General features: G+C 35.7%; 51 protein-coding genes, 1 tRNA gene and 1 pseudogene (2 of these 53 cut by a window edge). 20 read left to right on the plus strand and 33 right to left on the minus strand.

The features are described 5' to 3' along the window. Positions 1 to 1986 carry the 5' portion of an ATP-dependent Clp protease ATP-binding subunit gene (locus FNJ88_RS07170; protein WP_143852528.1) on the minus strand. The gene continues 534 nt to the left of window position 1, outside the view, so the window shows 1986 of its 2520 coding nt (coding positions 1-1986); it begins with the start codon at positions 1984 to 1986; its stop codon lies off the left edge, out of view. Positions 1987 to 2236: 250 nt separating this feature from the next. Between FNJ88_RS07170 and FNJ88_RS07175 the strand changes: the two genes are divergently transcribed. The 3 genes from FNJ88_RS07175 to FNJ88_RS07185 are packed head-to-tail and all read left to right on the plus strand — an operon-like array spanning position 2237 to position 4757. Further along, entirely contained in the window at positions 2237 to 3334 is a 1098-nt protein-coding gene (locus FNJ88_RS07175; RefSeq protein WP_143852529.1) for a glycosyltransferase, read from the plus strand. Between the two features lie 38 nt (positions 3335 to 3372). Next, entirely contained in the window at positions 3373 to 3792 is a 420-nt protein-coding gene (locus tag FNJ88_RS07180) for a SufE family protein (RefSeq protein ID WP_143852530.1), read from the plus strand. Then, positions 3792 to 4757: a glycosyltransferase family 9 protein gene (locus tag FNJ88_RS07185; RefSeq protein WP_143853885.1), complete on the plus strand. Its 966-nt coding sequence runs from the start codon at positions 3792 to 3794 to the stop codon at positions 4755 to 4757. Before FNJ88_RS07180 ends, FNJ88_RS07185 begins: the two co-directional genes overlap by 1 nt. Positions 4758 to 4811: 54 nt before the next feature. Here FNJ88_RS07185 and FNJ88_RS07190 read toward each other — a convergent pair whose 3' ends face one another. The 7 genes from FNJ88_RS07190 to FNJ88_RS07220 form a co-directional block, all read right to left on the minus strand. After that, positions 4812 to 5894 (minus strand): mannose-1-phosphate guanylyltransferase, encoded by a 1083-nt coding sequence (locus tag FNJ88_RS07190; protein ID WP_228414496.1) that lies wholly within the window; start codon positions 5892 to 5894, stop codon positions 4812 to 4814. 2 nt (positions 5895 to 5896) lie between these two features. Then, positions 5897 to 6487, minus strand: coding sequence for a SprT-like domain-containing protein (locus FNJ88_RS07195; protein WP_143852531.1), 591 nt, complete (start codon positions 6485 to 6487; stop codon positions 5897 to 5899). A gap of 48 nt (positions 6488 to 6535) precedes the next feature. Continuing rightward, complete coding sequence (locus tag FNJ88_RS07200; RefSeq protein ID WP_143852532.1) at positions 6536 to 7885, minus strand: TolC family protein; 1350 nt, start codon at positions 7883 to 7885, stop codon at positions 6536 to 6538. A gap of 443 nt (positions 7886 to 8328) precedes the next feature. Next, complete coding sequence (locus FNJ88_RS07205; RefSeq protein WP_143852533.1) at positions 8329 to 10122, minus strand: MutS-related protein; 1794 nt, start codon at positions 10120 to 10122, stop codon at positions 8329 to 8331. A gap of 5 nt (positions 10123 to 10127) precedes the next feature. Beyond that, positions 10128 to 10514, minus strand: coding sequence for a hypothetical protein (locus tag FNJ88_RS07210; protein ID WP_143852534.1), 387 nt, complete (start codon positions 10512 to 10514; stop codon positions 10128 to 10130). 25 nt (positions 10515 to 10539) lie between these two features. Further along, positions 10540 to 11943 carry a nucleoside recognition domain-containing protein gene (locus FNJ88_RS07215; RefSeq protein WP_143852535.1) on the minus strand — a complete coding sequence of 468 codons (1404 nt, stop codon included), beginning with the start codon at positions 11941 to 11943 and terminating at the stop codon, positions 10540 to 10542. Positions 11944 to 12137: 194 nt separating this feature from the next. Then, positions 12138 to 12332, minus strand: coding sequence for a hypothetical protein (locus FNJ88_RS07220; protein ID WP_143852536.1), 195 nt, complete (start codon positions 12330 to 12332; stop codon positions 12138 to 12140). A 174-nt stretch (positions 12333 to 12506) separates the two neighbouring features. On the opposite strand from FNJ88_RS07220, the gene FNJ88_RS07225 reads away from it, so the two are divergent. The 7 genes from FNJ88_RS07225 (at position 12507) to FNJ88_RS07255 (ending at position 19616) form a co-directional block, all read left to right on the plus strand. Further along, positions 12507 to 14621, plus strand: coding sequence for a prolyl oligopeptidase family serine peptidase (locus FNJ88_RS07225; protein ID WP_143852537.1), 2115 nt, complete (start codon positions 12507 to 12509; stop codon positions 14619 to 14621). Positions 14622 to 14710: 89 nt separating this feature from the next. Further along, positions 14711 to 15427 (plus strand): class I SAM-dependent methyltransferase, encoded by a 717-nt coding sequence (locus FNJ88_RS07230; RefSeq protein WP_143852538.1) that lies wholly within the window; start codon positions 14711 to 14713, stop codon positions 15425 to 15427. 32 nt (positions 15428 to 15459) lie between these two features. Continuing rightward, positions 15460 to 17220, plus strand: a complete 1761-nt coding sequence (gene mutL, locus FNJ88_RS07235; RefSeq protein WP_143852539.1) for a DNA mismatch repair endonuclease MutL — start codon at positions 15460 to 15462, stop codon at positions 17218 to 17220. A gap of 4 nt (positions 17221 to 17224) precedes the next feature. Beyond that, positions 17225 to 17866 carry a rhomboid family intramembrane serine protease gene (locus FNJ88_RS07240; RefSeq protein WP_143852540.1) on the plus strand — a complete coding sequence of 214 codons (642 nt, stop codon included), beginning with the start codon at positions 17225 to 17227 and terminating at the stop codon, positions 17864 to 17866. 12 nt (positions 17867 to 17878) lie between these two features. Next, on the plus strand, positions 17879 to 18856 hold the full coding sequence (locus tag FNJ88_RS07245; RefSeq protein ID WP_143852541.1) for an endonuclease/exonuclease/phosphatase family protein: 978 nt from the start codon (positions 17879 to 17881) through the stop codon (positions 18854 to 18856). A gap of 2 nt (positions 18857 to 18858) precedes the next feature. Next, positions 18859 to 19233 (plus strand): hypothetical protein, encoded by a 375-nt coding sequence (locus FNJ88_RS07250; RefSeq protein WP_143852542.1) that lies wholly within the window; start codon positions 18859 to 18861, stop codon positions 19231 to 19233. Positions 19234 to 19271: 38 nt separating this feature from the next. Beyond that, positions 19272 to 19616 carry a hypothetical protein gene (locus tag FNJ88_RS07255; protein ID WP_143852543.1) on the plus strand — a complete coding sequence of 115 codons (345 nt, stop codon included), beginning with the start codon at positions 19272 to 19274 and terminating at the stop codon, positions 19614 to 19616. Positions 19617 to 19619: 3 nt separating this feature from the next. Here the strand turns inward: FNJ88_RS07255 and FNJ88_RS07260 are convergent, their stop codons facing one another. From FNJ88_RS07260 to mraZ, 17 genes are all read right to left on the minus strand, one after another. Beyond that, positions 19620 to 21158 carry a GH3 auxin-responsive promoter family protein gene (locus tag FNJ88_RS07260; protein WP_143852544.1) on the minus strand — a complete coding sequence of 513 codons (1539 nt, stop codon included), beginning with the start codon at positions 21156 to 21158 and terminating at the stop codon, positions 19620 to 19622. A gap of 106 nt (positions 21159 to 21264) precedes the next feature. Next, positions 21265 to 21675 (minus strand): BrxA/BrxB family bacilliredoxin, encoded by a 411-nt coding sequence (locus FNJ88_RS07265; protein WP_143852545.1) that lies wholly within the window; start codon positions 21673 to 21675, stop codon positions 21265 to 21267. A gap of 97 nt (positions 21676 to 21772) precedes the next feature. After that, the gene (locus FNJ88_RS07270; RefSeq protein WP_143852546.1) at positions 21773 to 23029 is read right to left on the minus strand and encodes a cation:proton antiporter; all 1257 of its coding nucleotides are present in this window, start codon (positions 23027 to 23029) and stop codon (positions 21773 to 21775) included. Between the two features lie 105 nt (positions 23030 to 23134). Then, positions 23135 to 23581, minus strand: coding sequence for a GatB/YqeY domain-containing protein (locus FNJ88_RS07275; RefSeq protein WP_143852547.1), 447 nt, complete (start codon positions 23579 to 23581; stop codon positions 23135 to 23137). Between the two features lie 77 nt (positions 23582 to 23658). After that, positions 23659 to 25485: a cell division protein FtsZ gene (ftsZ, locus tag FNJ88_RS07280; RefSeq protein WP_143852548.1), complete on the minus strand. Its 1827-nt coding sequence runs from the start codon at positions 25483 to 25485 to the stop codon at positions 23659 to 23661. A gap of 16 nt (positions 25486 to 25501) precedes the next feature. Beyond that, positions 25502 to 26878: a cell division protein FtsA gene (ftsA, locus tag FNJ88_RS07285; RefSeq protein WP_143852549.1), complete on the minus strand. Its 1377-nt coding sequence runs from the start codon at positions 26876 to 26878 to the stop codon at positions 25502 to 25504. A gap of 78 nt (positions 26879 to 26956) precedes the next feature. After that, positions 26957 to 27823 (minus strand): cell division protein FtsQ, encoded by an 867-nt coding sequence (locus FNJ88_RS07290; protein WP_317132167.1) that lies wholly within the window; start codon positions 27821 to 27823, stop codon positions 26957 to 26959. 92 nt (positions 27824 to 27915) lie between these two features. Next, entirely contained in the window at positions 27916 to 29277 is a 1362-nt protein-coding gene (gene murC / locus FNJ88_RS07295; RefSeq protein ID WP_143852550.1) for a UDP-N-acetylmuramate--L-alanine ligase, read from the minus strand. Between the two features lies 1 nt (position 29278). Next, a complete protein-coding gene (gene murG / locus FNJ88_RS07300; protein ID WP_143852551.1) occupies positions 29279 to 30394 on the minus strand; it encodes an undecaprenyldiphospho-muramoylpentapeptide beta-N-acetylglucosaminyltransferase in 1116 nt (371 codons plus the stop codon). Positions 30395 to 30397: 3 nt separating this feature from the next. Further along, on the minus strand, positions 30398 to 31621 hold the full coding sequence (locus tag FNJ88_RS07305; protein WP_143852552.1) for an FtsW/RodA/SpoVE family cell cycle protein: 1224 nt from the start codon (positions 31619 to 31621) through the stop codon (positions 30398 to 30400). 13 nt (positions 31622 to 31634) lie between these two features. Next, positions 31635 to 32972: a UDP-N-acetylmuramoyl-L-alanine--D-glutamate ligase gene (murD, locus tag FNJ88_RS07310; protein ID WP_143852553.1), complete on the minus strand. Its 1338-nt coding sequence runs from the start codon at positions 32970 to 32972 to the stop codon at positions 31635 to 31637. A gap of 6 nt (positions 32973 to 32978) precedes the next feature. After that, a complete protein-coding gene (gene mraY, locus FNJ88_RS07315) occupies positions 32979 to 34220 on the minus strand; it encodes a phospho-N-acetylmuramoyl-pentapeptide-transferase (RefSeq protein WP_143852554.1) in 1242 nt (413 codons plus the stop codon). Positions 34221 to 34247: 27 nt separating this feature from the next. Further along, positions 34248 to 35708 (minus strand): UDP-N-acetylmuramoyl-L-alanyl-D-glutamate--2,6-diaminopimelate ligase, encoded by a 1461-nt coding sequence (locus tag FNJ88_RS07320; protein WP_143852555.1) that lies wholly within the window; start codon positions 35706 to 35708, stop codon positions 34248 to 34250. Between the two features lie 12 nt (positions 35709 to 35720). Further along, entirely contained in the window at positions 35721 to 37712 is a 1992-nt protein-coding gene (locus FNJ88_RS07325) for a penicillin-binding transpeptidase domain-containing protein (RefSeq protein ID WP_143852556.1), read from the minus strand. After that, positions 37696 to 38061, minus strand: coding sequence for an FtsL-like putative cell division protein (locus tag FNJ88_RS07330; protein WP_143852557.1), 366 nt, complete (start codon positions 38059 to 38061; stop codon positions 37696 to 37698). The genes FNJ88_RS07325 and FNJ88_RS07330 overlap by 17 nt, the downstream gene beginning before the upstream one ends. Before the next feature lie 28 nt (positions 38062 to 38089). Next, positions 38090 to 38986, minus strand: a complete 897-nt coding sequence (rsmH, locus tag FNJ88_RS07335; protein WP_143852558.1) for a 16S rRNA (cytosine(1402)-N(4))-methyltransferase RsmH — start codon at positions 38984 to 38986, stop codon at positions 38090 to 38092. A 47-nt stretch (positions 38987 to 39033) separates the two neighbouring features. Continuing rightward, on the minus strand, positions 39034 to 39501 hold the full coding sequence (gene mraZ / locus FNJ88_RS07340; RefSeq protein WP_143852559.1) for a division/cell wall cluster transcriptional repressor MraZ: 468 nt from the start codon (positions 39499 to 39501) through the stop codon (positions 39034 to 39036). Between the two features lie 246 nt (positions 39502 to 39747). Here mraZ and FNJ88_RS07345 point away from each other — a divergent pair, with 246 nt between their 5' ends. The 6 genes from FNJ88_RS07345 to FNJ88_RS07370 all read left to right on the plus strand — a co-directional run bounded on the left by FNJ88_RS07345 (position 39748) and on the right by FNJ88_RS07370 (position 45209). Beyond that, positions 39748 to 40512: an alpha/beta fold hydrolase gene (locus FNJ88_RS07345; RefSeq protein WP_143852560.1), complete on the plus strand. Its 765-nt coding sequence runs from the start codon at positions 39748 to 39750 to the stop codon at positions 40510 to 40512. 57 nt (positions 40513 to 40569) lie between these two features. Further along, the gene (gene yihA / locus FNJ88_RS07350; RefSeq protein ID WP_143852561.1) at positions 40570 to 41187 is read left to right on the plus strand and encodes a ribosome biogenesis GTP-binding protein YihA/YsxC; all 618 of its coding nucleotides are present in this window, start codon (positions 40570 to 40572) and stop codon (positions 41185 to 41187) included. Positions 41188 to 41206: 19 nt separating this feature from the next. Further along, positions 41207 to 41659, plus strand: coding sequence for a GNAT family N-acetyltransferase (locus FNJ88_RS07355; protein ID WP_143852562.1), 453 nt, complete (start codon positions 41207 to 41209; stop codon positions 41657 to 41659). 107 nt (positions 41660 to 41766) lie between these two features. Next, positions 41767 to 43905: a S46 family peptidase gene (locus tag FNJ88_RS07360; RefSeq protein WP_143852563.1), complete on the plus strand. Its 2139-nt coding sequence runs from the start codon at positions 41767 to 41769 to the stop codon at positions 43903 to 43905. 479 nt (positions 43906 to 44384) lie between these two features. Then, positions 44385 to 44486 (plus strand): bacteriocin-like protein, encoded by a 102-nt coding sequence (locus tag FNJ88_RS14620; protein ID WP_410494962.1) that lies wholly within the window; start codon positions 44385 to 44387, stop codon positions 44484 to 44486. A gap of 135 nt (positions 44487 to 44621) precedes the next feature. Beyond that, positions 44622 to 45209, plus strand: a complete 588-nt coding sequence (locus tag FNJ88_RS07370) for a GLPGLI family protein (RefSeq protein ID WP_185145787.1) — start codon at positions 44622 to 44624, stop codon at positions 45207 to 45209. A 394-nt stretch (positions 45210 to 45603) separates the two neighbouring features. On the opposite strand, the pseudogene FNJ88_RS14625 reads toward FNJ88_RS07370, so the two are convergent. The 5 genes and pseudogenes from FNJ88_RS14625 to FNJ88_RS07390 form a co-directional block, all read right to left on the minus strand. Beyond that, a pseudogene (locus FNJ88_RS14625) lies at positions 45604 to 45745 on the minus strand (IS256 family transposase); the annotation flags it as partial. 128 nt (positions 45746 to 45873) lie between these two features. Continuing rightward, positions 45874 to 46842 carry an ROK family protein gene (locus tag FNJ88_RS07375; protein WP_143852565.1) on the minus strand — a complete coding sequence of 323 codons (969 nt, stop codon included), beginning with the start codon at positions 46840 to 46842 and terminating at the stop codon, positions 45874 to 45876. Between the two features lie 255 nt (positions 46843 to 47097). Further along, a complete protein-coding gene (secA, locus tag FNJ88_RS07380) occupies positions 47098 to 50169 on the minus strand; it encodes a preprotein translocase subunit SecA (protein WP_143852566.1) in 3072 nt (1023 codons plus the stop codon). Positions 50170 to 50281: 112 nt separating this feature from the next. After that, positions 50282 to 50503, minus strand: coding sequence for a DUF2795 domain-containing protein (locus FNJ88_RS07385; RefSeq protein ID WP_015807225.1), 222 nt, complete (start codon positions 50501 to 50503; stop codon positions 50282 to 50284). A gap of 93 nt (positions 50504 to 50596) precedes the next feature. Continuing rightward, positions 50597 to 51625 carry a GDP-mannose 4,6-dehydratase gene (locus FNJ88_RS07390; RefSeq protein ID WP_143852567.1) on the minus strand — a complete coding sequence of 343 codons (1029 nt, stop codon included), beginning with the start codon at positions 51623 to 51625 and terminating at the stop codon, positions 50597 to 50599. A gap of 68 nt (positions 51626 to 51693) precedes the next feature. On the opposite strand from FNJ88_RS07390, the gene FNJ88_RS07395 reads away from it, so the two are divergent. The 3 genes from FNJ88_RS07395 (at position 51694) to FNJ88_RS07405 (ending at position 55561) form a co-directional block, all read left to right on the plus strand. Continuing rightward, positions 51694 to 51960 carry a hypothetical protein gene (locus FNJ88_RS07395; RefSeq protein WP_143852568.1) on the plus strand — a complete coding sequence of 89 codons (267 nt, stop codon included), beginning with the start codon at positions 51694 to 51696 and terminating at the stop codon, positions 51958 to 51960. 76 nt (positions 51961 to 52036) lie between these two features. Further along, complete coding sequence (locus tag FNJ88_RS07400; protein ID WP_143852569.1) at positions 52037 to 52828, plus strand: DUF2797 domain-containing protein; 792 nt, start codon at positions 52037 to 52039, stop codon at positions 52826 to 52828. Positions 52829 to 52888: 60 nt separating this feature from the next. Continuing rightward, positions 52889 to 55561 (plus strand): hypothetical protein, encoded by a 2673-nt coding sequence (locus tag FNJ88_RS07405; protein WP_143852570.1) that lies wholly within the window; start codon positions 52889 to 52891, stop codon positions 55559 to 55561. A 15-nt stretch (positions 55562 to 55576) separates the two neighbouring features. On the opposite strand, the gene FNJ88_RS07410 is transcribed toward FNJ88_RS07405, so the two are convergent. Next, a complete protein-coding gene (locus FNJ88_RS07410) occupies positions 55577 to 55918 on the minus strand; it encodes a hypothetical protein (RefSeq protein WP_143852571.1) in 342 nt (113 codons plus the stop codon). A gap of 419 nt (positions 55919 to 56337) precedes the next feature. Next, positions 56338 to 56847, minus strand: coding sequence for a hypothetical protein (locus FNJ88_RS07415; RefSeq protein WP_143852572.1), 510 nt, complete (start codon positions 56845 to 56847; stop codon positions 56338 to 56340). Between the two features lie 369 nt (positions 56848 to 57216). Here FNJ88_RS07415 and FNJ88_RS07420 point away from each other — a divergent pair, with 369 nt between their 5' ends. Beyond that, positions 57217 to 57576: an SOS response-associated peptidase gene (locus tag FNJ88_RS07420; protein WP_143852573.1), complete on the plus strand. Its 360-nt coding sequence runs from the start codon at positions 57217 to 57219 to the stop codon at positions 57574 to 57576. Positions 57577 to 57652: 76 nt separating this feature from the next. Here the strand turns inward: FNJ88_RS07420 and FNJ88_RS07425 are convergent. Continuing rightward, positions 57653 to 57671, minus strand: a tRNA-Leu gene (locus FNJ88_RS07425) (it continues 65 nt past the right edge of the window).

Below are 57671 nucleotides of genomic sequence, written 5' to 3' on the forward strand. Positions count from 1 at the left end.
GGTAACAAAACCTTCATCCAGTATTTGCAATAATATATTAAATACATCCGGATGTGCTTTTTCTATTTCATCTAAAAGTACTACTGCATAAGGTTTCCTACGAACAGCTTCTGTAAGCTGGCCTCCCTCTTCATATCCTACATATCCAGGAGGAGCTCCTACTAATCGAGATACTGCAAATTTCTCCATGTATTCACTCATATCGATTCTGATCAAAGCTTCGTCCGAATCAAATAATTCACGAGCCATCACTTTTGCAAGTTCCGTTTTACCAACACCGGTAGTTCCTAAGAAAATAAAGGTACCAATAGGTCGGTTGGGATCTTTTAATCCTGCTCTATTTCGTTGGATTGCTTTTACGACTTTCTTCACCGCTTCTGGCTGCCCAATTACTTTTCCGTTCAGCATCTCATCCATATGAGCCAGTTTATCCAGTTCATTTTTGCCGACTTTCGTCACTGGAATTCCGCTCATCATGGAAACAACTTCCGCCACACTTTCTTCCGAAACAGTTTCTTTTTTCTCTTTTACATCTTTGTCCCAAGCCTCTTGCGCTAAGTTCAGCTCGATCTGTAAACGCTCTTCTTCATCCTTCAATTTTCTTGCTTCCAGATAATCTTGCTTTTTAACCGCCTGCTGTTTCTGTTCCTTAATTATTTCGATCTTATTTTCGTGATCGATGATTTCCGTCGGAACTTTCATGTTTTTAATATAAACCCGAGACCCGGCTTCATCCATTGCATCAATTGCTTTATCTGGTAAGAAGCGGTCTGTAATATATCTCGCTGTTAAATTTACACAAGCGAGAATCGCTTCATCCGTGTAAGTAACATTGTGGTGATCTTCATATTTGTCTTTAATTTGATTCAAAATTTGGATCGTCTCTTCTACCGTAGTGGGTTCCACCATTACTTTTTGAAATCGGCGCTCAAGTGCGCCATCTTTCTCGATATACTGTCTGTACTCATCTAGGGTAGTCGCACCAATACATTGAATCTCTCCTCTTGCAAGCGCTGGCTTAAACATATTAGAAGCGTCGAGACTTCCTGTAGAACTTCCAGCACCTACTATGGTGTGTAATTCATCGATAAATAAAATGACATCTCTGTTTTTTTCCAGTTCTGTCATGATTGCTTTCATGCGTTCTTCGAACTGTCCACGGTATTTTGTTCCGGCAACCAGACTTGCAAGATCTAAAGTGATTACCCGCTTACCATAAAGTACGCGCGAAACTTTTTTCTGCTGAATTCTTAGAGCTAAACCTTCTGCAATAGCAGATTTACCTACACCCGGTTCACCAATTAGAAGTGGATTGTTTTTCTTTCTTCTTGATAAAATTTGCGAAACTCTTTCGATTTCTTTTTCACGACCAATCACCGGATCCAATTTCCCCTCTCTGGCCAAAGTCGTTAAATCCCGGCCGAAATTATCCAGCGTTGGCGTTTTACTTTTCCCGGTCCCAATGTTCCCAGTTGGTTTCCTCATTTGTCCAAATTCTTCCCGTTCTTCATCATCGTCGTAAGCGCTCATTTTAGGAGTTTGTCCTGAGTTCTTCAACATTGTTTGGTATTCTTTGGTTACTCTTTCGTAATCAATATCATATGAGCTTAAAATACTGGTCGTTGGATCTTCCGGCTTATAAAGAATGCCAAGGAGAAGGTGTACCGTATTAATCTCGGTACTCTGGTATTGTCTGCATTCTAGCTCTGATCTTTTTACTGCATGATCAGCCATCTTTGTAAAAGAAACTTTCTCACTTTCGATGGAAAAGGGATTTAAGCTGGCAACCGACATGGTTTCGATTTTTCTTTTTATTTGGGTTAAATCGGCCCCCAAATTATGCATGATCTCTTTAGCAGAGTTTTCTGTCTTGATCATTCCCAAAAGAAAATGCTCTGTATTTAGAAACTCGCTGTGTAAGCGTCGTGCTTCGTTTTTACTGTGTTTGAACACCTGATCCAAACCGTTTGAAAATTGATGATCCATATATTGTTTCTCGTCTGTTAATTAAAGATAGAAAATAATTCTATCATGTACTACCCAAGTTACAAATACTTTACCAAAAATATTTTAAGACTATATGGCAGAAATAATTATGGTATCTCACTGATAATGATAAGGTTTAATTTCTAAAGGTTTAGTATCATGAGTAATTCTCTGTTATCCAATATACAAACTACCATTCTTTAATGCCATTCAAGTTGAGCATTTGCTCAAAAAAGCGTAATTTTTCCCCATGAAAGTTATTGTAAGTGCGTTCAGTAATTTATATACCGATCAAAGAATAGAAAAAGTTTGTGAAACTCTTCATAATGCGGGTTATGAGATTAAACTTATTGGAAATGACTGGGGTGGTATGGAAGCAGTAAAAAGACCTTATCCTGTAAAACTGATTGCTATTTCTTCGAAATCTTTGAAAACTGCTTACGCTGAATTTAACTGGAAACTTTTTAAATTACTCAAACAAACTGCGGATAAGAACACGATTCTTTTAGCGAATGATCTGGATGCTCTTTATCCTAATTATATTTTAGCGAAAAAATTAGGGATCCCATTAGTTTTTGACAGTCATGAGATTTTCAGCGAAATGCCTGCAATTCAAGGTAAAATATCTCAAAAGATATGGAGGGTTTTGGAACGTAAACTGGTCCCCGAGATGAAATACATGATGACGGAAAGCTTTAGTTATGCTCGGTGGTTTTCTGAAAAATACTCTGTAGATCCTATTGTTATAAGGAATATTCCAAGAAGAATTACTGAGAGGATTGAAATGCTAAATAATAATCCTAAAATTTTATTATACCAGGGTGTAATTAACCAGTCAAGAGGAATTTCACAAGCTATTCTATCACTCAAATTTTTGACTGGAGTCATCTTTAAAATTGTGGGTGACGGTCCGAAGAGAGTTGAATATGAACAAATGGTAAGAGATCAAAATCTTGAGAATAAAGTACAGTTTTTAGGTAAACTCACCCCAACTGAACTTCGTAAAGTAACTATAACAGCTGATGTTGCATTAAGTATTGAAGAAAATGGCGGGGTAAGCTATTTGTATTCTTTACCGAATAAGGTTTCCGACTGCATCCAGGCAAGAGTTCCGTTGGTGATGATTAATTTTCCCGAGATGATGCGTGTTTACAATCAGTTCAAAGTGGGGGAAATTGTAGAGAATCACAACCCGGAAAATTTGGCAAATAAAATTAAAACTGTTCTTGAAAATGGAAGAACATTTTATCAATCTGAACTGGGAAAAGCAGCAGAAGAACTTTGTTGGGAAAATGAAGAGCCAAAGATTCTTCAACTGTTTAAAAAGGTAGAGAAGGAAAATTTCTAAACCTGAATTTCTTACCTTTGTGCAAATTCCAGTGAACGATGACTATCAAAGAAAAACAACAAGAAATTGTAGAAGAATTTGCCTTTCTAGAAGATTGGGAACAAAAATATGAGTACATAATCGATCTCGGAAAGGAATTGAAAGGTCTTCCTGAGGATAAAAAAAATGAGGGAAACTTAATAAAAGGTTGTCAGTCCAAAGTTTGGGTTGATGCCGAGTTCAAAGAGGGTAAATTATTTTTTGAAGCGGACTCTGATGGTATTTTACCAAAAGGAATTGTATCCTTATTAGTTTCCATATACAGCGGACATTCTACTCAGGAAATTTTAGATTCTGATTTTAAATTTATAGAAGAAATAGGGCTGCAGGAATTTCTTTCTCCCTCGCGGGCTAATGGATTAATGGCGATGACCAAACAGATTAAGTTTTACGCAGTAGCTTTTCAAATAAAAAATTGATCAGGATTTTAGCATACCGGTTTTCAGCTTTTGGTGATGTCGCGATGACAGCACCAGTATTTATTGAATTCCTTCAGCAAAACCCCAATGTAGAGATCATTATGGTCTCTAGAAATAATTTTAAAGATCTATTTGAGGGTATACCAAATCTTATTTTTAAAGGCATTAACGTTGATGATTACAGAGGAGTTTTTGGGTTAAGAAAACTGGGCAAATCGTTACTTAAGGAATTTAAACCAGATTATATTGCCGATCTCCACGATGTTATCCGGACTAAAGCACTCAACCTCTTTTTCACAAAGAACGATTTTAAGGTTTTTAAAATTAACAAAGGGAAAGAGGAAAAAGAACTCCTTACAGATATCTGGAATTTGAATAAAATTCCATTGAAACCTACCAGCGAAAGATATGCTGATGTTTTCCGGTCGATGGGTTTTAATCTTCAACTTTCGCATCAGTACAGGAGGGACCCTTCAATCATTAAGAATGGAATCGGTATTGCGCCCTTTGCTCAACATAAGGGTAAAATGCTTCCATTAGAAAAAACCTTTGAGGTGGTAAGAATATTGGCTGCTAAACATAAAGTCTACTTTTTCGGTGGTGGGAAAAATGAAGTCTCCGTTTTAAATGATTGGCAGCAGCAAATTTCTAATACAGAGAATTTAGCGGGAAAACTAAGTCTGAAAGAAGAGTTGCAGAAGATTTCTGAACTGGAAGTAATGATTTCTATGGATTCGGCAAATATGCATCTAGCTAGTTTAATGGGGACCCGATGTATATCGATCTGGGGTGCAACCCATCCATATGCGGGTTTTCTAGGTTATGGTCAAAGTCAAACAGACATAGTTCAAGTCAAAGATTTAACGTGCAGACCATGTTCTGTGTTCGGTGATCGGGAATGCTATCGCGGGGATTGGGCCTGTTTACATGAGATATCTATTCAAAAGATTATTGATCTTATCTAAAAAACAAAATCCTCTCAATTCTTGAAAGGATTTTTTGTTGATCTCAGTGTTTATTTAAAGAAATTTCTCGCCTTTCTTTATCGTTTTTAAATCTTGTATATAATCCTTTATCAGTTGGTCATTATCTCGTGGACATATTAAAAGTGCAGTATCAGTATCTACAATAATGTAATTTTCCAGCCCATCTATCACAGCAGCTTTGTTTTCATTTTTAAGTTTAATAACATTTCCTGTCGAGTTATAGGTCACAATGTGCTTTGACTTTACGGCATTATTAAAGGAGTCTTTTTCCGCATTTTCAAACACAGAAGTCCAGGTTCCTAAATCGCTCCATCCCAAATCAGATGGAATTACATAAACATTCTGTGCTTTTTCCAGAATTCCGTTATCAATAGAAATCTTGTTTACTTTTGGATAGATCACATTAATACATCCGATCTCATTTTCAGTGTTATAATCACAACTGTCAAAATTTTGAGTCATTTCCGGTAAATGCTCGGTGAAAGCTGATAGAATTGATTGTACATTCCAGATAAATATCCCTGCATTCCAAAGAAAGTCACCACTTTCCAAAAAAGTCTTTGCAATCTCCAGATCTGGCTTTTCAGTAAACGTTTTAACTTTGAAGTATTCAGAATTTTTCTTTTCTACAAACTGAATATAACCAAATCCAGTGTCTGGGCGGGTAGGTTCAATACCTAAAGTAATTAGATAATCGTTTTTTGCGGCTAGATTAAAGGCAAGTTGCACCTTCTCCAAAAAGGTGTTTTCCTTTAAAATTAGATGATCTGCAGGAAGAACAATGATATTGGCATCCGGATTAATATGGGCAATTTTCTTGGCCATAAAAATATTACAAGCTGCCGTGTTTTTCATCATCGGCTCACCGACAATATTTGCGCTTTGTAATTGTGGAAGTTGTTCTTCTGTAAGAGAAATATATTCTTTGTTCGTAATTACAAAGATATTTTCGGGCGCTACAATCTTGCTGATTCTATCGAAAGTTTGCTGAATCATCGTTCGGCCCGTTCCTAAAATATCCTGAAATTGTTTGGGGTATTTCTGGGTACTCATAGGCCAGAATCTACTGCCGATTCCTCCTGCCATGATAACGCAGTAATTGTTTGATTTGGACATACTTAACTTAATTTTTCTACTCTTGCTAATGGCTTAAAAATATATTTTTTTCCTGACTTGGTTTGCAGGCAAAGATAGTTTTTTTTCCTCTTCTCCTCCATGATATAAATTTGATTTTTATAGGTAAAATGGTCGCCGGCGTTTAGATCTTCAATGTATGAACTTTCATCTTCGCAATCTTCAATGTGGAAGTATCTTACTAAATCCGGACTCGACATAAAATTGGCTTTCGGGGATTTCGAGAACTTCAAAATGATTGCCTTTAAGTCATCATCATAAATCGCTAAACTTTCTAAAAGCATAATTCTGAAAGTATTTTTCCATTCTGCTCCATGAGCCGAGATCCGACGCCCATATTTTTCAAAAGCAATTAAATGCGCCAGTTCATGGGTAAGTACAAAGAAGAAAAGTTGCGGTTGCAAAGTGGAATTAATGGTGATCTGATGAGAGTGATCCGGCATTTTCCGATAATCCCCTAATTTTGAATTACGGTCTTTCGTTATTTTGATATGAATAGAATAATCAGCAAACCAATTCTTTAAATACGATAAAGTGTTTTCCGGTAAGTGTTTTTCTAAAAGAGAAATGGACATTTTGTAATAACTATTAAAGAAGAAAGTGTTTTATACTCCTTCTAATTTCTATAAAGATAAAGGAATTCCTGCATAGAAGTTCAATAGTTTCAAGCTGAAAAGGTAATTGTATTTCGCCTGTGCCACACTTCCCTGCGCGTTTGCATAGTTATTACGGGCGTTGTTTAAATCATAAATGGTGGTACGACCTGCGTTATAGCTTTTCTCCGCAAAATCCAAAGCGAGTTTTGAGCTTTTCTCAACTTCTGTAGAGGTAATGTAAGACTCGTAATTACTCGTTGCATCGAATTGCGCTTTTTGAACGGTTTGCAGTACATCTTGCTTTTGTAGTTGAAGAGAAGTTCTCGCAATTTCTTCGTTTATCTTAGACTGCTCTATGTTTAACTTCGTTATTCCTTTATTGAAGATAGGAATGTTTGCCGATAATCCAAGTTGCTGTCCGAAGTTGTCTTTGTATTGTTTAAAAAAGCTGCTTTCCTTGATTGGGTTGCCATTAATATCCCGACCAGCATTATTGGTTACCAGAGAATTAAAGTAAGAAGTTCCTACACCTGCATTTGCGGAGATTGTAGGCCAAAAACCTGTTTCGGTAATTTCTGTCTGAGCTTCCGCAGATTTTATTCTGCTTTCTGCCGCTTTGATTTGAGGTTGGTTTTCATAAGCTTTATCAATAATCTGAGCAGCTGAATAAAGCGGCGCATCTATTTTATTGTCGACATCTACATTTTGAATGTCAAAATTTTTATAATCTGGAAGCTGCAATAACATCGCTAATGAAAACAGACTTCTTTCCGTATTAATTTCTGCAGTTTTCACATTCAGTTTTTCTCTTGCCAATGCTGCTTCTGCTTCTGCTAAGATGGTTTGTGCTGTTGTACCAACTTCTGTGGTAATCTTTGCACGTTGATAGAGCTTTTCTGCATTTTGCAAAGCACTTTCTGATATTCTGGTGACTTCACGATTTAATAAAATGGATAAATATTGTTGGGCAATCTGTAATGAAATATCATTTTTTATTTTTTCAATATCATACTGAGTTGCTTCAACTTCAAATTGAGTTTTTCTGATATTTTTTTCTAATCTGCCATTGTTGAAAAGTAAAATATCTGCGCTTACATTAGCTCCGTTGCTGAAGTTATCATTCCGGTTGGTATTTCCGAAAATATCTCTTCCTTGACCGAAACTTGCATTATTATTAATGTTTGCTGATACAGAAGGTAGATACTGTCGCTTTGCAATCTGCAAAGAGTTATCCTGAAGCTTTTTGTTATAGGAATTCTGAATAACCTGAAGGTTGTTCTCAATGGCATAATTTACACATTCCTGTAGCGTCCATATCTTCTGAGAAAAGACAAAAGTTGATACTAAACTCAGAAAAAAAATAGCTGATTTCTTCATGGATGATTTTAAATAATAAGACGAAGTTTTTAATGATTTGTTACAGTTCACTTTATAAAAGGATTCGAAAAGTAGAAATTAGCCATTTAGTATACTTTTTTTTACGTAATTCTAATTTTTTTTAAATGCACCCGCTCTTATTACATATTTGGATAAACGCTATTTGGTACCATCAAAACTAAAGTAATATTTAAATAATTCTTACAAACCTTTTTTATAAGCATTATTCCCAATACTATACCCAAACTGATAAGCAATATAGATCACCAGTATGATTAGAATTATCGCTAGCAGAGTCAGTTTCTTGTCGGATTTTATAGATTTACTTTTAGAATTATAAAAAATATCAGTTCTTTCTCTTGAAGGAGTTCGGTTGTTTTTGTGCATCTTTATCTTAATTATGAGTAAATGGTGAAATCTTAAAAATTACTTTTGTTTTGTAATCAATCTATTATCCCAAACTTCCGCATCAGATAAATTGCATTCATACTTTTGGTAACACCATTTTGAAGTTGATAATCCGTTTCTAATTCGCCATTAATATTCTGAAGTTCAAAGCAATAGTTTTTGATTTTTAAAGGAAATTTTTCTTCTATTTTCGTCAGATCCAGATCGTGAGTTGCAATTAGACAGGAAAAATCGGTTGGGTTATTCATGAGTTTCTCCAGAAAGAGTTCAGAGCCTTTTAGCTTGTCCTGCGAGTTGGTTCCCTTTAAAATTTCATCTAAAATAATGAATTGAGGAATGCCTTTTTCCAGATTTTCGACCAGGCTTCTCAATCTCAGAATTTCTGCATTAAAATAGGAAGTCCCATCGTTTAAAGAATCGCTCGTTCGCATTGACGAAAATATTTTCATCGGTATAAATGAAAATTCCTTTGCCGCTACCGGACAGCCATTCATTGCCAGTACTAAATTGATTCCTATTGTTCTTAAAAATGTGCTTTTGCCGGTCATATTAGCACCCGTGATAATAGCGATCTCTGTATTTTTTGAAACCTCAAAATTATTGGATACTACTTTTTCTTTCGATAACAAAGGATGGGTGATCTGCAAGGCTTTTAATTTTTCACCTTTATCTATAACTTGCGGATAGATATAAGTGGGATTTTTAAAGGTAAAAATTCCGAAAGAGATCAACGCTTCAAATTCTGCAAACGCATCAAACCATTGTGGGAGATCCTGTCCTATTTTTTGTATTTGCTTTTCAATTTGTATCGCAAAATTAAGTTTCCATAAGAAGAAATTATTTAGGATCAATCCTATATTTCCGTTTCCGCTTTCGTAATTTCTTAATAACCGCCCCAACTTTTCTATTTCTTTTCTGGATGAATTGCGGTTTGTAGAAATAAATTTTTTCTGAAGATCTGTAAAGAGAGCTGATTGAAATTTTTCTTTTTCAAGGTGTGTAAATACAGATAAGAACTGATCGTATTGGCTGGAATCAAAGGATAAAGCATTAGAAATAGAATTGATCTTTTTTCGATAGAAGAAAAGAACGATTCTAGAGATCGTAAATATACCTCCGAAAAGTAGTGCTAAATAAAAATTGGGAATCTTAATAAAAATAAGTGAAATTAAAACGCCGATACTTAACAACGGAATTGCAAATACAGCGACTTTAGCCATAAGAGAATCCTTGAAAATATCCTCTTTTCTTTCCGGGTAATCAATCTTTTCATTGATGCTTAATGACTTACACAAGGAAAGAAAATGAATACACCAGTCGGTTTTTTGAGAGATTTCCTGTATTGCGGTTTGTCTCGCCGTAATTTGCTTTTCTTCTACCAATAAATTTAACAGAAAATCTTTAAGTTTATTTTTTCCTAAGACTGTTTCACAATAACTAACGATGCTGAACAGTGAATTTTTTCCTAAAATATCAAGATCTTTTGCAAACGGATGACCGGCAAGATCATCTTCTTCTTCTGAATCAAGACCGGTTTGAAACTCGGTTTTATTATTAATTTCGCTTCCAATGTGAAGGTAATTTTTGTAAAATAGCAATTCATCCCTCACTTTTTCCAGAAAAAGACCTAAAATAATAAACAGGAGAAGAAAGAAGATTCCTAAATACAAATGAGAAGGAAATCCATTTTCTGCCGCGAAATAATTAAATAAGAAGTAAACGATCAAAATAAAGATGGCTACACGCAGCCATCCAAGAAAGGTTTGTCTTTTTTTTAATCTTGAATAAATTTCTTTTTTCTCAGAAAGTAATAAAAGTAGTGAACTCATTCAATTCATACTTTTTTCAATTCTCCAATTCTGCTGACTATTGGCATGGAGAAAATCCCACTTTTTTGCAAATAATTTTCATAGAATACTTGAGCTTTTTTAGCCAAGTCAGGATTAGGATTATCTTTATATTTGGAATAGAAAAGATGGCCTAATAATTCAAAGTAGGGGATGTGGTGACTACTATCTTTTTCATTGATCAACTGAACAATTTCATCAGTTGTTTTAGAAGACAGTGTTTTAAAATCCATCTTAAACGTATCATTCATGTTCGTGTCAAAAATGCGTTGTTGTTCAGGCAGTTCGCCTTCGTATTTCTGTAATAAAAGTTTATCCAGAGATTCCGAAAATTGCTTTACTATTCTAATGATATAATCTTTATCGTGAATCATTTTTTTTAATTTATAAATTTAATATTTAAGCAAAGAAAATATAGGCAAGTATTACAGAAGTAATAATTCCAACCAGATCTGCCAAAAGCATTGCGGTTACGGTATATCTTGTATTTTTAATTCCAACAGCTCCAAAATAAACGGCGATTACGTAGAAGGTCGTATCCGAACTTCCCTGTAGTACGGCCGCCAGTCTTCCCTGGAAGCTATCTGCACCGAAAGTCTGCATCGTATCAACCATCATTCCCCTCGCTCCGGAACCAGAAAGTGGTTTAATTAAAGCGGTAGGTAATCCATCTACAAATCGGGTGTCAAATCCAACAATTGTTGCGACCCACTTCATCCCGTCTATTAAAACATCAAAAACCCCGGAAGTTCTTAATAAAGAAATCGCGATCAGCATTCCTACTAAGTAGGGAATAATTTTCACACAGGTCCAAAATCCTTCTTTCGCTCCATCAATAAACGCATCGAATACATTTATTTTTTTATAAATAGCACCCACGACAATTGCGAAAAAAATTAAAAGAATAATTCCATTACTCAGCAACATACTGAATTCATCCAGGCCTTCTTTACTTAGATGGACTAAATACACCACCAGTAAGGCAATAATCGCTGAGATCCCCCCAACATAAGCAATGACTACGGGTTGTAACAAATTAATTTTTTGAAAGAGAGAAACGAAAATCATGGCTGCCAAAGTTGCTGCAAACGTGGCGATCATGCAGGGTAGAAATATATCTGTAGGAGTTGTAGAACCCATGGAAGCACGAATGGCTATAATAGACACTGGTATTAAAGTCAGTCCCCCAGCATGTAAACACAGAAACATGATTTGTGAATTACTGGCTCGCTCTTTAGCTGGATTTAACGTTTGTAAACTTTCCATCGCTTTTAAACCAAAAGGAGTTGCGGCATTATCAAGTCCGAGGAGGTTCGCTGAGAAATTCAACAGCATATGTCCAAATGAGGGGTGGTTTTTAGGAATTTCTGGGAATATTTTTGAGAAAAAAGGCTGAATCATACGCGAAAGGAAATTAATTCCGCCCGCTTTTTCTGCGATGCTCATAAAACCCATAAAAAGAGTCATAATTCCAATCAAGCCTAGACAGATTTTTACTGCAGTTTCCGACGTTCCAATAACACCATCTGTTTCCTGAACGCGATATACAGCAACCTGAGATTGTGCAGAATCTTTTTTATAATGAATACGATTTTGTTCAAAAGTAGGTTTTCCAAGTAAAGCAGTTGTTATTTCTGGATTAAGTTCGCTGATATGTTGAGTTGCGATTTGCACCGTATCCCCACTTTTACCAACAACCATATCATTATAAATTGCTTTGTAATTATCAGACGCCAAATACTTTACACTTGCAACAATAATGGCAACAATAATAAAGGCACTCCAAATCCTGCTTAAAACCATGAATTAAAAATTTGAGTAAAAGTAACTAAAAAGTTTATTTTTAATAGAGTTCAAACTGGATTTAATTAAATTTTGAGAAGAACATGATTGAAATTTGGACAAATTAGAAGTTCCGATGTCTAAGATATTTTATTTTTTTACGTAAAAAAATCCTGTCTCATTATAAGACAGGATCAATCAATCGAAATTGATTTTTATTGAACGGCTAAAAACTCTACGCCTTCATTGCCTTCTTTTTTATTTTTCACAACAAAATGCCGGTGAAAATCCTCGTAATAATCATCGTACTCTTTGGCCTTTCTTTTTAAAAATGTTCTCACACCGAAAACACCCAATCCTATAATAAGTCCTAGACTTCCTGCTAATAAAATTCCTGTTTTTGTATTCATATCTGAAATTATAATAGTACATGATACAAATCTTGTACCTTTTTATAAGTGTTATACATTAATAAATTGTTAAAATTCATCCCAAACCTTAGACGAAGAAGGCAATAATAATGTTAATTTTCAATGCTTACCATATCATATAAAAGTCTTATTTTTGAAGGAAATCTTTTATTTATGAACGTGAAAATATTTACTGCTGGTATAGCTTCGTTATTTCTTGCATCTTGTGCCACTCCCAAAATGACTAAAAATTTGAATTACCCCGAAACCAAGAAAATAGATCATGTTGATGAATATTTTGGAACGAAAGTACTGGATCCTTACCGCTGGTTAGAAGATGACCGTGCGGAAGACACAAAAGATTGGGTGCAGAGGGAAGTTGCTTTTACCAATGATTATCTGGCCAAGATTCCTTTCAGAGAAGAAATTCGTGCTGAGTTGAAAGAAATCTGGAATTATGAGAAAATCGGCGCTCCCTTTAAAGAAGGAGATTTTACCTATTTTTATAAAAATGATGGACTGCAGGCACAGTCAGTTTTATATCGAACTAATAAAAAAGGAAAGACGGAAGTTTTTCTAGACCCTAATAAATTCTCGGATAAAGGAACAACTTCTTTAGCTGGCGTTTCTTTTAACAAGAAAGGTACTTTAGTTGCTTATTCGATTTCAGAAGGAGGCAGTGATTGGAATAAAATAATCATTATCAATGCATTAACTAAAAAGAAGTTGGATGAAACGATTATTGATGTCAAGTTTTCTGGAGCTTCATGGTTAGGTGACAAAGGATTTTTCTACTCCAGTTATGACAAACCAAAAGGGAGTGAACTCTCCGCGAAAACCGATACACACAAGGTTTATTTTCATCAGTTAGGGACCAAACAAAGTGCTGATAAACTGATTATCGGTGGCGATGATTTCAAACGACGCTATATGGGCGTTGGTGTTTCTGATGACGAAAGATTTCAGATCTTAAGTGCTTCCGAAGCTACAAATGGCAACGAATTATATATTAAAGATTTAAAAAAGAAAACTGAATTTATCCCCATTCAAAAAGGATATGACGTTAACACGAATGTTGTTGATTCAAAAGGAGATCTGATCTACGCTTTAACCGATAAAGATGCTCCGAATATGCGTCTGGTAAAATTTGATATTAACAAACCAGATGTTTGGACCGATGTTATTCCGGAAACTGAAAATGTACTCAATGTATCTACCGGCGGGGGTTATATTTTTGCTAAATATATGAAAGATGCAGTTACTTCGGTAATGCAATTTGACTACGATGGCAAATTAATCCGTACGATTGATTTACCCGGCATAGGTACTGCGTCTGGGTTTAGCGGGAAAGAAAAAGAAAAAGATCTGTATTTCTCTTTTACCAATTATATTACGCCAGGAACCATTTATAAATTTAATGCAGATAGTGGAGCGGCTGAAGTTTATCAAAAACCGAATGTAAAATTCACTCCTGAAGATTACGTTTCAGAACAGGTATTCTACACCTCAAAAGACGGTACAAAAATTCCGATGATGATTAATTACAAAAAAGGTCTGAAACTCGACGGCAAAAACCCTACGATTCTTTATTCGTACGGTGGCTTCAACATCAGTTTACAACCTTCTTTCTCTGTAGTTAATGCAATCTGGATGGAAAACGGTGGGATTTACGCAGTGCCAAACATTCGTGGTGGTGGAGAATATGGTAAAAAATGGCATGATGCAGGAACGAAAATGCAGAAGAAAAATGTGTTCAATGATTTTATTGCTGCAGGTGAATATTTGCAGAAAAAAGGATATACTTCTAAACAATATATGGCACTTTCCGGACGTTCAAACGGAGGATTACTTGTCGGGGCAACTATGACTATGAGACCTGATCTGGCTAAAGTGGCTTTCCCGGGTGTGGGTGTTTTAGATATGTTGCGGTATAATAAATTCACTGCTGGAGCAGGGTGGAGCTATGATTATGGTACGGCAGAAGATAGCAAAGATATGTTTGAATATCTGAAATCGTATTCCCCACTTCATCAAGTTAAAAAAGGGACGTGTTATCCATCCACAATGATTATCACTAGTGATCATGATGATAGAGTAGTGCCGGCACATTCGTTTAAATTTGGAGCAGAATTACAGGAAAAGCAATCTTGTGGAAACCCGGTTTTAGTACGAATCGAAACTAATGCGGGCCATGGAGCTGGTAGAAGTACAGAACAGGTGATTGGTGAAAACGCTGATATTCTGAGTTTTGCCCTTTATGAAATGGGTTTTGAAGCTTTGAAGAAATAATCAATACTTAATAATACTTAAAACTTCCCGTGATACAAACCGGGAAGTTTTTTCATTTCAAGCAAAGAATAATTCACTAATTTTACGGCATGGAAAAAGAGGAAATCGCCCAATTTTATGACGAATTTTCTGAGAAGCAAATTAAGACAGGTGCTAATGAAAGATTAATTTCATTGTATGAAAAAATGACAAACTTAGGTTTGAAAAAAAATTCTAAAGTGTTAGAACTGGGATGTGGTGTTGGTATTTTCACTAAGCTTCTATCTAGGACGGTGAGCTCGGGAATCATAGAGGCGGTGGATTTAAGTCCTAAAAGTATTCAAATTGCGAAAAAATTAGTGGTAAAAAAGAATATTCATTTTGAGTCCCATGATGTTGTAAAATATCAGCCAAAAAACTCGGAATTTGATTTCATTACTCTAATGGATGTAATTGAGCATATTCCGTTAGATCAACATGATGAACTATTTAGTAATTTATCCCATATCTGTGTTGATAAATCGCATATCTTAATTAATATTCCTAATCCGGATTACCTTAATTTTGCCAGGCATCATCATCCTGAAACATTACAGATGATCGATCAAGAAGTTCATCTTTTTCCCTTGTTAAAACATTTCGAAAAGCATAATCTAGAAATTATTTTTTTTGAAAAATACGGGATTTGGGCAGAAGAGGAATATCATTTCATGGTGGTGAGAAAAAAAAGAGCTTTTAAGCTGAAAAACTGCGGAGAAGATCGTAATTTTTCAAAAAAAGTTATAAAAAAAATAGCAGCGAAAATCGATACATTTAAATATCAATAGTTGCAGAAACATATAGTAGACCCTTTAAAACAATGTCAGATATTATAAAACTTTTACCAGATCATGTTGCCAATCAAATTGCCGCCGGTGAAGTGGTACAGCGACCTGCATCAATTGTAAAAGAATTAATAGAAAACTCAATCGATGCCGGAGCAACCAAAATAGAACTCATTATTCGAGATTCTGGTAAAAATTTAATTCAGGTGGTAGACAATGGCAGTGGGATGAGTGATACCGATGCAAGACTGGCTTTTGAAAGACATGCAACTTCCAAAATAAGTAGTACAGAAGATATTTTTAGAATTTCTACCAAAGGATTTCGTGGCGAAGCGCTAGCATCAATTGCAGCGGTTGCTGAGGTTGAACTGAAGACCAAAACGCATGATGCTACAATAGGAACCAATATTTATATTGAAGGTGGTGGCTTCCAGTTTCAGGAACCTGTTCAAACTACTGAAGGTTCTAATTTTTCTGTAAAAAATCTATTTTATAATGTTCCTGCCAGAAGGAAATTTCTGAAAAATAACAATATTGAATTTCGTCATATTATTGATGAATTTCAGCGTGTAGCTCTAGCTCATGAAAATCTCGATTTTGAGCTTTTCCATAATGATGATATTGTTTTTCGATTACGGAAATCCAGCTTATTACAAAGAATTGTAGATGTTTTTGGCCGGAAATTGCAGCCACTTCTTATTCCCATTAAGGAGGATTTAGGCTGGGTTCAGCTGAATGGATTTGTAGCAAAACCAGAAGGTGCTAAAAAAACCCGAGGTGAACAGTTTTTCTTTGTCAACGGAAGATATTTCCGAAGTGCATATTTTAACAAAGCTGTTCAGGATGCCTTTGAGGGACTGCTTTTACCCGGTTATATTCCTACATTTTTTTTATTCTTAGAGTTAGACCCAGAGAAAGTAGATGTTAATATTCATCCTCAAAAAACAGAAGTCAAATTCGAAGATGAAAACTTAATTTTTGCGTTGGTTCGCTCAACAATCAAAAGAGCTTTAGGAATTTATAATATCTCACCCAGTTTAGATTTCGATCGCGACGCAGGTATGGATGCTTTTATGCAGAATAATAAAGGCAACGGAAGTTTTAAAACTCCAGAAATTGTGGTAGACCGAAATTATAATCCTTTTCTGGAGGAAACACCTTCACCTGGTGAGAAGATTGCCATGACTGAAATTTATCAGCAAAATATTCCGGCAGCACCTTCAAAAATTAATCTTTTTGAAGATGAAGATTTTGATGAAGATTTGATGCGCTTACCCAATGGATACTGGCTTTTAAATAAAAACGGGAAAACCTTGATGCTTGATTTAGGCAGAATGCACCGATTGATCGTGAGTGAAAAAAATGCCAGGAAACAACGTAATAATGAGAAGCACACTCTGCTTTTCTCACTGGAATATCACATGAATGAGATTGAGAAGAATAAATTTCGATCTATTAAAAAGTATTTGCCAGAATTAGGGTTTGATATGATCATTGCAAATGATAACGTACTTAGAATCGATGCTGTTCCACAGGGATTAAAGGAAACACAGGTCATGAAATTTCTTGAAAATCTCTTTGAAATTTTAGAATATAGAACAGAAGATGAATTTCTGGACTTTTACAACAGTCAATGGAATAAAATCCATAGCAAATCGCGCTTTGATTTCCTTTATAAAATCGATGCAGAACAAATGATCAAAGATTTCACCGAATTAGGTTTCCCAGAATTTTTACCGTCTGGTAAAAAATGCTACATTGAACTTCCATTGGAAGAATTAAAAAATAAATTTTAAAATTATGTTCCCAAGACTTACGCCAATCACCAGAAATATCATTATTCTTAACGTCTTATTTTATTTAGCCTCTAATTTCATTGCTTTTCCAAAACTGTATGAGATGTTTTCCGTGTATTACATCGCTTCACCTTATTTCAAAGTTTGGCAAATCATCACGCATATGTTTATGCATGCACCGATGGGGCAAGGGATTGGCTTAACTCACATTCTATTTAATATGCTTACGTTAATGAGTTTTGGACCCGTTTTAGAGCAGGTTTTAGGAGATCGGAAATACATTATTTTATATTTTGCCAGTGGAATAGGAGCATATCTTCTCAACTGTGGCTGGAATTATTTTGAAATTATGCAAGGTGCTGATCCTATGGAGATTTATTCGATCCCAATGATGGGTGCTTCTGGAGCAATATTCGGTGTGGTTGCAGCATTTTCTACCATGTTCCCTGATAACAAGCTCTACTTTATGTTTATTCCTTTTGGTATCAAAGCCAAATATTTATTACCCGGGATTATCGTAATTTCACTGTATCTTGGTTTTAGTGGCTCAATGAGTGGAGTTGCACATTTTGCACATATTGGTGGTGCTTTGATAGGTTATCTTTTAGCCAGAAAATGGAAGAATGATCGGTACCGGGTTAATTAAAAATTACTTTAAGTGAAATTTTTTAAAACGATCCTTACGATCTTTCATCTGGTCGTCATGCTTTTACTTTTAGGAACCTTGCTGAACAGTATTGTTTCACCACATGCTTTTCCTTATATTAATCTTCTGTCCCTGGCTTTCCCGGTATTAATGATTTTAAATCTGGTGCTTTGTCTCTTTTGGATCATTTTATTGATGAAGAGAGCAATTTTTTTTATAGGGCTTTCTCTACTGTTCATTTTGCCCGTAAAAAGATGGATAAACTGGAAAAGTATGGTATTGGAAAAACCAAACCTTAAAGTAGTAACTGTGAATATGAAAGCAGGTCAATTAGGTAGAGAAGAAATCTATACCTATCTTGAAAAAACGAATGCTGATGTAATTTTCGCACAGGAATATGGCAGTGATTTTCGTGTTCGTGGTTATGAAAAGGGAACGGCAAAGTATGAGATTGTTGCAATTAATTCGAAAACGAGAATTATTCATCAGGAGAAATTAGATACGTCGGGAAATGGCAATGCTTTTTATGCTGATATCGAGTTTAATGGCAAGATTATTAGGTTAGTAAATGTCTATCTTAATCCATTTTCGTTTGAAAAGAAGATGGTAAAACCAGTTGAAGATTTCCAGGAGAATAAAGCAAAACTGAAAGATATTTTGAGAAAATTAATTCCGACTTTTAAAATCCATCAACAAGAAATTCGGGCTATTAGAAAAGCCGTTGATGATTCCCCCTATCCTGTGATCTTGGCTGGTGATTTTAATTCTGTACCAAATTCTTATGAGTATTATGAATTAGGAAAGGGTCTTACAGATGCTTTTGTTGAGGTTGGAAGAGGAAGCTCAACTAGTTTTCATGAATATAAGTTCCCGATAAGAATTGATTATATCTTTACTTCAAAAGAAATTAGACCGATCAACTACCGAGTAGATCGTTCGGTAAAAATTTCAGATCACTTTCCGGTTATTGCCGAATTTAGAATCGATTAAAAATGAAAAGCATCCCCTTACTATTAGTTCTTATCTTCTTTTCCTCTTGTGGAAAAGAGAATGTGGCACAAAGCTTAGCTTTTGAAGAAAACAATTCCGTGCCGCCATATGATACCGTGGCGATTGATTCTTTTTCCCAAGGTGCAACCTCAATTGATATTGCGAGGAAAATTGAAATGTCATCTTTTAAATTTCAAGATTCCTTAAAGCAGGTAAAGCTTAAAATTGAAGAGGAGCAATTGCTTAAAAAAGAGAAAGATGAAAAAGCGAGTGCGGAAAAAAAAGCGGAGGAAATAAAAAAGCGGACAGATGCCGAGCCGAAGAAAGCAAAGGATAAAGCTGAAATTGCTAAAACAGAGAAAGCTTTGAATCAGTAATTTTTATTTAAATTTGAGATACTTTAATACGATATAACATGAAAAATTATTTTTTAATAGCTGTCGCTACAGCTGTACTCTTAGTGAGTTGTAAGAAAACGGAAACGAATATTGAAACAGTAGAAAACGCTGATGGGACAATCACTACAACTACTACAGAAAAAGAACATTCTACCACTTTGGATTCAGCAAAGATTGATGCAACGGTGGACCGTGCAAAAGAAAATTTAAATGAGGCTGGAAACAAAATTGACTCGGCGGCGAAAGAAGTTGGGCACGACTTAAAGAAAGCTGGTGAAGACGTAAAAGATGCTGCGGCTAAAGGAGCAGAGAAAGTAGAACAAGGAGCGCAGAAATTAAAAGAAGACCTAAAAAAGAAATAATGATTAAACTGCTGTACTATCAGCAGTTTTTTTATTTAGCTCCAGTAAAGGATCAATGTACTCGCGGTCATTGCTTAACCGCGGCACTTTATTCTGGCCACCCAGTTTCCCTCTTTCAGACATCCAGTTATAGAATAATTGCGGTTTCGCGACATGAATGATTGGTTTCTTCAGGGTCATGTCATTATATCTTTTTGCTTCGTAATCAGAGTTTACAGACTTTAACTGATTGTCAAAAACTTCTGAGAATCGTTCCAGGTCACTTGGTGGGTGACTGAATTCAAAGATCCATTCATGAGCACCACTTTCACCCTGTTTCATAAAAACTGGTGCACCGGTGAAATCAAGGACAGAAGCGCTGGTTGCTTCACAAGCTTTGGTAAGTGCCGTCTCCACATTGTCAATCATGAGCTCTTCTCCAAATGCATTGATGTAATGTTTAGTTCGTCCGGAAACTTTAATTCTATAAGGATGTATCGAAGTAAAACGTACGGTGTCGCCAATCAGATAGCGCCAAAGGCCGCTGTTAGTAGTAATAACCATTGCATAATTTTTACCTATTTCCACCTCTTCTAATGGGATGGCCTGCAAATTATTGAGATCAAATTGCTCCATTGGAATAAATTCGTAGAAAATTCCATAATCTAACATGAGTAACATTTCATCGCTACCATGTTGATCCTGGATTCCGAAAAAGCCTTCTGAAGCGTTATAGATTTCGTAGTAATTAATGTCTTTGCCGATAATTTTACGATACTGTTCACGATAAGGTTTAAAACTGATGCCTCCGTGAAAAAAAACTTCTAGATTAGGCCATAGTTCTGAAATAGTTTTGTGCCCTTTTTCTTCTAAAATCCTTTGCAACAATACCATCATCCAACTGGGAACCCCTGTCAGACTGCCCACTTCTTCGTGGGTTACTTCAGAGATAATCGCATTTAGCTTACTTTCCCATTCCGACATTAAAGAGACTTTCTTGCTGGGCGTTGTTGTTATTTCTACCCAAAACGGAAGATTGTCAATTAAAATCGCTGATAAATCACCAACTTTAGTATTAAAGTTTTCGTAGAAGTCTGCGCTCCCGCCCAACCGTAAATTTTTATTGGTAAAAAGCTGGTTTTCCGGATGATTGTTTGCATAAATGGAGACCAGATCTTTCCCCGCTTTCATGTGACATAATTCTAAGCTTTCATCCGTGATGGGAATGAATTTGCTTTTCGCATTGGTGGTTCCGGATGATTTTGCGAAGTTTTTTACTAGTCCAGGCCAGAAAACGTCACGCTTTCCCTGTCGTGCCTGCTCAATATAGGGTTCGAAATCCTCATAGGTTACAATAGGAACATTTTTTCGAAAATCCTCATAACTTGAAATAGAGCTAAAACCATGAATTTTGCCGTAGTCTGTATTTTCTGCGTAGTATAGCTGTGAGAGTAGCACTCCATTTTGTGTTTCAATTGGGTGATCCATAAAATTCTGGATCTGATCGATCCGCTGGCGGATAAACCAATTGACCACCGTGTTAAAAAGTGCTTTAGTTGCCATATCTACAAATATAATATTTTTTCTGGTAAAGAATATGATGCGTTATATAACAAAAAGATTCCACACTGAAAAGTGTGGAATCTTAACTTTAACTAAATATCTAGTTTTAGCAATATTCTGCGTAAGCACCTTGTAAGTTAGCCGCAATTGCGCCTGCAGGATTACCTTCAATGTGGTGTCTTTCTAGCATGTGAACCAATTCTCCATCTTTGAAAAGCGCGATACATGGTGAACTTGGTGGAAATGGTGCTAAAAATTTTCGTGCTTCATCTACAGCTTCCTTATCTACGCCTGCAAATACGGTGATTAAATTTTCTGGCTTTTTGTCTCCTGTAAGAGAGAAAACGGCTCCTGGTCTAGCAGCACCGGCAGCACAACCACAAACTGAGTTAATCATTAATAGGGTTGTTCCTTCTTTTTTGATTGCGTCTTTTACAGCTTCAGCAGAAGTCAAATCCTGGAATCCTTTATCGGTAAGTTCATGCTTCATTGGCATTACTAAATCATCTGGGTACATATTTTTTAATTTTAAGAGTTAAACAATTGAAGTGTAAAATTAATCCTTTTTTACTAAATCTCTTCCCCCTGAAATCTATCAAAACAATACCAATTATCTATTGAGACTTTTTGGCTGATTTGGCTGTCAGTTTTTTAGCAAGACTTCCAATGGTTAATCCTTGAAATATAATGGAGAAAAGAACAATAATGTACGTGATTGCGACGAACATATCACCGAAATTTTCTCTGGGTAAGGCTAGCGCTAGCGCAACTGAAATACCACCGCGAAGCCCACCCCAAACTAAAATAGGAAAGGAATTTTCTTCAAATTTTACCCGTTTTTTAAGTAATAAAAATGGTATTCCTACTGATACGAATCGTGCAAATAGGACAATGAAAATTGCAATTATGCCTATGAAAATATAAATATTCTCAAAATCAATAACTAACAATTCTAGACCGATCAATAGAAATAGAACAGCATTCAAAATCTCGTCAAGCATTTCCCAGAATTTATCGATGTATTCTTCGGTAATTCTACTCATTCCAACAGCACGGCCTCGATTTCCTATGAAGATTCCTGCTACTACCATTGCCAATGGTCCGCTGATGTGCAGAAAAGATGCCATCCAGTAACCTCCCATAACCATGGCTAAAGTGATCATTACTTCTACTGAATAATCATCAATGGTCTTCAGCACATATGTACCCACACTTCCTAAAATGGTCCCCAGTAAAATACCGCCACCAGCTTCTTTTAAGAATAGTAAAGCAATATCGGAGATTCCCATATTTGCGAACCCTACTTTTGAAATTTCGTAGATTGCGACAAATATAACAACCGCCACACCGTCATTAAATAGGCTTTCTCCAGAAATTTTAGTTTCTAATGATTTCGGGATATTTGCTGATTTTAATATTCCCAAAACTGCGATGGGATCTGTGGGAGAAATTAAGGCTCCGAAAAGCAAACAACTGATAAAAGGCACTGCTAAACCAAACGCCTGTAAAAGCAAGTACATTAATGCGCCGACAATCGCTGTAGAAATAAGAACGCCTATGGTAGAAAAGGCAATAATAGGAGCTCGTTCTGATTTGATATCATTTAACCTGATGTGTATAGAGCCTGCAAAGAGTAGAAAGCTTAACATTACTTCCATAAGCACGGTGTAGAAATCAATCGACAAAATCATTTTTTTTGTCTGAACAAAGAGATCTGGAAAGTAGGAAGCTGCTAAAACAATTCCCAAAGAGGTAAGTAATGCAATAATCATCACGCCAATGGTTCTTGGTAACTTTAGAAATCTTTTATTAAAATATCCGAAAGCTGCCGCAAGCACGATGATGATTGTAAAATAATGGTAAACCTGCATGAGGAAAATTTCTCTAAAGATAAGAAATCAATAAAAAACCCGAAGCATAAAATGCTCCGGGTTTCAATCAAATCGATATGCAAAGGTTGAATATCCTAATTAATATTAAGAAAGTAATTTTTTCGCCATCTCGGAAATGCTTTTTCCGTCACTTTTTCCAGCAAGTGTTTTACCTGCCATTCCCATTACTTTTCCTAGATCTTTTGCGCTGCTTGCACCAGTTTCTGCGATAATACTTCTCATCGCCGTTTCCAATTCTTCACTGGTCATTTGTTTAGGTAAAAACTTCTCTATCACTCTACTCTGCGCTTCTTCAACTTCAGCTAGATCGCTTCTATTTTGGGCGGTGAACTGGTCATAAGAATCTTTACGCTGCTTGATCATTCTTTGCAAAATAGCAATTTCTTGCTCTTGGGAAACTTCAGCTCCTTTGGCTTCAGTCTTCAGTAGCAGAATCTGAGATTTCACTGCGCGCAGGGCGTCTAAGGCTACTTTATCTTTAGCGCGCATCGCGTCTTTGATCGCGTCGCTTATGATGATTTCTAAACTCATAATTTTGATTTGGTGATTAAATGATTTGACGATGCGTTAATTAAAAACGAGCACATTATCATCTCATAACAATATTTCTAATCTACGTCTTTATTCAAAAAACGGTTTTCTCTTACTTGCATTTTTCCATCGCTTTCTGCGAGAAAATTACTTATTTTCTGTTCCGATGCATTTTCCTGTCCGATAGAAATGTTTTTTCTTCGGAAAGCGGGAATAGTCTCGAATTCATTTTCTGGTTCGAAGTTCTGATATCGAGAATTAAATTGTTTTAATTTGTTTCTACGTTCCAAAACTTTGTCACTATTGGTAGTTTTAGTAATGAAAGTGAAATCATCTTCCACTTCAAACAAAGATTTTTCTTCTATTTTTTGTTCCACCTTAGGCTCGGATTTCTGAACCGGTACTTCTTCTTTAAGGATTACCTTTTGTTGTGGTGTTTCAACTTTGGGTTCCTCAATCGGTTCGTTTACGAAAAAACTGAATTCCATTGGCTTTTGTTCCGAGAAAGAATGATCTTTTGCTGGTGCTTCGTCCACTTTTTTATCTTCTGTTTCAAAAGAAAAAGATTGGGAAAGGGGTTCGTTACTCAATTCGTCATCATAAGTGAAAAGATCAAAATCATTTTTGTCTTCTTCTTGCTGATAGCTTGGTGCAGAGTAATCTTCAATATCAAATTGATTTTCTTCTTTTGTAATTTCTTTTTCTACGATCATTTTAGTTTCTGTAGACCTTACTGTGAAGTCATTTGTAGGAAACTCATCTTCATCATCTAAAATGAAAAGATTTTTAGATCGCGGATTTTCGTTATAAATTTCTTGTTTTTCGGCGTTCGATTTAAAAACAGCTTCTCTTTTTGTAGCAGGTTCAATAGAGTCAGATAAAGTGAATTTTACCTTCTCTGTCACTCCTGTCGTTTTGTGATGATCTTTAGAAAAACCAGTAGCAATTACCAACACGCTTACCGCATCTCCTAGTTCTTCGTCGGTACCAACTCCGAATATAATATCGGCTGTATTACCAGCTTCCTGTTGGATATGGTCCATGATTACTCCGATTTCATCCATGGTCACTTCTTCAGTACCACTTCTGATCAAGAGTAGAACATTTTTCGCTCCGGTTATTTTATTATCATTCAATAATGGTGAGTCCAATGCTTTTTTCACTGCTTCTTCGGCTTTGTTTTCACCTGAGGCAACTCCATTTGACATTAAGGCGGTTCCAGAATTTGCAAGTACAGATTTCGCATCCCGGAAGTCAATATTTACATCGAAGTAACCAGTAATAACTTCTGCCATTCCTTTTGCAGCGTTAGTTAACACTTCATCTGCTTTAGAAAAACCTGATTTAAAACCAAGATTTCCGTATTGTTGACGCAGTTTGTCATTATTAATGACAATCAGTGAATCCACGTTATTGCGTAGTTTGTCCAAACCTAATTCAGCTTGATCCAATCTTCGTTTTCCTTCAAAACTAAAAGGTACGGTAACGATTCCTACAGTAAGGATTCCCATATCTTTCGCCACTTTTGCAATCACAGGTGCAGCGCCCGTTCCGGTTCCACCACCCATTCCGGCCGTAATGAAAACCATTTTGGTGTTTTGTCCCATCGCAGCTTTTATATCTTCGATACTTTCGATGGCAGCTTTTTCACCTACCTCAGGATCGGCTCCAGCGCCAAGTCCCTCTGTGATAGTTACTCCTAACTGCACTTTATTTGCGACAGGATTATTATCCAGCGTCTGCGAATCGGTGTTGCATATTACGAAATCTACTCCGTAGATTCCTCTTTCGTACATGTGTTTTAATGCGTTGTTTCCACCGCCGCCAACTCCAATTACTTTAATTATTGATGAATTTCCTTTTGGTAAATCAAATGAAAATCCAGGGGTGTTTATATTGTCCATAGTCTTGGTTTTTTATTTATTCAACTTCTTCAAAGAATTTTTTTACGCTTTCCATTATCTTTTGACCGATAGTCAACTTATTTTTTCTTTTTTCTTCAGCACGATTTCCCAGGTGCTCTTCAACCACTGCGTTATCTTGCAAGATAGGTTCTTCTGTTATTGCGTTTTCGCTTTCAGGAGAAGAATTTTGGATAGGCTCTAATTCTGCTGTTTCTGGGATGGCTTTTTTATCTCTAATTTTCAAACTTTCCATCAGTAATCCGATTGCAGTAGCATATTCCGGACCTTTTAAGAGTTGACTCTTGTCATTGACCACATATTCATTGGCAAAACCGATTCTGCTGTCGAAACCTGTAGTGTAATTTGCTAATTGTCGAAGATGCCGAAGGTTTGATCCACCACCTGTTAGAACGATTCCAGCGATTAATTTTTTCTTTTGTTCGAAAGCACCGTATGCTTTCAATTCTGTGTTTACCATTTCCAAAATTTCTTCCACTCTAGCATTAACGATCTGTGCTAAAGTTTTTAATGAAATTTCTTTATCAGGTCTTCCGTGTAATCCTGGAATGGTAACGAAAGTGGTGTCTTTTTCTAATTCAGGAACCGCAGATCCAAAATTCACTTTCAGTTTTTCTGCGTGTTTTTCGATGATTGAACAACCTTCTTTAATGTCGTCGGTAATAATGCCACCACCATAAGGAATGACGCATGTATGGCGAATAATATTGTCTTTGAATATCGCAATATCTGTTGTGCCACCACCGATATCTACGATCGCAACTCCAGCTTCTTTTTCTTCTTTTGTAAGAACTGCTTCTGATGATGCGAGTGGTTCAAGCGTTAATGCTTCCATTTCTAAACCTGCCTCACGAACACATCTTGCTATGTTTCTAATGCTACCCATTTGGCCAACTACCACATGAAAATTAGCTTCTAAACGGGTTCCATGCATTCCTACAGGTTCTTGGATCTCACCTTGAGAGTCTACTTTATATTCTTGAGGAAGAACATGAATGATTTCTTCACCCGGCAACATAACCAGCTGCTTAACCTGATCTTTTAATTTTTCGATATCCTCATCAGTAATAAATTGATCCGGATTTTCTCTCATGATGTAATCCGAATGTTGAAGTGATCGGATATGTTTGCCAGCGATACCTACAGTAACATGATGTATGGGAACACCAGAACTTGATTGCGCCTGTGCTATAGCAGCCTTAATAGACTGAATTGTTTGGGAAATATTGTTTACAATACCTTTGTGAACTCCTAAACTCTTTGCTGTTCCAACGCCGAGAACTTCAATTTTTCCGTGGGCGTTTCGTCGTCCGACAATGGCCACAATCTTAGTGGTACCGATGTCGAGGCCTACTGAATACTCGTTATTTTCCATTTTATATGTCGATTTGATTTTTTATATTCTTAAAAAAATCCTTTATTTTTCTAAACTTTCGTTAGAGGACTTTTTACGCTATTCTATTTTAACTTTTCCTTTTGGTTTGCTTTCCGGTTTTTGAATTACCTTCTTGGGTGATTTTTTTTCTATTTCCTTTTTCGGCTGACTGGTTTTTGGTTTAGTCTCTACAATGACTTTGGGTTGTTGCTTTTGTTCATTGAGAATTCTTTTCTCTGCCTCTTCTTTTTTCTTTTTAATAAGCGGCAATTTTTCCAATTCCTTTTTACCTACGGCGATAATGCTGTCATTATCTTTATATTTAGGATTTAGCGTGGTAACAATTTGGTTATCATATTTCACCGATACCTTGGTGTATTTTTCCGGTTGTTGGTAGATCAGATATTTTTCAACAAATGCCTTAAATCCTTTTACTTTTAAATCTATATTTTCCAGATCACCAATTTCTACATTGAAATATCCTTCGTTGGTCAGCAAGTCATAATTATCTTTAGATTTAGATATTCCTATGAAATATCTTTTACTGAACTCATCATGATTTATTTTCTGAATCAATTCTGCCAACTTTACATATTCTGATTTCTTTACGTCACCCATGACCAGCATGCAAGGGAACGAATAGTTTTGTGAAGTTGGAAATTCAGTTCCCTTTTCATCTACGTAAAAATCCCGATTATCTTTATTTAAGCGGAATGCTGGCACCCTTTGTTTGATCTCTAAATTTAGACTCCCGTTTAAGTTCAAATAAACATTTGCACTATCCACGGCTGGTAGTTGATTCAATTTTTTCTCTAATTCCGGAATGTTGATATCTCCAATTTTTTTTGTTGGATTCGATTTTTTCACCAACTCTTTTACCTCTTTTTCATCGATAAAATAAACTGGGTTTTTAGTCTTTGTCATTTTCACGGAGATTTTCTCCATGGGTCTATCGTTGAATCTTTTCAATGAAAAACTCAGCAGAAACCCAAACAGGATTACTGTCACTAAAATTTTTAATATTCTGAATTTATTTTTCATTTCCTATCTGAGAGCCATTCTACAATTCCGTCGTTTAAAGTATCGATATTTCCTGCGCCAACCGTTAACAATACATCAAATTCTTTTTCTTTTATTTTGTTAAAGGTTTCTTCCAAAGTGGAAACTTCCTTTTTCTCTAATTCTATTTTATCCAATAACCATTCGGATGTAATTCCCTCGAAGTTTTCTTGTAATTCTCTCGCGGGATAAATATCCAAGAGTATCAATTCATCCGCTTTATCTAAACTATCAGCAAATGCATCTGCGAAATCTCGTGTTCTACTGAAAAGATGGGGTTGAAAAACCACTAACAATTTCTTGTTAGGGTAGAAGGTTTTAATCGAACCAATTACTGCATTTAATTCCGTTGGATGATGTGCGTAATCATCGATATAAATTTTGCCACTTTCGAAGTTATGTTTCGTATAGCGTCTTTTAATTCCCTTGAAACTTGCAATCCCTTTCTTCAAAGTCTCAAAATCCACTCCGAAACTATTTAATAATGCAATCGCAGCAGTTGCATTTTCAACATTATGAATTCCTGGGATTTCCCATATAAAATCATCTATTTCTTCTGTTGGCGAATGAAAGTCGAAATGGATCTTATCGCCAATTTCTCTAACATTATCCGAGTAATAATCAGCTTCTTCATTTACTGCATACGTTTTTGTTTCTCGACCTATGCTAATTCCTTTTCTTACAAATAGTTGTTGACCTTTCGGAACTAAATCCGCAAAATCCTGAAATCCTTTTTGAATGGTTGCGTTATCACCATAAATATCCAAATGATCGGCATCGGTTGAAGTAATCACCGCCCAATCCGGAGAAAGGGTAAGGAAACTTCTATCGTATTCATCAGCTTCAACAACCGAAATGTCATTTCCTTTGAAATGGAAATTTGATTTAAAGTTTTCAGCGATTCCACCCAAAAAACAAGAGAATGGAAGATTTGCTTCTTCACATAAATGCGCTACCAAAGAGGAGGTTGTCGTTTTCCCGTGGGTGCCTGCAATTGCTATACAATCGGTGTTTTCGGTAATCATTCCAAGAACTTTCGCTCTTTTTAAAACATCAAATTTATTATCATTAAAGTAATTAAGTAGATCCAGTTTTTTAATTGCTGGAGTATAGATTACCAACGTATTTTCTGGTTGTAGATTTTTGATTCTGTCATCGATATGATCTTCAAACTGTATGTTGATACCTTCTTCAACCAAAGCTTTTGTAAGCTTGGTGTGCATTTTATCATAACCCAACACGGTTTTCCCAGAGGCGTTGAAATAGCGAGCTAAAGCACTCATTCCGATGCCACCGATTCCTACGAAGTAGAAGTTCTGATATGTTGTTAAGGGTTTCATTTTATGCTTTGATATTTAAGGATGATAAAATTTCATCTACAATTTCTTCAGTTGCTAAAGGTTTTGCGAAGAATTTTAAATTCTCACTCATCTCATTTCGAACTTTTTCGTTTTCACAAATCTCCATCAAGGTCGTCCAGAATTTCTCTGCCATCTCCGTATCTTTAACCATTCTGGCTGCATTCTTTTCAACTAAAGTCATCGCATTTTTGGTTTGATGATCTTCCGCTGCAAAAGGAAATGGAACCAAAAGCACTGGTTTCTGTGCCATTGCCAATTCTGATATAGCAATCGCTCCAGCTCTGGAAACGATTACATCTGCTGCTGAATAGGCCAAAGCCATATCGGCAATAAATTCTTTCAACTGAATTTGTGATTGATGATTCGATATTTTAGAATCTTCAGTCAAACTTTTATAATCCAGTTTGCCAGTTTGCCAAATCAGCTGAAAATCTTTCTCTATAAGTTTCTCTATATTTTCTTTCCAACCATTGTTCAACGTTCGTGAACCCAAAGATCCACCAACAGAAAGAATGGTCAGTTTATTTTTATCTAAACCTAATTTCTCTTTTGCCGAATCCATTTCCACCAAATCAGTAATGATGTTTTTTCGGATTGGATTTCCAAGGAAAAAAGTTTTGGTTTTCGGGAAGAAATGATCCATATTTGGATAAGCAGTAAAAACTCCTTTCGCTTTTCTGGACAAAAATTTATTTGTTTTTCCAGGCAAAGAATTCTGCTCCTGAACGAAAATAGGGATGCCTAAATTTGCCGCCATATAAAGTGCAGGTCCACTTGCAAATCCTCCGGTTCCTATTGCGAAGTCCGGTTGAAATTGTTTAATTGTTGTTCTTGCTTTGGCTAAACTTGAAAGCAACTTAAAAGGCAATCCGATATTTTTCAATAAATTCCCGCGATCAAATCCCGCGATATTTAAACCTATTATTTTGAACCCTGATTGTGGAACTTTTTCCATTTCCATTTTACCATTGGCTCCGATGAAAAAAAATTCTGCTTCAGGAAATCTGTTTTGGATTTCCTGCGCAATCGCAATCGCCGGAAAGATGTGTCCTCCGGTTCCGCCGCCGCTCATTAGAATTTTTATTTTTTTGTTCATGTTTTATGCGATATCATTTATTTCTTCGATACTCTGTTTTTTGCCCATTCCTTCTTCATCATATACCTGTATTCTGGAACTTACATTTAAAATGATTCCCAGCTGAATATAGGTCACCAGCATTGATGTTCCACCGTAACTAATCAAAGGCAGTGGTTGTCCGGTCACAGGAATCAGATTTACCGCCACAGCAATATTTACCGAAAGCTGTACAAAAATCATTGTGCCTAAACTTAAGACCAGCAAGCTCCCAAAGAAAGCCGGCATTTTACTGGCGATCATCACGATCCGTATTATCATTATTAAATAGAGCGCTATTAATACCATTGCTCCAATAAACCCGTATTCTTCAACAATAATGGCAAAAATAAAATCTGAGGCAGACTGTGGAAGCATCTGTTTCAAAGCGCTTTTTCCGGGTCCCATTCCGGCAATTCCACCATGTACAATTGCGGCTTTGGCTTGCATCACCTGATAGTTTTTTGCTTTATCTACCTCATCCTCAACTTGGCTTTCCTTCTTTGTGAAGGTTTCGATACGACTCATCCAGGTATGTACTCGATTATTACCAATCAAATCTGTTTTTAAAGCCAAAAACATGAAAATACCTATAAACACGGATGATATTCCTACGAAGCCAAGAATGTATTTTTTGTTAAGTTGACCAATAAACATAACGATTAGGGAAACCATTAAAATCATTAAAGCAGTAGAGCCATTGTCTTTTGCCACGAGTATGAATACCAGCAGAACCGGTCCGAAAATATAGAATATATTCTCTATCGGAAGCCGTTCTCTTTTGATTTTCTTAGTTAAATATCGACAGAGATAAATTACTAACATTAAATACGCGAAAGAAGAGGGCTGGAAAGATATTGGTGTTCCCGGAATTTTTAACCATCGTGAAGCCGAAGCGCCATCAATTGTTTGCCCTGAAACCATTGTTAAACCCAGCAGAACAATCATAAACGCTAACAGAATACTGCTGAGTTTACCGATATGCTCGTACTTAAACACCCCGACAAAGCGCATGATTGCCAAACCAAGTACTACGAAAAAAGTATGTTTAATAAGGTGCGAAGTTGTAGTTCCGCTGTTAACAATATATTCTAAATTGGAGCTGGCAGAGTAGACGGGGAATACCGAGAAGAACGAAATCAATAAGATCACGCTCCATAGCACCTTGTCGCCTTTTAACAATTCAAATTTGTATTCTCTTTCCTGCATTTTTAATCTACGATTAGTCGATTGCTTTTTTTATTACTTCTTTTTTAAACTGATTCCCGCGGTCTTCATAATTATCGAAAAGGTCGAAACTTGCGCAGCATGGTGAAAGCAAAACTGTGTCACCTTTTTCCGCTAATGATCTGGAGATCTTTATCGCTTCTTCCATACTTGACGTGCTATAAATCGCCTCCTTTTTATCTTTAAAAAAGTCTATAATTTTCTGATTGTCGAGTCCAAGACAAATAATAGCTTTAACCTTTCTTTTAACTAAGTTTTCTATTTCGGTATAATCATTTCCTTTATCTACCCCACCAACAATCCAAACGGTAGGCTGTTTCATACTTTCTAAAGCAAAGTAGGCTGCATTTACATTCGTCGCCTTACTGTCGTTAATGAACGTTACGCCATTAATTTGGGCGACTTGTTCTAAACGATGCTCCACCGCTTGAAACGTCATTAATGAATTTCTTATGCTTTCATTGCTTATTTTCAGTATCTTACTGGCAATAGAGGCTGCTAGGCTGTTCGCGATATTATGATTTCCAACTAAAGAAAGTTCTGCTATTTTCATAGAAAACTCATCTTCAATCTTCACCATGATCTTATCATTATGAATATAACCGCCTTCTTTCAATTTCTTTTTTGTAGAAAAGGGAATTTTTTTCGCTTTGATTGCTAGTTTTTCGAGTAAATTCATACTCATTTCATCATCCTTATTATAGATGAAGAAGTTATCATTCTCTTGATTTTCAGCGATTCTGAATTTTGCCATGGCATAATCTTCATAATTGTAATTGTACTGATCGAGATGATCCTGACTTAAATTCAATAACAAAGAAATAAACGGTCGGAAATTTTGAATATCATCTAACTGAAAAGAACTTACTTCCAATACATAATAATCGAAATTTTCGTCCGCTACTTGTCTTGCAAAACTTTTCCCGATATTCCCGGCTAAACCAACATTCAAATGATCATTTTTTAAAATATGGTAGATCAATGACGTGGTTGTGGTTTTGCCGTTACTTCCAGTAATTGCAATAATTTTTGCGGGAGTAAATTCGGCTGCAAATTCAATTTCAGAAGACAGTCGAATACCTTTTTGATTAATTTTAAAGATAATATCTGCCTTCTTCGGAATTCCTGGGGACTTAATGATCCAGTCTGCTTCAAGAATCCTTTCTTCGTCATGGTGTTCTTCTTCAAACTCAATACCGGCTTCAGTTAATTGCTTTTTATAATTGTCCTTAATCGCACCTTTATCCGAAAGAAAAACATTTAAGCCTTTCTTCTTCGCTAAATACGCAGCACCAACACCACTTTCTCCGCCACCTAAAACAACTATTTTCATATTCTTTTATCTGACTTTTAAAGTGATTAAACAAATTATTGCGAACAGCACTCCGATAATAACCATGCGGTTTACAATCTTGCTTTCGTGATAACCTTCTTTTTGATAATGGTGATGAAGAGGAGACATTTTGAACAGCCTATTATTCTGGGCATACTCCAGTCCGTATTTTCTTTTTCTGTATTTAAATACTCCAACCTGCAGCATTACGGAAACATTTTCGATGAGGAAAATTCCACACAGCACAGGAATCAATAACTCTTTTCTTAGGATAATTGCTAGAACTGCAATTACTCCCCCCAACATTAAACTTCCTGTATCTCCCATGAATACTTGTGCGGGATAGGTATTGTACCAGAAAAAGCCAATTACTGCACCAACAAGAGCGAGGGCAAAAATGGTTGTTTCCCCCATATTTGGCAGGAACATGATATTGAGATAATCTGCGAAAATGATGTTTCCAGAGAGGTAGGCAAAAAGAGATAATGTAAGCAGAATGACGACACTCGTGCCCGCGGCGAGACCGTCGATCCCGTCGGTGATGTTGGCGCCGTTCGAAACAGCAGTTACAATAAAAATAACCATTGGGATAAAAACTACCCATGCCCACTCGTGTGCATCTTCAGGCGTCATCCAGAATAAGATACCACTATAATCAAATTCGTTATTTTTTACAAAAGGAACCGTGGAAACAGTTGATTTCTCCGGTTGCATGAAGTTCGCTTCCACATTATTTCGGTTCACTTCTTTGGCATCTGCATATTTTCTTTTCACCGTAATATCTGGGTGAAAGTACATGGTTATGCCAATAATTAATCCTAATCCAACCTGTCCTATGACTTTGAATTTTCCGCTTAGCCCGTCTTTGTTCTTTTTAATTTTCTTTAAATAATCATCGATGAAACCAATTGCACCCATCCAAACTACAGAGATAATTAGCAGAACAATATAAATATTCAAAACCCTGGTAAATAGCAGGACCGGTATCAGCGTTGCCATAATGATAATTAAACCTCCCATTGTTGGCGTGCCTTCTTTTTGTTTTTGGCCATCTAAACCTAAATCACGAACTAACTCACCCATTTGCTTATTTCGCAAATAGTTGATAATTTTTTTACCAAAAACCAACGCAATAATTAGAGAGAGTAGAACCGCCATTCCCGCCCGGAAGGATATGAATTTAAACATGCCCATTCCTGGAATGTGAATTCCATGGTCGCTCAAATATTCGAATAGGTAATATAACATGTTGTATTATTTAATCTTCAGTTGTTGTTATTTTGACATGAGCCTTGCAAGCTCAATGATGGTTTCCTGATCATCAAAATGATGTTTAACTCCATTAATTTCCTGATATGTTTCATGGCCTTTGCCAGCTACTACGATAATATCTTTGGGTTCGGCAAATTTAATTGCCATTTTAATTGCTTCTCTTCGGTCTGGGATAGAAGTGTATTTGCTGAAATATTGTGGTTCTACACCTTTCTCAATCTCTCTAATAATTTCTGCGGGATCTTCCGTTCTTGGATTATCGGAAGTGATGATTGCCAAAGTAGATTTGCGAGTGGCAATTTTTCCCATCTCAGGGCGTTTGGTAACGTCTCTGTCACCACCGCAACCAAATACAGTGATTAATCTTTCATTTTTAGTTCGAATCTCATTAATAGAATCCAAAACATTTTCCAAAGCATCGGGTGTATGTGCATAATCAACGACGAAGAAAATGCCGCCATCAGATTTTAATGTTTCAAATCTACCTTTTACTCTTTTTAATTGTGAAAGAGCGGGTAAAATATCTTCTGTATGAAGACCGCATTCAATTGCCACAGCATAAGCAAGTAATAAATTGTAAGCGTTGAATTTTCCTGTTAAGGTGGTCCAGAATTCTTTTCCATTGAAATTGAGCAGCATTCCATTAAAATCAACTTCTGTGATCTTTCCATGATAATCTGCCATCGTTTTTAAAGCGTAGGTTTTTTTCTTCGCTTTGGTATTTTGAAGCATTACGTTTCCGTTTTTATCATCAACGTTGTTAATGGCAATTGCATCTAAATTCAGTTCATCGAAAAATCTCTTTTTCGTTTTAAGATATTCTTCAAATGTTTTGTGATAATCTAAATGATCGTGTGTAATATTAGTAAAACCTGCGATCTTAAATTGTAAACCTTCCGTTCTGTGTTGATGAATTCCGTGAGATGAAACTTCCATAAAAGCAAATTCGCAACCTGCTTCTACAGCTTTTGCCAACATTTGATTCAATCGGATGACATCCGGAGTCGTGTGTGTTGAAGGAATAATCTCTTCGTCGATTCTATATTCTACGGTAGAAATTAATGCAGATTTAAAACCTAAAATTTTAAACAGATCAAATAAAAGAGTAGTGGTAGACGTTTTTCCATTCGTCCCTGTAATACCAATGAGGTTTAATTTCGCAGACGGATTTCCATAAAAATTAGAAGCCAAATGTGCCAGAGTTTTTGAAGCGTCTTTAACTTTAATATAAGTGATTTCTGCTTTAATATCAGTTGGAAGTTCTTCGCAAACGATTGCTTTTACTCCTTTTTCAAGGGAAGAAGTAATGAAGTCATGTCCGTCGGAAACTGTTCCTTTTATAGCCACATAAAGGCCATTCTCAACTGCTTTTCGGCTGTCAAAAATGATTTCTGAAATAAATCGGCTTTTATCTCCGAAGATTTCCAGGACTGGGATTCTGTGTAATATTTCTTCTAAATTCATACTCACTAAGAATTAGTTCTGCAATTGCAGATAAATCCTTTGATTTTTATTAATGATCGTCCCTTCTAAAGGGAATTGCTCTTTTATTTTGCCTACTCCTTTATAATCAACACGATAGCCGAAGTTTTCGAGTTGTGGGATAATGTTTTTTCCGATTAAACCGGTAACTTTCGGCATCGTGTTCTGGTTCACGGCAATTTTCACCATCGGTTTCATCATTTTGCTGAGGTCCACTTTTTTATCGACCAACATTTCTTTCTCGATATTTTGCGGTGTTTTCAGGAATGTTTTTCCAGCGATCTCTTTAAATACTGGTGCTGCAACGGTAGATCCGTAAAAACCCTTTGCATTGTCTGGTTGATGAACCATCACGATACAAGTATATTTAGGGTTGTCGGAGGGGTAGAACCCTGCAAAACTGGCTATATACTTTCGTGGTCCTGGTTTCCAGTATTCAAATCTTGCTGTTCCTGTTTTTCCCGCCATTTTAAGATTGGGAGTAAAAATACTTTTGGCAGTTCCTTTTTCGACCGCTTTTGTCAATGCGTTGGTCATCATTTGAATTGCTTTGTCTGATGCCATTTTATTGACCATTACTTGTGGTTTTGCATCGTAAAGAGACGAGCCATCTTTCATTATCTTTTCAATAAATAGAGGCTTTAGCATTTTTCCTTTATTGGCAATACCGTTATAAAAAGAGGTCAATTGTAAAAGATTAAATCTAGAGGAGTAGCCATAAGCTAAAGAGGCTAAAGTCGCATCATTCCACCTCTTATCCTCTGGTGTTACAATGTATGGTCTGGTAACTCCAGGAAGCTCCAATTCCATTTTGTCAAACATCTTCCATCTCTTTAAATGATCCAAAAAAACTTGCGGCTTATCTGCGTAATATTTGGTAATGAGTTTTGCAGACCCCACATTACTTGATTTCGCTAAAACGTCTGAAATGTCATAAGTCCCCCCGCCGTGATCATCAGAAATTCTTTGCTTAGCATAAGTCCATACCCCATTTCCAACATTCACTGTGGTATTCTCATCGATGAATCCATCATCCATTGCAGCGAGCAGAGAAACTGTTTTAAATGTAGAACCGGGTTCTGTGGCATCTTTTAGCGCATAATTATAAGCATCAACATAAATTCCGGGTTCAGTCCGTCTGAGATTTACCATGGCTTTTACTTTTCCGGTGGAAACTTCCATGACGATAACTGATCCATGATCTGCATCAAAATTTACCAATTGCTTTTCTAAAGCAGAATGAACGATATCCTGGATTCTAATATCAATTGTTGTATAAACATCTTCTCCGTCAATAGGTTCATTCACCTTCCAGTAATCAATAGGTTTCCACTGGCTGGAGTTCACTCTTTGTTCAAGTCGCGATCCATCGGTTCCGGTTAGGTATTTTGAGAAAGCACCTTCCAACCCAGATTTTGCGGTTCCGTTATCCATGCCAATTGTTCCTGCTCCAATTTGAGTAGTGGCCAATTCTCTTTTGTAATTTCTGTCAACGATAAATCCGCCTCTGTTTTTACCTTTTTTGAAGATTGGAAACTGTCGAATTCGGTCGTAATCATCAAAGTCCAAACCTTTAACTAAAGAATAATATTGATTTTCTGCTTTTCTCTGCTGATCAAACCGGTCTCGGAAATAGCTTCTTGGCTTACCGAACATCTTAGATAAAGAATCGGATAAGGCGCCTATATTACTCGAGTAAATAGTGTCTTTAATGATTTTGAAATCTAAATAAACATCATACCGCATTACGGTAGTTGCCAAGATCGACCCATCTGAGGCGTATAGGTTTCCCCGTGCTGCTTTTAAGGTTGCTTCACGGTAATTTTTATTGATATAGTCGTCTTTTATTTCCTGAACGTTGGTGTTTTGTAAGACCAGAATTCTCCCAAGAAAGACCAAAAACACAACGAAGGCAAAACCTGTAAAAAGGTAGCCCCATCTCAATGTTTTTGAGCGTTTTTTTTCAAATTCATTTTGCACTGCCATCTAAACTATCTAATTTTATCAATATTTTGTGTGGGTGATTTTCTAATGATAGCAGAGAATCCTGCACCATTTCTTTACCTAGTTCTGATTCTAATTTTACTTTAATGAGTCTGCTTTGTGCATACGCATTTCTCGATTTAAACTCTTCGGTCTGTTCTTTTAAAATATTTACATGCTCGATCTTCTGACTCACCAAGTGATTGCTATAGATCATGATCATTAATAAGAAAAACACCAATACGAAGTAGCGGTAATGAATTGTTACTTCATCGCGGTTCAGAAAGTTTCCTTTTATAATATCTATAAAAGTGAGTTTTTTCTGTGGGCGATTTGTTGCTCTTTTTGCCATGAATAGATGATTGATGAAATATCTGTTCTTATTTTAATTTTATTCCTGTTCGTAATTTTGCGCTTCTCGCTCTTGAATTTTCTTTAATTTCTTCACTATCCGGAATGACTGCTTTTGTTTGTAAAAGATTAAATGTCTTCGAGTAATTACCGTAAATATCTCTGGCCGGTTCTCCTTCGAACATTCCGTTTTTCAAAAATCTTTTAACAAGCCGATCTTCTAATGAGTGATAAGAGATTGCTACCAATCTGCCGCCAGGTTTTAAAATTCTGTGAGCCTGAAACAGCATTTCTTTTATTGCTTCTAATTCCTGGTTAACCTCAATTCTTATGGCTTGAAAAATTTGTGCGTAAACTTTATTCTGCTTGAATTGCGGGATATAATTGAAGAGTTTTTTTAAATCTTCAGTGGTTTCAATCGGTTTTAATTTCCGGTGATTGACGATTTCTCTTGCTAGCTTTCTGGATTCTCGAATTTCACCGTATTGGTATAAAATGTCTGCAATATGTTCTTCTTCGTATTCGTTGATGATTTTTTTAGCATCTAAAAGTTGCATTACGTTCATTCTCATATCGAGTGGAGCATTGCTTCTCGTAGAAAAACCACGTTCTGCTTCATCAAACTGATGGGAAGAAACTCCAAAATCAGCTAAAATGCCATCAACTTTCGAAACACCATACATAAAAAGGGCATTTTCCAAAAATCTAAAATTTTGATTAATCAGCGTAAAGCGCGGGTCATCAATATTGTTTTTAAGTGCATCCAAATCTTGATCAAAGCCATATAGTTTCCCTTTGGCAGAAAGTCTGGATAGGATTTCTTTGGAGTGGCCTCCGCCACCGAAGGTACAATCCACATAAATTCCGTCGGGATTCGTTAACAAATCATCGACACTTTTTTTCAGCAAAACAGGATTGTGATACATTTTTATTTTAGCTATAAATATTTTACTTAAAATTTCTACGTGTTTTACTACACTTCTTCGTCAAAACTGATGTTGCCCATTACTTCTTCTGCAAGTTTCGCAAAATCTTCTTCCGATGTGGCAATTACTTTTTCGTACGTGTCCTTGTCCCAAATTTCAAAAAGGTCACCTGCGCTGGTGATCACTATTTCTTTACGAAGGTTTGCATACTGTGTAAGATCCTTTGAGATCTGCAATCTTCCTGCATTATCTGGTTCAACAATTTTAACTCCGGCGGTAAACATTCGGATAAAATCAGCATTTTTCTTAATGAAACGGTTAAGTGTGTTGAGTTTTTTCATCAGATGCTCCCAACCTCGCATTGGATAAACTTCTAAACAGGATTGAAACACAGCACGCTTTACGATAAAAGAGTCATCGCCGAAGTTCTCCATCTGTTTTACCAGAGATGAAGGGAGTTTCAGGCGACCTTTGTCGTCAATTCTGCATTCATATGTACCGATGAAGTTGTTCATTTGGGACAAATTTATAGAAAAATTTCCAAAGGCTCCCACTTTTTCCCACTTTTTGACTTAATGTTAATAAGTTTTGAATTTTGTTTTAACATATTGATTAAAAAGCAGTTATTAATTAGAATTTTATTTTGTAAAACTTTGGTTTACTTTCCATATTATTTCATATATTTATTAATATTTTTTTCTAAACAAATTGATTATAGCGTTTAATTTGTATTTTTGCACACGCTTATTGCGACAATTTTTATGATATTTAAAACTAAAAAAGAAAAGAAATTCGCTTTTATTGAAGCTGGAGAAGGGAAACCGGTAATTTTATTACACGGACTGATGGGTGGTTTAAGCAATTTCGATAGTACGGTTAAATATTTTTCGGACAGAGGATATAAAGTCTTTGTGCCTGTTTTACCTATTTATGATCTGCCTGTTCTTAACACGAATCTTACAACGATTGCAAAATTCGTTTCGAAGTTTATTGATGAGAAAGTAGGTGAGCCTGCTGTTATAGTTGGAAATTCAATGGGTGGTCATGTAGGATTAATTCTTACATTAGCAAGGCCTGAATTGGTTACGCACTTGGTATTAACAGGGAGTTCGGGTTTATATGAACGAACTTTTGGGGATAGCTTTCCTCGAAAAAGTGATAAAGATTATATTCGTAAAAAAACTGAAGAGGTGTTTTACGATCCAGCTATTGCAACAACTGAATTGGTAGATGAGGTTTTTTCTGTAGTCAACGACAGAATGAAAGGAATCAAAACGGTCATGTTAGCGAGAAGTGCTATTAAACATAATATGTTAAATGACCTGCCCAAAATTACAACACCAGTTTGTTTAATTTGGGGGAAACAAGATAATGTAACTCCGCCAGAAGTTGCGGTAGATATGCATAAGTTTCTACCTAACTCTGATTTATTCTGGATCGAAGAATGTGGTCATGCAGCAATGATGGAGAAACCAGAGGAATTTAATGATATTCTGTATTCCTGGCTGGAGAAAACAAAAAAGTAAGATGATGGAAGTTTATTCTTCCATTTTTTATTTAATTACAATTGAAAAAGAAAGATTATGGTTATCAAAACGGCAGAATTCGTAAAAAGTAGTGATCGATGGCAAGACTGTCCAGAACCTACGATGCCGGAATATGCATTTATAGGAAGATCCAATGTAGGGAAATCATCATTGATTAACGCTCTTATGAATCATAAGTATTTGGCAAAAACCTCCGGAACTCCGGGAAAGACTCAATTAATTAATAATTTTTTAATTAATGGGAGTTGGTCTTTAACAGATTTACCGGGATATGGTTATGCCAGAGTCTCAAAAAGCATGCGTAAGGATTTTGAGAAGATCATAACCAATTACATTCTTAATCGGAAAAATTTGGTTAATTTATTTGTTCTGATTGATTCACGACATACTCCGCAAGCGATAGATATAGAATTTATAGAGTGGTGCGGTGAAAATGGAATTCCTTTTTCGATTGTATTTACGAAAGCAGACAAATTGAAGCCAAATGTATTAATTTCAAATGTTGAAAATTATAAAGCTGAACTTTTAAAAACTTGGGAAGATTTACCAGAAATCTATGTCACATCTGCCGAGAAGAAAACAGGTGGTAAGGAAATTCTTGATTTTATTACGAAAACCAATGAATTCTTAATGCACAATCACGTTAAGTTTTAAACAGCGAAGTTGAAAGATTATGAGTAGCACCATTGTTTGGAAAATCAAATCCTTTGCGGAGCTTACTGCATTTGAACTTCACCAAATACTACAGGCGAGAATTGATGTATTCGTAGTGGAACAAAACTGTCCATATAATGAAGTTGATGGTGATGATCCGAATGCGCTCCATCTTTGGGGAGAATTAGATCAGGAAATAGTTGCGTATTGTAGAATTTTCAAACCGGGAATAAAGTATAAAGAGGCTTCTATTGGCCGGGTTTTAACACCCCTGAAATTCCGTAAAAATAAATTAGGTAAGCGGTTAATGAATTTTGCGATACAGATTATATCTTCCCAATTTCGGACTTCCGAAATCACAATTTCTGCTCAGGATTACCTGATTGCATTCTATACCGATTTGGGATTTAGGTCAACTGCCAAAAGCTATTTGGAGGATAATATTCCGCATACCGAAATGAAGAAATTTTAATTCTACTAAAAAGATAGTTAATGGATGAGATTTATTCTCGTCCATTTTTGTTTATATCCTACAAGTAAAAGGAATTTCTTAAATTAGCGACTTAAATAAATTATTAAATGAAAAGAATTTTTTTATTGCTCACATTTATGTTGAGTTTTCTGCAATTAAAAGCAGATGAGGGGATGTGGCTTTTGACAATGATCAAAAGACTGAATGGAGTCGATCTTCAGAAACACGGGTTAAAATTAACTGCTGAAGAAATTTACTCAGTGAATAACTCAAGTCTTAAAGATGCTATTGTACAGTTCGGTGGTGGATGTACTGCAGAAATGGTTTCTAAAGAAGGATTATTATTTACCAACCACCACTGTGGATACGGAAATATCGCAGCTCTTTCAACACCTGAAAAAGACCATTTGACCAATGGTTTCTGGGCAATGAAAAGATCAGAAGAACTTCCTGCAAAAGGACTTTCGGTTAGATTTATGGTGAGAATGGACGATGTTTCAAAAAGAATCAACGATAAGCTTAATAATAATATGTCTGGTGATGAAAGAAAAAATATCATCGATGCAGAATTTAAAGCAATTCAAACAGAAAACTCCGAAAACGGAAAATATACCGTTGTTGTAAAATCATTCTATAATGGAAATGAATTTTATTACTTCGTTTACCAGGACTTTAAAGACGTGAGATTAGTGGGAACTCCTCCCAATGCGCTAGGTAAATACGGTGGCGATACGGATAACTGGGAATGGCCGAGACATACTGTAGATTTTTCAGTATTCCGAGTGTATGCTGATGCTAATGGAAATCCAGCAGAATATGCACCTGGAAACGTCCCAATGAAACCAAAACATGCATTGCCTATTTCATTAAGAGGATATAAGCCTGGTGATTTTACAATGATCGTTGGGTTCCCTGGAACAACAAACAGATTTCTTAGTTCATTTGGAATTGAGCAAATGGTAACCAAGGATTATCCAGCTTGGGTAGAAGCTTCTAAAATGGCCATGGATGTGATGAAAAAATACATGGACAAAGATCAGGCAACAAAAATTAATTACGCTTCACAGTATGCTTCCGTAGCAAACTATTGGAAGAATAGACAAGGAACTATCGATGCTGTAAATAAAAACGGAACGATTGCCGATAAAAAGAAATTAGAACAAACCTTCCAGAACTGGGCGCTTTTACCAGAAAATGAAGCCATGTATGGGTCTGTTTTACAAGAAATTAAATCTAATTATTCCCAGATTTCAGATCGGAATGTAGAAAGAAACTACAGCTCTCAATTGCAGAGAAATGCAAAATACATCTCTATCGCTTATCAGGTAGGGTCACTGCTGAAAAGCTATGCTGATCAAGATGAAGCAGGTAAAGCAGCAATGAAACCTAAAGTGATAGCTGCAATTGATAGAGTTTATGAGAAATTAAATGTAAAACTGGAAGGTGAAATGCTAAACTCAATGGTAAATCTTTACCAACAGAGAGTTAATAAAAATGTAGGTTCACAAACCCTTTTTGCTGCTGACGCTAAAACATTATCAAATGTTGCATTTTCGTCTATTTTTGCTACGAAAGAATCGGCAATGAACTTTGTAAACAATCCTGACCGTTTGAAAATAGACGCAGATCCATTGTTTAAGATGGCGAATAGTTTTGTTGAAGATCAGAAATTAGGTGGTGATAAATTTGCTAAAATAGATGAAGCTTTTGCAAAAAACAGCAGAATATTTTTAGATGGTTTAAGAAAATCTCAACCTAATACCGCTTTCTATCCAGATGCAAACTCTACAATGAGATTAACTACAGGTTCAATAACGACCTTGCCAGAGAGATCAGATAGAAATTACGCTGGAATCAAACAAAAAGATAACTATTATACCGAAATTAACGGTATGGTAGCGAAACATAAAGTAGGTGATGAAGAGTTTGAATTACCACAGAGATTCTTGGATTTGGTTAAGAAGAAAGATTTCGGACAGTATAAAGACAAGAAAGGTTTTATGCCTGTAAATTTCTTATCTAATAATGACATTACAGGAGGTAACTCAGGTTCTCCAGTGTTAGATGGTGAAGGAAGATTGTTAGGTTTAGCATTCGATGGTAACAGTGAAGCGCTAAGCGGTGACATTATCTTTGACAAGAAATTACAGAAAACAATAAGTGTAGACGTAAGAATGGTTCTTTGGACTATTGAAAAATACGGAAACGCTGGTCATTTGATTAGTGAAATGACTTTAGTAAAATAGTTCTTTTTAGAATAATTTTTGAAGACCGCTGATATTATCAGCGGTCTTTTTAGTTGTAAAAGACAGTATATTTTCAAAAACGATAAAATCTTTCACACTCTTTCGACCAGTGATTATTTTTTATTTTTAATGTGTTGGATCGTGAAGGAAAAAGAAAACGTCCATTAATTGCTCGTAAGAAATTATAGTTGGATCTTAGGCTAACTGTTCGATTTAAGCATCACAAGTCTCCTCAGTATATTTTTCTTCATAAGTGATCCGTTTTTTATGTTTGCCTTAAATATCCTTAAGTGCTATATTTTACGCTGTTTAATAATTCTTCTTTATAGTATTTTTCAGATTGAGAAGTTTTGGTATAAATATGGATTTTTGCGCATAATCGCAAAAGAAATGCAAAAAAAATTTATATTTGACAAACGTTTCTTGCATATATTTGAATTGTAAATAATGTCAAAAAAACATTATAAAATAATTTTATTATGAGAAATTTGAAAAAACTTACAAGAGGTGATTTGAAAAAAGTAAAAGGTGCCGGAGATATGATGGCGGTAGTGTATGCTTTCTTGGTGATGGCTTTGTGAACGATATGGTCTCTCTCTCGTGAGGTTTATATGATTAATAGTGGGGCCATAACTAGTTCATGCATGAAACGTATGTAGTTTATAACATTTATAAACGGGATGATTACACATTCTGTTTATTTTTTAAATTGTGAAATGAAAAAAATAGTTTTAATCTTTTGTTTATTAGTATTCTACAAAGTAACTGTTGCCCAAAACATTACTTTCTTGTATGAACTCTCACAAAAAAGAGACTCAGATGATAATAAATATTCTACCACACCCTTTTATTTGGATGTGATGGGAAAAGAATCTGTTTTTCGTTCAGAAAAAGATAGATATTCAGATTCTTTAGTTGAAAAGACAGGATTTGGGATCGGTAGCGGACTAACTTTTGCAAATCAGTTTTACGTAAAGAAAAATTTATCTAAAATGGAGATTATAAAAAGCATTACAACTCCTCTGATGAATTATAAATATGATTTGAAAATAAGTGATACATTAGATTGGCAAATATCTCCAGAAAAGCAAAGAATAGGAGAAATTGAATGTCAAAAAGCATACTTAAAATATGGAGGCAGAAGTTGGGTAGCGTGGTTTTCTGAAAGTATACCCTTACAAGACGGGCCCTATATTTTTAATGGGTTGCCTGGGTTAATCGTTAAGATTTCAGATGAACAATCAAATTTTGTTTTCAATCTTGTAGAAGTGATGAGTTCTAAACAAAAAAATATTTATATTTAAGAAAAGGAAAACTCATCAATTGGGAAACTTTTAAAAAGATTCAATTAGATTATTACAATGATCCTTATGCCGAGCTGAAAACCAAAAACATAAAATATCAAGTAGCTGATTCTAATGGGAACCCAATTTCTATGAATTTTAAGCAGTTAACTGAAAACGTACAAAAGCAAATTAAAGCAAGCGGAGATCCAATTGAATTAGATCACAAACTAGAATATCAGTAAATATTCCTTTATGGTCTCTTACCTTAGATAGGTTGATGAAATTTTTCATTTATTCATTAAAATCAGATCAAATTAATAGAGGAATTCTGAGCGACTTACAAACTATCTAAAGCTAGGTAAGACACTATCCCGCAAAGTGTGTAAGTTGAAAAGTTGAAGGTTTGAGTTTTTTATAACTTGAGCCTTTGTTCAAATATACGCATAAACTGATTAGTACAATTCCCCAATCTCTGATGGGCATTGTCCATTTTTGGTAGCTTCTCTTAAGGTAAGGAAAACGGATTTTAAAACGGAATCATCAGTAGGAAAAGACCAAATTATTTCTTTGTCCGTTTTTTTATTTCACTGTGATTCTTTTCAGAATTGAATTTTATTGGTCGTACCGCTTAATGAAATGTTATTATAAGATCCGCCAGACAGCACCTTATTTTAAGTGATTTTTATTTTTCCCATACTAAGGCACTGGCGCCTAATATAGCAGCGTCTGCTTCGTTAAGTTCACTAAAAACCAACTTGACTTTGTCACGAAAGATAGCAAGAAGATTCCGTTCCATATGGAGTTTGGTAGGCTTTAAAATAAAATCTCCTGCTTTGATCACTCCTCCGAAAAGCAAAATGGCTTCTGGCGAAGAAAACATAACGAAATTTGCCAGGGCTTCCCCTAATTTTTGTCCAGTGTACCGAAATACTTCAATAGCCGTTGGATCACCATTTTCTGCACACTGGTAAACTACTTTGGAGCTTATCGTTTCTTCAGGATACTTGTTCAGTTCAGAATGCGGAAATTCAGCGCGCATTTTTTTTGCTGTAATTGCAATCCCTGTAGCAGAGGCGTATGATTCTAATGTCCCTTCTAAACCAGTACTCCAATGTTTTCTACCGCCTGGCTTTACTACGGTATGACCAAGTTCTCCGGCAAATCCGTCGTGGCCATAGATCAGTTGACCATTGGCTACAATACCGCTTCCAACACCGGTGCCCAGCGTAATCATAATAAAGTCTTTCATTCCTCTTGCGGCTCCAAACATCATTTCGCCTAACGCTGCTGCATTAGCGTCATTGGTCATGGTACAGGGAACTCCAAATTTTTCCCTCATCAGTTCTGCGAAAGGTACAATTCCTTTCCAATGAAGATTTGTTGCCTGTTCGATGGTACCCTTATAATAGTTTGCATTGGGTGCACCAATACCTATTCCATCTAATTGTTTTTGTGAACAGTGTTTGTCCAGTAGAGGGCGTATTTTTTGATACAATGCTTCGATGAAGTTTTCTACTAACGGAAAGTCTTCTGTTTTCAGGATTCCTTTCTCTAAAATTTCACCACGATGATTAACGAGTCCGTATTTTGTATTGGTCCCACCGATGTCTATACCCAGTGCTACTTGTTTAGAAAGATTGATTATTGACATTTGGGATCTTATTTATTCAATAAAATTACAAAAAAATCATAGCAAATAAGAAAGATAACCTTCAAATTCGCTAGGAGATATGGTCAAGGTCATCATCAGGAGAATAACGAATCGTTTTTTTTTTGATTTCCAGATTGCAAGACAGAGCATATAACTTTACTCAGAAAAATTTTAAAGACAGATTTTCTGCTGGGTCTCCTAAAAAAAACTTCCCCAACTGAGTTGAGGAAGTTTTATAGTATAAATTATTATCTTTTACGCTGGAATTTCGCCTTTGTATAAGAATGATACAATTTCTTTATTTACTCTTTCTACCATTTCGGTGAATAAGTAAAACGATTCTTGTTTGTAAATTACCAAAGGATCTTTCTGTTCGTACACTGCTCCTTGAGAAGAACGTCTTAAATCATCCATTTCCCGAAGGTGAAGTTTCCAGTTTTCATCGATGATCGCTAAAGAAATATTTTTCTCGAAATCATTAATCAGGGTCTCACATTTTGATTCGTAGGCTTCTTTTAGATCAGTAACGATGGTCATTGTTTTAATCCCATCTGTGAAAGGGACTTGGATCATTTTGAACATTGAACCTTGATTTTGGAATACATTCTCTATAATTGGGAATGATTTTTCTTTCAAAAGATCCAATTTCATTCGGTAATCTTCTGTTGCTGCTTTGAATAGAATGTCGCTAAGTTCTGGAACTTGTTTCGATTTGAATTCACTTTCGGTAACTGGTGATTCCATGGTAAAGTTTTTAATGATTTCATGTTCGAAATCTTTAAAGTCTCCTTCCAATTTGCCTCTAGAAACAATAGACTGTGCAACATCAAAGATCATATTAGAAATATCATATTTCAAGTGATCACCGAATAGGGCATTCTTTCTTCTTTTGTAGATCACATCACGTTGCTTGTTCATGACATCATCATATTCCAGCAATCTTTTTCTAATCCCGAAGTTATTTTCCTCTACTTTTTTCTGCGCTCTTTCAATGGATTTAGAAATCATACCGTGTTGAATTACTTCTCCTTCTTTATGACCCATTCTGTCCATCATTTTTGCAATTCTTTCGGAACCAAAAAGACGCATCAAGTTATCTTCCAAAGAAACGTAGAACTGAGAACTTCCTGGATCTCCCTGTCTTCCGGCACGACCTCTCAGCTGTCTATCGACACGTCTAGAGTCATGTCTTTCGGTACCGATGATTGCTAAACCTCCGTTTTTCTTAACTTCACCTTGCAATTTAATATCTGTTCCACGACCCGCCATGTTGGTTGCAATTGTTACAACACCAGGCGCACCTGCCATTGCTACGATTTCTGCTTCTCTAGCGTGAAGTTTAGCATTCAACACATTATGCTGAATTTTTCTTAGTTGTAAAGCTTTAGACAATAACTGAGAGATTTCAACTGAAGTCGTACCCACCAATACCGGTCGGCCAACTGCTGTTAATTTTTCAATTTCTTCAATTACTGCATTGTATTTTTCACGGTTGGTTTTAAACACCAAATCCTGTCTGTCATCTCTAACAATAGGTCTATTGGTAGGAATAACTACTACATCTAATTTATAGATCTCCCAAAGCTCACCTGCTTCTGTTTCCGCTGTACCAGTCATTCCCGCAAGTTTGTTATACATTCGGAAATAATTCTGAAGGGTAACCGTGGCAAAAGTTTGGGTGGCAGCTTCAATCTTTACGTTTTCTTTCGCTTCAATCGCTTGGTGAAGTCCGTCAGAATAACGTCTCCCTTCCATGATACGACCGGTTTGCTCATCTACGATTTTTACTTCGCCATCAATTACTACATATTCATCATCCTTTTCGAATAAAGTATAAGCTTTCAATAATTGATTTAAAGTATGAACTCTTTCAGATTTTACGGCGAATTCGTTGAAAAGTTTTTCTTTGGCTTCAAATTCTTCTTCCTTCGTTAAATTTTTCGCTTCAACTTCTGCAATCTCAGTTCCGATATCATTTAGAACGAAGAAATCTTTATCTTCATTGCCAGCAGACATATACTCAACCCCTTTATCGGTTAAATCAATTTGATTGTTTTTCTCGTCGATAACGAAATATAGATCTTTATCAACAATCGGCATATCGCGGTTGTTGTCCTGCATATATTGGCCTTCTACTTTCTGAAGAAGTGCTCTGTGACCACTTTCCGAAAGGAATTTAATCATTTGACGGTTTTTAGGTAAACCCCTGTATGCCTGCAAAAGTTTGAATCCTCCTTCTTTTGTATTTCCGTTAGTAATCAGCTTTTTCGCTTCATGAAAGATTGCCGAAACTGTTTTTTTCTGAATTTCTACAATACGGTCTACAGATGGTTTCAGCATATCAAATTCCTGGCGGTCTCCTTGTGGAACCGGCCCAGAAATGATCAAAGGTGTTCTGGCATCATCAACCAAAACAGAATCCACCTCATCGACGATGGCAAAATTCAATTCACCCTGAACAAGTTCGGATGGCGATGTTACCATGTTATCTCTCAAGTAATCGAAACCAAATTCATTATTGGTACCATAAGTAATACTTGAGTTATATGCTTTTCTTCTTGCATCGGAATTAGGTTGGTGTAAATCAATACAGTCAATAGTTAAACCATGAAACTGATAAAGGGGACCCATCCAGGCAGAGTCACGTTTCGCTAAGTAATCATTTACCGTAACTACGTGCACTCCTCTTCCGGGAAGAGCATTTAAGTATATTGGAAGTGTTCCTACCAAAGTTTTACCTTCACCGGTAGCCATCTCTGCGATTTTACCACCATGCAAAACGACCCCACCAATAAATTGAACATCGTAATGAACCATGTCCCATTTGATAGGTGTCCCGGCAGCATCCCATTCGTTTTTCCAAATAGCTAAATCTCCCTGAATCTCAACGAAATCTTTAGTTGCAGCCAATTCACGATCAAGCTCCGTTGCCTGTACGCGGATCTCACCGTTTTCTGTTAATCTGCGAGAGGTTTCTTTGATTAAAGCAAAAGCTTCGGGCAAAATATCGGCTAAGACTTTTTCCTCAATCTGATAAGAGTCTTTTTTCAAAGCTTCAATCTTAGAGAAGAGCGTTTCTTTCTCATCAACATTAGAAGAATTTTTGATCAGTTCTTGGGTATGTTCAATCTCTGAGGTAATTTCTGCAGTGGCAGCTTTTATCTTCAGTTTGAATTCTTCAGTTTTCGCACGTAATCCATCATCTGTTAGGTCGTGAATCTGCGGTTCTACTGCTTTAATTTTATTGACAACTTTTTTTACATCCTTGAGATCAGTAATGCTTTTCTCACCTAGGAACCCTTTAAGAACTTTATCTATGAAACCCATATTATTTGCTTTCGGCTTAACGCATGATGCTTACAGCCATTTTAATTTTTAATTTTCAGAATTTTTCTAAAATATAAAAGTCGATGGCCGATGGCGACTATCGACTTTTATATTAATATTCATCCTCGTTCCAGAGGAAGTCATCATCCGTAGGATAATCACTCCAAACCTCTTCGATCGATTCGTAAATCTCTCCTTCATCTTCAATGGCTTGTAGGTTTTCTACCACTTCCATTGGGGCACCGGTTCTAATTGCATAATCAATAAGTTCCGCCTTAGTCATAGGCCAAGGTGCGTCACTTAGATAAGAAGCTAATTCTAATGTCCAATACATATCAATTTATTTTTTGCAAAAGTATAAAAATCGCTGACATAAAAAATTTTTTTGTCTCTGATTTTCAACAAACTTTGTTATTATTTCATTTTTTCAAGAACGTTTTCTCAAAAACCATTCCACAAACCTTTTTATGCCATTTTGGAAATTGGTGGTTGGGTGATAACCGATTAAAGATTTTGCTTTGCTGATATCAGCATTTGTTTTTTGTACATCGCCCTGTTGCATAGGATGGTTTTTTTTTGTGGATTTTTTCTGCAACTCATTTTCTACCGTTTCTACCATCTCATCTAAGGTAATCACTTCACTTTCACCCAGATTGATTATTTCATAAACTTTGTGGTGAGTTTCAAGATAAATAATGGATTTTTGAATTCCAGCAATGATATCGTCAATATACGTATAATCCCTAGCTGTTGAACCATCTCCATAAAATGGAATCTCTCTGTTCTCTGCGATAAGTTTCGTGAATTTGTGGATTGCTAGATCCGGTCTTTGACGTGGCCCATACACGGTAAAGAATCGCAGATGTATCATGTCTATATTGTACAAATGGTGATAGACGTGTCCCATGATTTCTCCACATTTTTTTGTGGCAGCATAAGGAGAGATCGGGTTTTCAACTGGATCACTTTCTGCAAAAGGAATTTTCTCATTGTTACCGTAAACACTGGAACTGGACGCGGCAATGAATTTTTGAATCTTAAATTCCTTTGCTAATTCCCAAAGATTCATCGTCCCACGAATATTCACTTCTTCATATTCCAGAGGGCGCTCTATAGAAGGTCTTACACCTGCAAGTGCAGCAAGATGAATGATTAAGTCAATTTTATGCTTTTGAAAAACCTTACCTAAACCCTCTTTATCTTTGATGTCCTGATAGTAAAGCTGATAATTTTTTGAAGATGTTTCGAAGATGAGTTTCTGAATATCCATTTCTTTTTTATGAAAAGAAAATTCAAGTGTCTTACCAATGGACTCCAAAGTATTGGAGATTTTTATTTTATAATTATAAAAATCATCGAAATTGTCAATGTTAATGACAGAATGTCCATTTTTTAATAGATGTTCAATCAAGTGGGACCCGATAAATCCGCTTCCGCCCGTGACTAAGTAGTTCATTCCCTATGGTTTAAAGCATAAAATTCTACCGAATTATTTCGTAGTATTGCAAAGATAAATCAAAACATATGAAAAAACTGATTTTTAAGTATTCGTTATTTATTGCAGTCTTTTTCACAATTGCGGTCTCGTGTAATAAAAGTAACGAAACTACGGTAATCGATAAAACGAAATTGAATCCGCCAACATCAGATTCATTAATCAGAAGTGACTCTACTAACTTGACTTATGATTCTGCTACTGTTAAAACTGCTGTAGGAGTTCAGGATGAAGAGCAAAATGCGATAAAGCAGGAACAATTGGATGGTGAGAAATTACAAGAAGACAAAAAGTAGTTCTGCACTATTATCAGCATAAAAAAACATCCTATTTAAGGATGTTTTCTTTATATTTGGCTATAAATATTTTAGCATGAAATTCGCCGGACAGATCCTGAAAATGACCACTCAAAATGCCGAACCTATTCAGTATTTTCTTAACTTATCCAACGACCTGATCAATATGAATCAATTGATCGGTAAAAATATTAAGCTGAAACATGTTGGCTACGAGTGTGTTAGTTGTGGGAATGATGAGAAGATATACCGTATGGGTTTCTGCAAAAAATGTTTTTTTGAAAGTCCCTTTGCGAGTGAATCGATTATCCGGCCAGAACTTTCTACTGCACACTTAGGAGTCGGAGAGCGAGATCTGGAAGTAGAACAGTCGATCCAGTTAAAACCGCATGTCGTTTACCTAGCTTACACAGGAGACGTAAAAGTAGGTGTTACCCGTGAATCTCAAATACCGACCCGTTGGATTGATCAGGGAGCAACCTTCGCTTTGTGTATTGCTAAAACTGAAAATCGCTACGAAGCAGGAATGATAGAAGTTGCCATGAAGGAACATCTTGCGGATAAAACCAATTGGCGTAAAATGCTAGAAGATGATTATGAAGATGATTTGGATTTGGCTGATTTCCGGGAGAAGATTAAGAATTATTTTCCAGAGGATTTTAAAAATTTTTATAGGGATGACGAGGAAATCGTTAGACTAGACTTTCCTTACGAAGCACCTGAAAAGATTACTTCTTTTACTTTAGATAAGAATCCTGAATTTGAAGGAGTCTTAAAAGGGATCAAGGGACAGTATTTGTCATTTGAAGGTGGAAATTTTATCAATATTAGAGGACATGAGGGATATGTAGTGGAGATGGAATTATAAATTATAGTTATAAAGGAGTTCTAAACCATTATTGGCACAAAATTAATACGTCTTAAAAGAATGAAAAATAAGAAAATTAAGATTTTTTCCGTTGTTTTTGGGATTTTGCTACTGCTTTTTCTCGTGGTTCATTTTGGAGTTAACTTTTGGCTAAAACGGAACCTTCCGGATTACATTAAAAATAATTCTGATTACATCGTCACCTACAAAACACTGGATGTTGATTTTGGGACTGGAAATATTTTTGCGACAGGAATTACTGTTAATAATCAAAATCCAGATAATACGGATAAATTAGGATTGCAGGGAACTATAGATACTTTAAGGATTTCAAGAGTAGGAATTTATGATTTGTTGTTTAATAAAAGGATATCAACTAGTCGTGTTTCACTTAATAATCCTACGCTGAATATCAATTTACCGAAACCAGCTAATGATAAAACTAAAAAGAAGCGAAAGCCAGTTGAAGTTAATAATATAAATATTTCTAACGCTAATATTCAGATATTTAAACATACTAAACAAAAATACCTATCTGTAAAAGAGTTAGATCTTTCCGTGAACGGTCTGGAGTTTACTGAAAGCTCCGAGGTCGATTATTTACCGTTTGTTTTTGATAAATACGATCTTAAAGCGGAGAACTTCTATTTCCGTCCAGACAATGTCTATGCTTTTACTGCAGAATCGATCACGACCAATGATGGACAGATGAGTATAAAAGACTTTGCGATGAATCCACTCTTATCGTATACCAATTTCTTGAAATATTATCCTAAAAAACGTAATCTCTTTGATGTGAAAGCTTCTGAGATGAGTTTTAAAGATATCAATATAAAAGGAGAGAAGCTTTCGCTGAGTAATGTTAGATTTGAAAATCCTTGGATTACAATGTTTACTACAGATGTGAAATCTAATGAAAAGAAGAAAAGCTTTACCTACGATGTCAGTCTGGAAAACTTACTTCTTAATAATGCAAAAATAGACATTCGAAAAGGGGCACAAAGACCATTGTTTGCCGCGGAAAATTTAACGATGCAGATTACACGGCTTTTCATGAATGATGAAACTGCAAAAGGAAATATTCCCTTTAAGTATGAAAACTTTGATATAAAAGGTAAAAACATCAATTATGTGACTGCCAGTCAGAATGTAAAAGTTGCCAGTATTGCGGTAAAACCTAAATCTGCAGATTTATTGAATATCTCTGTGAAGCCAACTTCTATTTATCCGGACAAAACAAGTTTAGATCTCACTGCAAAACAGGTTAACATCAAGGCGGACCACTGGGAATTTATCAAAAACAAATTGAAACTGGATGTTCAAAAGGTTTTGGTAAATCAATTAAATGGAACGGTCCTGACTGCTAAAACCCCGCAGAATAAGAAACCTGCTTTTGACGGGATCCAATTTCCTCTGACTGTTAAAAGGGTAGAGTTGAAAAATTCCAATTTGGTTATCGACAGTAAGAATCAACCATTAGTGTTGAAGGATCTGAACGCATCTATGCAACAAATTGAAATGGATGAGCAAACTATTAAAGATGCAATCCCATTTAAAACTGGTCAGTATAATTTAACCACAAGAAACTTTAATTATAAAACCAAATTTTATAATTTATCAGCTTCCCTTTTAAAGTTGAATAAAAGTAGCGCTCAGATTATGAACTTTGCTATGAAACCTACGGTCTCGAGAACGCAGTTTATCAAAATGATTCCTACAGAAAAAGATTTGTATGATCTAAAGGTGAATCAGATCACAGCCAATGGGAAATGGGATTTAGTTTCAAACAACAAATATTTGGATGTTCAGAATGTTACGCTAAATAATGTAAGTGCGGATATTTTCCGAAGTAAGATCCCTAACGATGATCTTACGAAAAAACCAATGTATTCTGAATTGTTGAGATCGATAAAATTCCCGGTGTTCGTGCAGAATTTAGACATTAGAAATTCACTTTTGGTTTATGAAGAAGATACTAAGAAAAGTGATGGTCCCGGAAAATTGGTATTTAGTGATTTTAATCTTAACGTAAAAAACTTGAATTCGGGTAAAATGAAAGGGAAACCAACTCAAATTCCTATTTCGATTCAGTGCCGGTTTATGACTGCATCTCCAATGAAGGTGAAGTGGAGTTTCGATACTTTAAATAAAAATGATGACTTTGCAATTTCGGGAAACATCGCAGATTTACCAGCTACCAGAATTAATCTTTTTATTGAACCTTATTTAAAGATAAGGGCTGCTGGTCTAATTTCGGACTTGATTTTCAATTTTAGAGGGAATAAAGCTGGTTTAAATGGAAGTCTTAAGATGAAACATGAAAACCTGAAAATATCGGTTTTAAAAAGGACGGGGGAAAAGGATAAAATACTTTCTGCAATTGCCAATATTTTTGTCAGGACAGATTCTGGGAATTACCCGGAATCCGTAGAAGTTAAAGATGTTGAACGGGATAATACAAAATCATTCTTCAACTTATTCTGGCGTGGAATAGAACAGGGTTTAAAGAAAACCTTAATTGGTGAGAAAGCTCCAAAAGCAGAAGAATCCATTAAAAAGACGGTAGAAAATACAAAATCTGCTTTGGAGCAAAATAAAAAAGATTTGCAGGAAACTAAACTTGAAATAAAAGAGAAAGTTGAAAAAGTAAAAGAGAAAGTCCAGGAAAAGAAAGAGGTTGTAAAAAAGAAAGGCATATTTAATAATCTCTTCAAGAAAAAATCCGAAAATTAATTTCGGATTTTATTTTTAGTCGAAGTCCCATTCGGGTTTCTCTTGCACAGGTATTTCACGTATAAAATTATCAAATTCTTCACCGGTATGATTACTTTCGCCACCGTAAGTATCAAGTATTGTTGAAAGTTGACCTTCTTTATCTTCTAATAAATAAAGTACTGCATTATCATCAGGGTTGCTATCGCCTTCGAAACGATAAGACTTTATGATGCATAGATCTGATGGTTGATAGGTCTTCTCATCTTCCCCCAAAATCATTTGCTTTTGGTCGTTCATGCAGATTTCTTTGGTAATTCCTCGTTGAACTAATATGTTCAGCACTTGTGAAAGTGTCTTTAAATTATGGTTTGACATGATCTTGTATTTGTTGTAGTGGTAACAAAAAAAGGACCATGAAGGAAATTGAGTGGTTTAAAAGGATTTTTATCGAAATTTCTTTTTTTTAAAAAGGGAAATCATGGGTCGCTGCATCACAACCCTTTTCGGTCATCAAAAGAATACTTCATATCTGATAAGTGCGGATTTATCAGAATTGCTTCGAGATTTTTTATAAAGAAAAACGCGGCTACAGGAATTGAAAGCAACTCACAAAAGTTTTTGCTGTTTCAAAGACAGAACCTTTGTTGAGAATATTTAGAACTTTCTCAAATTCCTTATCTGAAAAAACAATTTTGTTATAGTTCTCCAGTTGGATTTAAGGTTGGCTAAAAGTGCTTTCTCATCAGTAATAGTCACAGGTTTATAACCTGTTCTGATTGTTTGGACATTATTTCTTAATAATCTTTTTTATCAACAACATCAATGTACCACGACGTTCTCTTCTTGCCACGGTTATCCATTTCTACTATTTTTATGAATTCAATAATATCGTCATCTTTCATAAAGACTTCTAGAAAATAGTCCTCTCTTTTAACTTGCTTAATTAGTTTTCCACCGTATTGTTTTAATTCTGCTATAAATCCTAAAAGTTGCTTGTCAGAATGTACGTACAGCATAACTCTATTAGAATTTCTGCGTTTAGACGAAAATATAAAAAGGTTTTCTTCACCCGATTTTAGATCTGAAGAAGGATTATGTATATAACCTTTCACTTTCTCGGAATTATCCGTTTCCTCTTCACCAGAAAAGTATTTCCAATTTTCGGCTTCTAAATAATCCTCCACATCTTTATCTTTACTTGTCCTCAAAATCATAAGCATCGACATACTCATAACCGAATAATCAGTTTGTCCAAATCCCCAACTGAAAGAGGATAACAATACAATCAGTAAAATTTTCTTCATCTTTTTTTTATTTTCTGTTTAATATTTTAAATCAGAGTGATTTAAATCCGGAATAGTAGAAGTACCTGCTAATTTTATTATTTTATTTTTAATATCCAAAAAACTCCATTGGCTCTTTAAGTCCTTGAGTACCCTTAGATTCTTGACAGGAGATAAGAAGTGTAAAAAAGATTAAAAGAATAGAGATTTTATTCATCTAAAGTTCATTACTGATGTGCTGACCAAATATAGGAATATTTGACTTACATCTTTAAAAAAAGTCTTGATTAATAGAAGGGAAACTGATTATGGAAAACATAAATCTTGTAAATTTGACAATAATCTGACAGAAGTTGATTCACTTGAAGCAATTAAACTCCAAAATTAGGTATGTATTACTATATTTCAAACAACCTTACTAAGAAAGAAATAAAGGATTCCTTTGGTGTTGAGTATAATGCTCCAGACTTAAAAGGATCTGGTTTTCTCAATGGCTTCTCTTTTCCCCAAACACTAATCATTATGGATGAAAATCCTGATGAAGCAATACCGGGAGATTGGGATCTAAAACTTTTTTGGGCTAAGAACAGAGATATTCAGAAGATGACTTTGAATGCGAGAATTGGTACTCTGACTGGAAAACCCAGTTTTAAAAACTCAGTCTCTAATAGATGTTTAGTTTTTGTAACCCCCGCTGCCGCGCGAATCCTTTCGTGTGGTCATATAAAAGGGTATGCCATTTATCATTAATAAAGATTGTCTATAAATTTAGCGAGAAGATTTTAAAAAGAAAAACGCTGCTAATCACATGATTAACAGCGTTTAGTACCTCGGACGGGACTTGA

This window comes from Chryseobacterium sp. SNU WT5 (assembly GCF_007362475.1).
Taxonomy (GTDB): Bacteria; Bacteroidota; Bacteroidia; order Flavobacteriales; family Weeksellaceae; genus Kaistella.

What these genes read in the sequence shown, in the direction of transcription:
- FNJ88_RS07175 (WP_143852529.1), top strand. Translation starts at nt 2,237, where the DNA reads ATGAAAGTTATTGTAAGTGCGTTCAGTAATTTATATACCGATCAAAGA.
- FNJ88_RS07180 (WP_143852530.1), top strand. Translation starts at nt 3,373, where the DNA reads ATGACTATCAAAGAAAAACAACAAGAAATTGTAGAAGAATTTGCCTTT.
- FNJ88_RS07190 (WP_228414496.1), bottom strand. Translation starts at nt 5,894, where the DNA reads ATGTCCAAATCAAACAATTACTGCGTTATCATGGCAGGAGGAATCGGC.
- FNJ88_RS07195 (WP_143852531.1), bottom strand. Translation starts at nt 6,487, where the DNA reads ATGTCCATTTCTCTTTTAGAAAAACACTTACCGGAAAACACTTTATCG.
- FNJ88_RS07200 (WP_143852532.1), bottom strand. Translation starts at nt 7,885, where the DNA reads ATGAAGAAATCAGCTATTTTTTTTCTGAGTTTAGTATCAACTTTTGTC.
- FNJ88_RS07205 (WP_143852533.1), bottom strand. Translation starts at nt 10,122, where the DNA reads ATGAGTTCACTACTTTTATTACTTTCTGAGAAAAAAGAAATTTATTCA.
- FNJ88_RS07210 (WP_143852534.1), bottom strand. Translation starts at nt 10,514, where the DNA reads ATGATTCACGATAAAGATTATATCATTAGAATAGTAAAGCAATTTTCG.
- FNJ88_RS07215 (WP_143852535.1), bottom strand. Translation starts at nt 11,943, where the DNA reads ATGGTTTTAAGCAGGATTTGGAGTGCCTTTATTATTGTTGCCATTATT.
- FNJ88_RS07220 (WP_143852536.1), bottom strand. Translation starts at nt 12,332, where the DNA reads ATGAATACAAAAACAGGAATTTTATTAGCAGGAAGTCTAGGACTTATT.
- FNJ88_RS07225 (WP_143852537.1), top strand. Translation starts at nt 12,507, where the DNA reads ATGAACGTGAAAATATTTACTGCTGGTATAGCTTCGTTATTTCTTGCA.
- FNJ88_RS07230 (WP_143852538.1), top strand. Translation starts at nt 14,711, where the DNA reads ATGGAAAAAGAGGAAATCGCCCAATTTTATGACGAATTTTCTGAGAAG.
- mutL (WP_143852539.1), top strand. Translation starts at nt 15,460, where the DNA reads ATGTCAGATATTATAAAACTTTTACCAGATCATGTTGCCAATCAAATT.
- FNJ88_RS07240 (WP_143852540.1), top strand. Translation starts at nt 17,225, where the DNA reads ATGTTCCCAAGACTTACGCCAATCACCAGAAATATCATTATTCTTAAC.
- FNJ88_RS07250 (WP_143852542.1), top strand. Translation starts at nt 18,859, where the DNA reads ATGAAAAGCATCCCCTTACTATTAGTTCTTATCTTCTTTTCCTCTTGT.
- FNJ88_RS07255 (WP_143852543.1), top strand. Translation starts at nt 19,272, where the DNA reads ATGAAAAATTATTTTTTAATAGCTGTCGCTACAGCTGTACTCTTAGTG.
- FNJ88_RS07260 (WP_143852544.1), bottom strand. Translation starts at nt 21,158, where the DNA reads ATGGCAACTAAAGCACTTTTTAACACGGTGGTCAATTGGTTTATCCGC.
- FNJ88_RS07265 (WP_143852545.1), bottom strand. Translation starts at nt 21,675, where the DNA reads ATGTACCCAGATGATTTAGTAATGCCAATGAAGCATGAACTTACCGAT.
- FNJ88_RS07270 (WP_143852546.1), bottom strand. Translation starts at nt 23,029, where the DNA reads ATGCAGGTTTACCATTATTTTACAATCATCATCGTGCTTGCGGCAGCT.
- FNJ88_RS07275 (WP_143852547.1), bottom strand. Translation starts at nt 23,581, where the DNA reads ATGAGTTTAGAAATCATCATAAGCGACGCGATCAAAGACGCGATGCGC.
- ftsZ (WP_143852548.1), bottom strand. Translation starts at nt 25,485, where the DNA reads ATGGACAATATAAACACCCCTGGATTTTCATTTGATTTACCAAAAGGA.
- ftsA (WP_143852549.1), bottom strand. Translation starts at nt 26,878, where the DNA reads ATGGAAAATAACGAGTATTCAGTAGGCCTCGACATCGGTACCACTAAG.
- FNJ88_RS07290 (WP_317132167.1), bottom strand. Translation starts at nt 27,823, where the DNA reads ATGGAGAAAATCTCCGTGAAAATGACAAAGACTAAAAACCCAGTTTAT.
- murC (WP_143852550.1), bottom strand. Translation starts at nt 29,277, where the DNA reads ATGAAACCCTTAACAACATATCAGAACTTCTACTTCGTAGGAATCGGT.
- murG (WP_143852551.1), bottom strand. Translation starts at nt 30,394, where the DNA reads ATGAACAAAAAAATAAAAATTCTAATGAGCGGCGGCGGAACCGGAGGA.
- FNJ88_RS07305 (WP_143852552.1), bottom strand. Translation starts at nt 31,621, where the DNA reads ATGCAGGAAAGAGAATACAAATTTGAATTGTTAAAAGGCGACAAGGTG.
- murD (WP_143852553.1), bottom strand. Translation starts at nt 32,972, where the DNA reads ATGAAAATAGTTGTTTTAGGTGGCGGAGAAAGTGGTGTTGGTGCTGCG.
- mraY (WP_143852554.1), bottom strand. Translation starts at nt 34,220, where the DNA reads ATGTTATATTACCTATTCGAATATTTGAGCGACCATGGAATTCACATT.
- FNJ88_RS07320 (WP_143852555.1), bottom strand. Translation starts at nt 35,708, where the DNA reads ATGAATTTAGAAGAAATATTACACAGAATCCCAGTCCTGGAAATCTTC.
- FNJ88_RS07325 (WP_143852556.1), bottom strand. Translation starts at nt 37,712, where the DNA reads ATGGCAGTGCAAAATGAATTTGAAAAAAAACGCTCAAAAACATTGAGA.
- FNJ88_RS07330 (WP_143852557.1), bottom strand. Translation starts at nt 38,061, where the DNA reads ATGGCAAAAAGAGCAACAAATCGCCCACAGAAAAAACTCACTTTTATA.
- rsmH (WP_143852558.1), bottom strand. Translation starts at nt 38,986, where the DNA reads ATGTATCACAATCCTGTTTTGCTGAAAAAAAGTGTCGATGATTTGTTA.
- mraZ (WP_143852559.1), bottom strand. Translation starts at nt 39,501, where the DNA reads ATGAACAACTTCATCGGTACATATGAATGCAGAATTGACGACAAAGGT.
- FNJ88_RS07345 (WP_143852560.1), top strand. Translation starts at nt 39,748, where the DNA reads ATGATATTTAAAACTAAAAAAGAAAAGAAATTCGCTTTTATTGAAGCT.
- yihA (WP_143852561.1), top strand. Translation starts at nt 40,570, where the DNA reads ATGGTTATCAAAACGGCAGAATTCGTAAAAAGTAGTGATCGATGGCAA.
- FNJ88_RS07355 (WP_143852562.1), top strand. Translation starts at nt 41,207, where the DNA reads ATGAGTAGCACCATTGTTTGGAAAATCAAATCCTTTGCGGAGCTTACT.
- FNJ88_RS07360 (WP_143852563.1), top strand. Translation starts at nt 41,767, where the DNA reads ATGAAAAGAATTTTTTTATTGCTCACATTTATGTTGAGTTTTCTGCAA.
- FNJ88_RS14620 (WP_410494962.1), top strand. Translation starts at nt 44,385, where the DNA reads ATGAGAAATTTGAAAAAACTTACAAGAGGTGATTTGAAAAAAGTAAAA.
- FNJ88_RS07370 (WP_185145787.1), top strand. Translation starts at nt 44,622, where the DNA reads ATGAAAAAAATAGTTTTAATCTTTTGTTTATTAGTATTCTACAAAGTA.
- FNJ88_RS07375 (WP_143852565.1), bottom strand. Translation starts at nt 46,842, where the DNA reads ATGTCAATAATCAATCTTTCTAAACAAGTAGCACTGGGTATAGACATC.
- secA (WP_143852566.1), bottom strand. Translation starts at nt 50,169, where the DNA reads ATGGGTTTCATAGATAAAGTTCTTAAAGGGTTCCTAGGTGAGAAAAGC.
- FNJ88_RS07385 (WP_015807225.1), bottom strand. Translation starts at nt 50,503, where the DNA reads ATGTATTGGACATTAGAATTAGCTTCTTATCTAAGTGACGCACCTTGG.
- FNJ88_RS07390 (WP_143852567.1), bottom strand. Translation starts at nt 51,625, where the DNA reads ATGAACTACTTAGTCACGGGCGGAAGCGGATTTATCGGGTCCCACTTG.
- FNJ88_RS07395 (WP_143852568.1), top strand. Translation starts at nt 51,694, where the DNA reads ATGAAAAAACTGATTTTTAAGTATTCGTTATTTATTGCAGTCTTTTTC.
- FNJ88_RS07400 (WP_143852569.1), top strand. Translation starts at nt 52,037, where the DNA reads ATGAAATTCGCCGGACAGATCCTGAAAATGACCACTCAAAATGCCGAA.
- FNJ88_RS07405 (WP_143852570.1), top strand. Translation starts at nt 52,889, where the DNA reads ATGAAAAATAAGAAAATTAAGATTTTTTCCGTTGTTTTTGGGATTTTG.
- FNJ88_RS07410 (WP_143852571.1), bottom strand. Translation starts at nt 55,918, where the DNA reads ATGTCAAACCATAATTTAAAGACACTTTCACAAGTGCTGAACATATTA.
- FNJ88_RS07415 (WP_143852572.1), bottom strand. Translation starts at nt 56,847, where the DNA reads ATGAAGAAAATTTTACTGATTGTATTGTTATCCTCTTTCAGTTGGGGA.
- FNJ88_RS07420 (WP_143852573.1), top strand. Translation starts at nt 57,217, where the DNA reads ATGTATTACTATATTTCAAACAACCTTACTAAGAAAGAAATAAAGGAT.